The following is a 57,063-nucleotide window of genomic DNA, read 5'->3' as shown; positions in this document are numbered from 1 at the left end:
GTGAGCGGTCCCTACGCGGTGGACGACGAGGGCAGCGGCGATCCCCTGACCAAGCCGTTCCAGCGCATGATCGCCATCGGCCCGCAGCCCGAGTGGGGTCCCGAGGAGACGCTCAGGGGTCTGCAGGCCGCCATGGCCGCCTACGCGGAGGATCCGTCGGTGCTGCAGAAGTACCTGACCCCGCAGGCGCGGCAGAAGTGGAACGCGGCGGGGCCCGTGCCGGTGATCGAGAACGCGTTCGAGGTCGTGCTGCCGCCGCCGCGTGACGGCTCGGAGACCTCGATCAGGGCCACCCTCAAGGGGCGGTGGGTGGCGCGGATCAACGAGGACGACTCCTACCGGCCCACGGCCGGGGGGTGGGACGAGCCGTACGAGCTGGTCAAGAACCCGCACGGGGGTTATCTCGTCAACAGCCTGCCTCCCGGGCTGCTGCTCACCGATGCCGACGTGAAGCGCGCGTACCGGCCGACGAACCTGTACTTCCTCAACCGCAACGCGCAGAACAGGCCGGTGGTCGATCGCGTGTGGCTGCGGCTGAAGACCACGGAGACGTTCGCGCAGACCGTGCTCAAGCGGCTGCTCGAACCGCCCACCGAGGCCCTGCGGGGCGCGGTCGCCTCGGGCTTCCCCGACGACACGAAGATCGAGTCGATCGTCTCGGGCGAGGAGAGCGTGGTGATCAACCTCTCCGGGTCGCTCGACTTCGACGACCTGAGCACCGAGGCCGCGCTCAGGACCCAGATCAGGAACAGCCTCAACAGGAACGAGATCGCCAAGGGCCGCGTCATCGAGATCCATGTGGACGGGGCGAAATACTCCATCGACCGGCCCGCCTCCGATGACAACTGGCTCGACGAGGGCGGCGACACGCCGTACTACATCAGCAAGGGAGCGGTGCACTACCTGGGCAAGGACGGTCCCGGGGGCGCCGTGGCGGGCGCGGCGGGGGAGCCGCGCGACGGGTACTCCGATTTCGCCGTCTCCCCGGGGGCGACCCCGTACATCGCCGCCAAGACCTCGACCGGGATCTCGGTGGTGGGAGTCACACAGGATGCGCGCTGGCAGGAGGTCATCCACGGCGCCGGCCTGACGGCCCCCACCTGGCATCTGGACGGGTCCCTATGGACCTACGACACCAAGAACTCCGTGCTGCTGCGGTACGACCCCGCCGCCAAGAAGAACGCCGAGGTGGTCAAGTCGCCCGAACTGGACGGGCTGGACGTGACCCGGTTGCGGATCGCCAGGGACGGGGTCCGGGTGGCGGTGATCACCGGCACCGGGGAGAACACCGTGCAGATCGGCGCGCTGACCGGTGAGGGCGCCGGCCGGACGCTGGGGAACTTCCAGGCGCTGACCACGACCGAGGTGGGCGACGAGATCATCGACATCGCCTGGCGGGACGACGAGCGGTTGCTCGTGCTCGTGGAGGGCAGGGCCGGGCAGATACTCAACGAGATCAACGTGGGGGACGGGCAGACGACCACGGTGCCGTTGAAGAACCTGCTCAAGTCGGTGGCCGCGCTGGGTGAGCGGGTACTGGCCGAGGCCAAGGTGGACAAGGGCACCAAGATCATGGAACTGAACCAGGACCAGCAGAACTGGACCCCGAAGATCGAATCGGACGCGGGCCCACCAATGTTCCCCCTGGGCTGAACCCGTAAGGGGGAGTGGCCGGTGGGGCGGAACTGTCGGTGGCGTCCGGCAGGCTGGGCCGCATGCTCAGCGCCGTACTGGACCTGGTCCTTCCCCCGTCCTGTGCGGGCTGCGGCGCCAAGGGGGCGTCGTGCTGCCCGCGCTGCTTCGCCGTCCTGACCGCCTCCCCGGCCAGGCGCATCCCCGCACCGGCCCCGCCCGGCCTGCCCGACTGCTGGTCGGCGGCCCCCTACGAGGGTTCGGTGCGCAAGACGATCGTGGCCTACAAGGAGCGGGGCATCGCGGCGTTGGCGGCCGTGCTGGCGGAGGCCGTCACCCGTACGGTGCTGGCGGCCGTCGGAAACGCGGAGGGCTGGGCGAGCGGGAGGTTCGCGGTGGTGCCGGTGCCCAGTGGGCGGCGGAGCCTGCGGGCGCGGGGCCACGATCCGGTCGGCAGGCTGGCGGTGCTGGCGACCGGCCGGCTGCGGGCGCTCGGTTTCGGGGCTGAGGCGTGGGCCGGGCTGCGACAGGTCGGACGGGTGGCGGACCAGGCGGGCCTGAGTTGCTCTGAGAGAGGTTTGAACCTAAAGGGGTCACTCCAGGTCATACCCACCGCGAAAAGCCCTCCAGCGGCCTACGTGCTGCTCGTGGACGACATTGTCACGACCGGCGCCACCCTCGCCGAGGCTGTCAGGGCGCTTAGGTCGGAGGGGCTGGCCGTGCCGCTCGCGGTCACCGTCGGCGCGACACGCCGAAGATCTTGAATTCGTGGCGGTGACGGTGAGTAAAGAAAGATCCAAATCGCATCCCTTACCTTGAGGTCACATGTCACTTCCCCCCGTTTTGTGGTGGTGCTGCTCAGCGGATGGGAGCCCCCGGCTCATAAGGGTTGCCGATCGGTTAAATGGGGCAACGGAAGGCGCTTACCGCGCTTGTGTCGATCACGGACGGTGATCAACGGGCGGATCCTCCGGCTGACATTCCTGCTGGATGCGGATAGCGTTCCTACATGGCACCCGTTCGGGTCCGTGGTTGCGCAGGGTCGGGGTTCCCGGCTCTGCTAGCCGATGCCAGCCGCAGGCAAAACGGTCCACGTAAGGCGACTCTTTGTCGACCGATCACGGTGCGGCTTAGGGGTAAGTCCTGCCTTCCCGGGGGTCCAGATGTCCCCCGTCAGGAGAGAAGGGCAGTAGTGGCAACAGAGCTGCGAAATCCTCAGCAGGCGGATGTGGGGTCGAAGACCAGGTCGGCCGGGCGGGTGCCTTCCGAGTTCCCGGTGACGCCGAGTCGGAAGTGGGTAACCGTGACAGAAAGGCAGCCAGTAGGCCCCGTCCGACGTGCACATTGTCGGGCGCTCGTGCTCAGTCGTTAGACCGAAGGGGGGCTGTTGCATGGACATCATCGTCAAAGGCCGGCACACAGGAGTGAGTGACCGGTTCCGAGACCACGTGACGACCAAGCTGGCCAGGATCGAACGTCTGGACAACAAGCTCATTCGAGTCGATGTGGAGGTGTCGAAGGAACGCAACCCGCGCCTCGCCGATCAGGCGGAGCGCGTCGAGCTCACCATTCACTCGCGAGGACCGGCCATTCGCGCCGAGGCCTCGGCCGACGACCGATTCGCAGCCCTCGACATGGCCCTCGACAAGCTGGAAGGCCGCCTCAGGCGACTGTCCGACCGGCGCAAGGTGCATCACGGCAACCATGCCCCGCCCTCGGTGGCGGAGATCACCGCAACCCTTCCCGACGCGGCCGACCTCGCGCCGCGCACGCAGCCGACCGTCCCCAAACAGGCCGAGGCCGATGAGGACGAACTGCGGGAGAAGCACGACAAGCAGTACGACGACATCGTCCCGATCGAGATGGACGGCGATGGCCCGCTCATCGTCCGGGAGAAGTTCCACCGAGCCGAACCCATGACCATCGACCAGGCCCTGCTCGAAATGGAGCTGGTCGGACACGACTTCTACCTGTTCCGTGACAAGGAGAGCGGCCAGCCGTGCGTCGTTTACAACAGACGAGGCTACAACTACGGCGTGTTGCGGCTCATAGAGCCCTGATCGCGCGCTAAAAGATCTTCTCGACCACCCCGAGAACCGCGGGTACATGCCATCATGGCGGTTCAACGGCTCTGGCCCCCCGACGAGGAGGAGACGTGAGCGAGCTCAGTCAGGCAGAGATGAGCGAGCGAAGCGAGGCGAAGGCAGGTGCGAGACGGAGCGTCGCGAGGCGGATCGAGGAGGCCTGGTGACCGAGTCTGGCGAGGCCCACGTGCAGGCGAGCGAGCCGATCCGCGTCATGATCGTCGACGATCATGAGCTGATCAGGCGGAGCCTGGCGTTGGCGCTGGCTGCCGAGCCCGACATCGAGGTGGTCGGTGAGGCGAGCGACGGGCAGGAGGCGGTCGAACTGGCCGATCGCCTCATGCCTGACGTCGCACTCATGGATGTGCGCATGCCCCGGCAGGACGGGATCGAGGCGACGAAGGGCATCAAGGCCTCCGTCCCGAGCACCCGCATCATCATGCTGACGGTGAGCGACGAGGAAGAAGACCTCTTCGAGGCCATCAAGGCGGGAGCCACCGGCTACCTGCTCAAGGACGTACAGATCAACGATGTGCCCGCCGCGGTGCGCGGTGTGCACGAGGGCCAGTCGTTAATCAACCCGGCAATGGCGGCCAAGCTCATCAGCGAGTTCGCCAACATGAGCCGCAAGGAGGCCGAACGGCCGCCCCAGCTCCCCGTCCCCCGTCTCACCGACCGGGAGATGGAGGTCCTCAGGCTGGTCGCCAAGGGCATGAACAACCGGGAGATCGCCAAGCAGCTGTTCATCTCCGAGAACACCGTGAAGAACCACGTACGCAACATCCTCGACAAGCTGCAACTGCACTCGCGGATGGAAGCGGTGGTCTACGCGGTGCGGGAACGCATGCTGGAGATCACCTGACGAACCGTTCTCTCACGAGCGCACCGCGCAGCGCTCGGTAGGGGGAGCGGCCAGGGGCGAGTGTGTGCACGGCGCCGCCACGAGCCTGGAGCAGCCAGGAGCGAGGTGCGTACAGCGCCGCCACGAACCTGAAGCGGCCAGGGGGCACGTCTGTACGGCGCACGCACGAGCCGCAGCGGCCAGGGGGCCACAAGCTGCTTACGCTGAGGTTGGCCGCGGGGGCGCGCTCAGAAGAGGTTGGCCTTTGGCGCTCAGGAGCGGAGCTGATCCCAGTCGAGACGGACCAGGATCGGTCCTTCGGCTCGCGTCACGGCTCCCGGTTCCAGCAGGCAGACACGCCGATAGCCACCGATTCCGTGGTCCAGCGCGAGGATCTCTATGCTGGAAACGCCCTGATCGTCCAAGCTGACGATCCAGTACCACGGGATCCCGGCTGCGGCGTATTCGGCGCATTTGTCCACGGTGTCCACGCGGAGGTTGCCGGAGAGGACCTCGACGGCGAGCAGAACCAGATGCGCGGGCAGGGGCTTTTCGTCCTCTGGCGCGCATCGGAACAGGGCGGCGTCCGGCCGTCGGATATGCGTGCGTGGCAGCTCCCACAAGACCACGTCGAAGTCCGAGTTGGCCTCAAGAGATTCCTGTGTCCGAGCGGTGTGGCGCCGGGCGGCGCTCTCCAGCATGTTGGTCAGCCGCCGAGCCATTGTCTGGTGCAGCCTGGAGGGTGGCTCGCACCGTACGGCCTGCCCGCCGACCACCTCGACCTGACGACAGAACTCCTCGGGAAGCTGCTTCCAGATGTCCACGGTGATCGGCTCAGGCTGTAGCTCCGCCTTGTGCACCCAGTCGAAAACCTCGGACATGGCACTTTCCAGACTCGAGACGGGTGCTTAAACCCTACTGGCCGCGTTCAGGATCGGGAGGAGTTCCGGGGGGTCGGCGCGTTCGACGCGTATGGTGTCGCAGCCGACCCACTCGGCCGCCGACCACAGGGCGTCGCTTAATGCGCCGGCCCACTTGGCGGGTGAGAGGCCGGGCTCCAGGCTGAGCTGCCTGGCTACCAGGGTGGAGCCTTCGCGGGCCGGGTCGACGCGGCCGATCAGCCGGCCCCCGGCCAGTACCGGCATCGTGAAATAGCCGTGCACGCGCTTGTGCTTGGGGACGTAGAGCTCCAGCGTGTACGTGAAGTCGAACACGCGCTTCGTGCGCTCCCGGTGCCAGATGAGAGAGTCGAACGGCGACACCAATGTCGTACGGTGGCGGCCGCGTGGCTCCGACGCCAGGGCCGCCGGGTCCGCCCAGGCGTTGCCCACGCCCTTCTTGCCCGGCCAGCCCGTCACGGTCACGGGGACCAGGCCGGCCGCGCCGCTGAGCAGGACCTCGTCGAGGATCGCCGCGTAGTGGCCCTTGAGGCGCAGGAAGTCGATGAGGTCGGTGCGGTTGGCCACGCCCAGGGAACGGCCCGCGACGGTCGCGAGCCGGGTGACGCATTCCTCGTCGGACAGGTCGTCGGCCAGGAGGTCGCCGGGGACCACGCGTTCGGCCAGGTCGTAGACGCGGCGCCAGCCGACGCGGCGGCTGCACACCAGCTCCCCGATGTCGAGCAGCCACTCCAGGCCGATCTTGGAATCGGACCAGTCCCACCACGGGCCGCCGTTCTTGGCGCCGCCCACGTCGGAGGTCGTCAGCGGGCCCGACTCACGGACCTGGTCGAGCAGCTTCTCCACGCCGTCGGGGACCTCGTGCCAGCGGTAGCGCCTGTTGCGGAAGGCCCGGCGGCGGAAGGAGTAGAGCGGCCAGTGCTCGATGGGCAGGATGCAGGCGGCGTGGCACCAGTACTCGAAGCTCTGGGCCGGGTCGTGCCAGTAGGCGCGCTCGACCTTGGGGCGGCCCACCGCGCCCAGGCGGGCGTAGGAGACCAGCTCGTGCGAGCGGGCCAGCACCGAGATCGTGTCGAGCTGTACGGCTCCCAGCCTGCGCAGCATGGCGTGAACGCCGCCCTTGCGCGCGTCGGCGCCGATGAAACCCTGCGAGCGCAGGACGATGCGGCGCGCCTCGTCGGCGGTCAGGTCGGTCGCGGCGGTCATGCCCGTGGCTCCGTACGGCGATGCATGCGAGCAATCTAGTGGTGGCCACCGACAGAATCGGACGACTGCCTGGTCACGCCCGAGTCGAAGGGCTCAGAGAGCTCAGAAACAGGGCCTGGCTCAGAAACAGGGGCGGCTCGGCACAGGGCTTGGCTTATGCACAGGGCTTGGCTTATGCACAGGGCGCGGCTTCTGAGGAGGGCGCGGCTCATGTGGAGAGTGCGGCTTTTGAGGAGGGCGCGGCTCAGGAAGAGGCGGCGGGTCAGGAACTGGAAGGGGTCGGGCGTTCGTTGATGGCGGTGTAGAAGCGCGGACCGCGTGCTCAGGTGCTCTTGGGTGGCGGTATGGAGGCACGAACGCCGCCGCTCAGGTGTTCTGGAGGCCGAGCCGGACGGGAAGGTCCAGGAGGTTGGAAGGGGCGAGGTGGGAGCGGTAGGAGCGGGAAGGGGAACGGCGGGCGGCCATGGGTTGGGCGCCCGCCGGTGCGGCCTGCTTCAGCGGTGGTCTTCCGCGCGCATGCCCACGCGCGGCGCGTCGATCACGACGTCGGTGAGGATGTCGAAGACCAGGGCGAGGACACCGCCGACGACGAAGACTCCGGCGCCGATCCAGACGAGCGTCCAGTTGGCGGCCGTCATCCCGAAGCCGGCCACGATGGTGCCCACGATCATCACCGTCACCGCGAGCCACGATGAGGCCCGACCGCCGTGGCTGCCGAGATTCTCCGTATGTTCCGACTTCTTCCCCTCAACCATGGCTCATCCTTCCTATGCCGGTTATCGCGCTAATGGTGCGAGCCGGCTCTACACCGGCATACCCTCTGCCTTGACCCATCCTCCCAGACGGGTTCCGCGCCCTCGTCGCCACGGTGGCTGTGTCTGGTTGCAGAACCGCCTACGATGGCAACGGGGAAGTTTGTCTCGGCCTCTCCTCCTGGCGGCGCCGCCGGGGAAGACCTGCGAGGAGCTTTACATAAAGTGGCAGCCATTCTCGACAAGATCCTACGTGCCGGCGAAGGCAAGATCCTGCGCAAGCTCAAGCGGATCGCAGACCAGGTCAACTCCATCGAGGACGACTTCACGAGCCTGTCCGACGCGGAGTTGCGTGCGCTGACGGACGAATTCAAGCAGCGCCATACGGACGGTGAAACCCTCGACGATCTGCTTCCCGAGGCGTTCGCGACCGTGCGCGAGGCGGCTCGCCGCGTGCTCGGCCAGCGACCCTACGACGTGCAGATCATGGGTGGCGCCAACCTTCACATGGGCAACATCTCCGAGATGAAGACCGGGGAGGGCAAGACGCTGACGTGTACGCTGCCGTCCTACCTCAACGCCATCTCGGGCAAGGGCGTCCACGTCATCACGGTCAACGACTATCTGGCCAAGCGTGACGCCGAGACCATGGGCCGCATCCACCGCTTCCTCGGGCTGGAGGTCGGCTGCATCATCTCCGGCCAGGACCCCGAGGAGCGCCGCAAGCAGTACCAGGCGGACATCACCTACGGCACGAACAACGAGTTCGGCTTCGACTACCTGCGCGACAACATGGCGTGGTCGCTCGAGGAGTGCGTGCAGCGGGACCACAACTTCGCGATCGTCGACGAGGTGGACTCGATCCTCATCGACGAGGCGCGGACGCCGCTGATCATCTCCGGTCCGACCAACCAGAACTCGCAGTGGTTCGGCGCGATGGCCAAGATCGCCATGCGGCTCCGCGGCGTGGAGATCCGGCCGGAGCTGCTCAAGGGCCCCGACGGCGAGAAGTGGGCGGAGGATCAGCGCCTCAAGTTCGACTACGAGTTCGACCCCAAGCGGCGCACCGTCGGCGTGACCGAGCGCGGCGTCCAGCGGGTCGAGGATGAGCTCGGCATCGTCAACCTGTACGACAGCGAGCACACCCACCTGATCGGCTACCTCAACAACGCGCTCAAGGCCAAGGAACACTTCAAGCGCGAGAAGGACTACATCGTCGCCGAGGGCGAGGTCCTGATCGTCGACGAGTTCACCGGTCGCATCCTGCACGGCCGCCGCTACAACGACGGCATGCACCAGGCCATCGAGGCCAAGGAGAGCGTGAAGATCAAGGACGAGAACCAGACTCTCGCCACGGTCACGCTGCAGAACTACTTCCGCCTGTACGGCAAGCTCGCCGGGATGACCGGCACCGCGGCCACGGAGGCGAACGAGTTCCACCAGACGTACAAGCTGGGCGTCGTCCCCATCCCCACCAACCGGCCCATGATCCGCAAGGATCAGGCCGACGTGGTCTACAAGACCGAGGACGCCAAGTTCGACGCGGTGGTCGAGGACATCAAGGAGCGCTCCGAGGCCGGTCAGCCGGTGCTCGTCGGCACCACCTCGGTGGCGAAGTCGGAGCGCCTGTCCAAGGCGCTCAAGCGGCGCGGCGTGCAGCACGAGGTGCTCAACGCCAAGAACCACGCGCGTGAGGCGTCGATCATCGCCGAGGCGGGCCGCAAGGGCGCCGTCACGGTCGCCACCAACATGGCCGGTCGAGGCACCGACATCATGCTCGGCGGCAACTCCGAGTTCCGCGCCGACCTGGAGCTGCGTCAGCGCGGCCTCGACCCGGTCGAGACGCCGGAGGAGTACGAGAAGGCCTACCCCGAGGCGCTGGAGAAGGCCAAGGCGGCGGTCAAGGCCGAGCACGACGAGGTCACCTCGCTCGGCGGCCTCTACGTCCTGGGCACCGAGCGGCACGAGTCGCGCCGCATCGACAACCAGCTCCGCGGTCGCTCCGGCCGTCAGGGCGATCCCGGCGAGTCGCGCTTCTACCTGTCGCTCGGCGACGACCTGATGCGCCTGTTCAACTCCGCCAGGGTCCAGATGATCATGGAGCGGCTGCAGATCCCGGACGACCAGCCGATCGAGTCCGGCATCGTCTCCAAGGCCATCGCCTCCGCCCAGCACCAGGTCGAGCAGCAGAACTTCGAGATCCGTAAGGACGTTCTGAAGTACGACGAGGTGATGGACCGCCAGCGTAAGGTCATCTACGCTGAGCGCCACCGCGTGCTGGAGGGCGCCGACCTGCACGAGCAGGTGCGCGGCTTCGTCGGCGAAGTGATCGACGGCTACGTCCAGGGCGCCACCGCCGAGGGGTTCGCCGAGGAGTGGGACCTCGACAAGTTGTGGAAGGCGTTCGGGGAGCTCTACCCGGTCTCGGTCACGGCTGAGGACGTCGTCGAGGAGGCCGGTGGCCGCGAGGAGCTGAGCGCCGAGCTGATCAGCGAGAAGATCAAGGCCGACGCGCTGGCCGCCTACGACCGGCGCGAGGAGGAGTTCGGCGCGGAGACCATGCGCGACCTGGAGCGCCGCGTGATCCTCTCCGTCCTCGACCGTAAGTGGCGCGAGCACCTCTACGAGATGGACTACCTGCGCGAGGGCATCGGCATGCGGGCCTACGCGCAGAAGGACCCCAAGATCGAGTACGCCCGCGAGGGCTACGAGATGTTCGCCGCGATGCTGGAAGGCATCAAGGAGGACTCCGTCGGGTTCCTGTTCAACCTTGAGGTGGAGGTGCAGGAGAACCCGATCGTCGAGGAAGAGGACGCGGCGATCGCGGAGACCCGTTCGATCATCGCGCGTGGCCTGCGCGGCCCCGAGCGGCCGGCCGAGCTGGAATACTCCGCGCCCGGCGAGCAGGGCGAGGTCGAGCACACGAAGGTCCGTACGACGTCGGCCGAGCGGGCCGCGTACGGCAACGTGGAGCGCAACGCGCCCTGCCCGTGTGGCTCGGGAAAGAAGTACAAGCGCTGCCACGGGGACCCGAAGCACGCGGCCTGACCCTTCGGGCCGCCTCCCCCTTCCGGGGTGAGGCCCGAGGTTTTGAAAGACCCTAGGGGCGCCGTCGGTCAGACGACCGGCGGCGCCCCTTCTTGCGTGTCGCGCCATCTGCGGTCTACATCGCTGACTGGGTGCCGACCGAGCAATCTCCGGCGCTCGCTGACCTGGGACCAGGGCAATGAGATCGGCCGAGGGCAAGCCGCAACTACCCCGGTGATGATCAGCTGGACCTGGCCCCACCCGTGCGGACGCCTGGCGGGATCCTCAGCCAGGCGTCCGCTGTCCTCCGGCACGCCGGTGTGTTCGTTACGCCGTTTCGAAATCGGTGCACACCCATTGGAGTCCCCGCCGTTCCAGTCGTACGGCCAGGACGTGGTTGCGGTCGCCGCAGACCACGAGGGCGCACATTTCGATGGCGCCGTCGCGGGGCTCCTTCCTGTGTACGCTGCGCACGAACGGCGGGCGGCTCGCGTGGATCATCTGGCCCGCTTTCGCCAGCTCCCGATAGGCGCGGTCGCTGAGCCGGTCCGCCACACTCTCCGGCGGGCGGCGGCCGGTGAGCACCTCGGCCAGGGCCTGGGCCAGGTGTCGTAGCGTGCGCTCGTTCGGCAGGGCGCCTGGCGGTCCCCACACCAGGGGGTGTGGGGCGAGTGCCAGGGCGCCGTGGGTCTGCGGGCCGGTGGGCTCCTCGGGGACCGGGACGACATTGAGGCGGGTTACCGGGGCCATCGTGCTCCTTCAAAGGTCTTCGCTGGAAGAAAGATTCGGTATAAGGAGTTTTCGGCTCGGCTCAGGAGTACAGACCGCGCCAACTTCCGTGGCGCGCGGATAGCTATGCCCTTTTTGCAATGAAGATCGTCGTAAGTTGGATTCCCTCTTCGTGGGGGTGCCGGAGCGTTTCGGGCCTGGGCGGCGGGCATGCGGAAGCCCCAAACCATTTCGGTCTTGGCGAAACCCCCCTTTAGGTGGGTACGGATTCGCGGCCCGGGGTGGGGAGGTCGAGCCAGCGGATCAGCAGGGTGAACAAGGCGTAGTAGAGCAGCAGGTACGCCAGGCCGAACAGGATGATCACCCCCAGGCCGTGCGTGTTGGACTTGCCGGCGTTCAGCAGCAGGTCGATGGCGCCGCCCGAGAACGTGAAGCCCAGACGGGCGCCGAGTTCGGCCATGAGGGCCATCGACAGGCCCGTGAGGAGCGCGTGGGCGACGAAGAGGACGGGGGCCACGAAGATGAAGGCGAACTCCAGCGGCTCCGTGATGCCCGTGATGAACGCCGTCAGGCCCGCCGAGAGCAGGATGCCGCCCACCGCGTGGCGGCGCTCGGGCGGGGCGGCCCGCCACATGGCGATCGCGGCGCCCAGCAGGCCGAACATCATGACGGGGAAGAAACCGGTCATGAAGATGCCCGCGCCCTGCTCACCCGCGAAATAGCAGTTCAGGTCGCCCGCCGCGGTGCGGGTCGCGCCGTCCACGCCCGCGTGGCACTCCGGAAGCGTGAACCAGACGATGGTGTTCAGGAAGTGGTGCAGGCCGATGGGGATGAGGAGGCGGTTGACCACGCCGTAGATGCCCGTACCGGCCGTGCCGTGGGCCGAGAGCCAGTCGCCCACCACCGTCAGCCAGTCGCCGATCGGGCGCCAGAGGAGGCCGAAGAGCACGCCCAGCACCAGGGCGGCGACGGCGGTGATGATCGGGACCGAGCGCCGGCCGCCGAAGAAGGCCAGCCAGGACGGCAGTTTGACGCGGTGGAAGCGTTGCCAGAGGAGGGCGGCCGTGATGCCGATGACGATGCCGCCCAGGACGCCCGTGGGGTTCTGGGCACCCAGGTCGAGGGCGGGGACGCCGTTCGGGAGGGTCAGGGTGACCTTGTCGTGTACGGCGCCGTGGCCTGCCTCGAAGAAGAGGGTCCTGGTCACGCGGTCGAAGACCAGGTAGCCGACCAGCGCCGCGAGCGCCGTGGAGCCGTCGGCCTTGCGCGCGAAGCCGATCGCCACGCCCAGCGCGAACAGGAGCGGCAGGTGATCGAAGAGAGCGCCGCCGGCCGCCGCCATCACTCTGGCCACCGGGAGGAGCCAGGGCAGGGTGCCGCCCAGGCCGTCCGCGCCGAGCAGGTCGTCCTGACCGAAGCGGAACAGCAGGCCGGCGGCGGGGAGCACCGCGATGGGCATCATGAGCGAACGGCCGATGCGTTGCAACACGGCGAAGGCCGATGACAGCCGGGACAGCGGCTGGGGCTGGGGCTGGGGCTGGGATGGCACCCGGGAGGGCGGTCCGGACGGGGGTGGTGGCTGGGATGGCGATGGGCTGACCGGTGGTGGGCTGACCGGTGGTGGGCTGGACGGTGGTGGGCTGGACGGTGGTGGGCTGGATGAAGGTGGCTCGGAGGGTGGCGGGTCGGAGGGTGGCGGGTCGGATGGCGGTAGATCGGACGGTGGTGGGTCGGAGGGTGGGGTCGGGGCCATGGGTGTGGTCACTCCCCACGCGTGTGTTCGCGGATCGACGTGGGGGATCGGTGGGTTACTACCCAGGGGTGGATCGCGAGGAACCGACACGACGGCGGGCCGATCACCACCTGTGGTGAACCACAGGTGAAACGGGCGGCGCACCGCATTCTGCCCGCCAGCCCCCCTGCCTAGCGTTGACCCCATGATGCAGACGATGCTGAACGTGCTGGTGGCGATGACGATGGCGGCCGGCGGTCAGGCAACCGCCGGAGTGGGGCCCGAACTGGAGAAGATGGTGGAGAGCAAGGGGGCGACCGCGGCGCTGGCCCGGATCTCGGACGGGAAAGGAACCTGGTCGGGCGCCGCCGGGGTCCGGGACATTAAGCGGGGCGGCGAACCCGCGCCCGGCGGGTACTTCCGGATCGGCAGCGTCACCAAGACGTTCGTCGCGACCGTGGTGCTGCAACTCGTGGACGAGGGCAAGGTGCGGCTCGACGACCCCATCGAACAGCACCTGCCGGGCCTGGTGCCGGACGGGGCCGGCATCACGGTCCGCGAGTTGCTCAACCACACCAGCCATCTGTACGACTACATGAGCGAGCCGGGATACTCCACCAACCGCTGGCGCGGCAAGGACAGATTCCGCTCCTACGAGCCGCGTGAGCTGCTCAAGGTGGCCTTCGCCAAGAAGTTGCCCGACGACGGGAAGTGGCACTACTCCAACACCAACTACGTGGTGCTGGGGCTGCTGGTGGAGAAGCTGACCGGCAGGCCGTACGGCAAGGAGGTCGAACGCCGCATCCTGCGCCCGCTGGGGCTGCGGCACACAGTGGTGCCGGGCGATCGGGCGGGGCTGCCCTCGCCGCACGCCAAGGGGTACGAGGCGATGCCCCACCTGGTGGACGCGACGCGGATGAACCCCTCGCTCGACTGGGCGGCGGGTGAGATGATCTCGACCGCGGCGGATCTGGAGCGGTTCATGGCCGCCCTGCTCGGCGGGAAGCTGACCAGCGCCGCCTCGCTGCGGGCCATGCGCACGACCGTCGAGAAGACCGGAGCGGGGTTCGCCTACGGGCTGGGCCTGCAGGCGTACCCGCTGCCGTGCGGCAGGGTGTGGGGGCACAGCGGCGAGCTGATCGGGTACCAGACGTACGCGTTCCGCTCCGACTCGGGCAGGTCGATGACCCTGTCGATCAACCCGTCGACCCGCAACCCGTCCACCGAGGAGATCATGGGCATGGCCACCAAGGCGTTCTGCGGCTAGGTCTCGCCCGAGTCGACGTCGGGTTCCGGTTCGCGGCCGGGGGTCTGGATGTTGAGCCTGCGGATCAGGAACGTGAACACGACGTAGTAGAGCACGCCGTAGACCACGCCAATGATCAGGATCCCGGGTAAGTTCTCGGTGTTCGACTTGCTGGCGTTCAGCAACATGTCGAGCAGGCCCGCCGAGAAGCCGAAGCCGAGCTGACCGCCGATCAGCGTGGTCAGGGCCACCGCCAGGCCCGTCAGGATCGCGTGGACCACCAGCAGCAGGGGCGCCACGAAGATGAAGGCGAACTCGATCGGCTCCGTGATGCCCGTGACGAACGACGCCAGCCCCGCCGACAACATGATGCCGCCCACCGTGGCCCGCCGGTGCTTGGGGGCGGCGCGCCACATGGCCAGGGCGGCGGCGGGCAGGGCGAACATCATGATGGGGAAGAAGCCGGCCATGAACTGGCCCGCGTGGGGGGCGCCGCCGAAGTAGCAGTTCCAGTCGCCGCCGAGCACCCGGCCGCCCACCTCGCACTGCGGCACCACGTACCAGACCACCGAGTTGACGAAGTGGTGCAGGCCGAGGGGGATGAGCAGGCGGTTGATGAGGCCGTAGATGCCGGTGCCGATCGGGCCGATGGCGGCCAGGGCCTCGCCGGCGTGGCGGATCCACTCGCCGATCACCGGCCAGAGCCAGCCGAAGGCCACGCCCAGCAGCAGCGCGACGATGGAGGTGATGATGGGCACGAAGCGCCGCCCGCCGAAGAAGGCCAGCCAGGACGGCAGTTTGATGCGGTGGAAGCGTTGCCAGAGGAGCGCGGCGACCAGGCCGATGACGATTCCGCCGAGCACCTTGGTGGGGTTCTGCACGCCGTTGTCGACGATCTCCTTGATGCCCTGCGCCTGGACGACCTTGATGGCGATGGTGTCCCTGATGTCGGAGCCGAAGAACATCGCCTTGGTCACCCGGTCGAAGACCAGGTAGCCGACCACGGCGGCGAGCGCGGTGGAGCCGTCGGCCTTGCGGGCGAAGCCGATCGCCACGCCCACGGCGAACAGCAGCGGCAGGTTGTCGAACAGCGCGGCCCCGGCGGCGGCCAGCACGTCGGCCACCTGGGTCATCCAGGACATGCCCGCGACGTCGGCCAGGCCGCCCGGCTCGGCGCCGTTGGCTCCGAGCATGTCGGGCTGGCCGAAGCGCTGCAGCAGGGCGGCGGCGGGCAGGGCGGCGATGGGCAGCATGAGGGAGCGGCCCAACCGCTGGAGCACGGTCATCACGCGAGCGAACGGCGAAGGCCGGGAGGCGGTGGTCTCGTTCACCGGGCGTTCCTCCGAGGCGTGCAAGTGCCAGGAGTCATGGGCGGAGGTCCTCAGGGAGGGAGGGCCGGAGTCATGGGCTGGGGCTCTCAGGGAGGGCCGGGGTTATGGGCTGGGGCTCTCAGGGAGGGCCGGGGTTATGGGCTGGGGCTCTCAGGGAGGGCCGGGGTCATGGGCTGGGGCTCGCAAGGAGCCGGGGTTATGGGAAGCCCCCAGGCGGGCCTCTGGCGAAGGTCTGCGGCGGGGTGGGCCGGGTTCCGTCGCGGGCGCGGTGGTGGGTCAGCCGCGTCTGGTGGGCATTTCGAGGACGGTGCGTAGCTGGTAGCGGTCGGCGCGGTACGTCGAAACGCCCAGCTCCGCGCAGGCCCCGCCCGAGAACGACCGCCGCTGCAACAGCAGCACGGCCCCGCCGCGCGGCAACTTCAGCAGGTCGGCGTCGCTCGGGTCGGCGATGCCGCCGTCGATGGTCAGCTCTCCGGCGTCCATGACCAGCCCGTAGCGCCGCTCCAGCAACTCGTACAGCGACCTGTCGGAAAGGTCCTGGTCGGCCAGGTCGGGGGCGAGCTTTACCGGGATGTGCGCCCTTTCGATGGACAGCGGCTCGCCGTCGGCCGTACGCAGGCGCTCGATGAAGTGCACCTCTTCGCCCGGCACGATGCCCAGCTCCTTGGCCAGGTGGGCGCTGGCGCGCACGATGCGCCGGTCCACGTCGCGCGCGCCGGGGATCATGCCGCGCGCCCTCATGTCGTCGGTGAACGACGTGAGCTGCAGGGCCAGCTCGATCTTCGGCCGGGCGACGAACGTGCCCTTGCCGGGCACGCGGTGCAGGCGGCCCTCGGACACGAGGTGGTCCACGGCCTGCCGTACGGTCATCCTGGACAGGCCGAAGCGCTGGCACAACTCGCGCTCGGACGGGATCGCCGCGCCGATGCTGAGCTCGTCGCTGTCGATGAGGTCCAGCAGGATCTCGCGAAGCTGGAAGTACTTGGGCACCGGGCTGTCCGGATCGATGTGCGCCACGGATCCTCCCCTCGTCTCTACCTGGGCAATGGGTTATGGTTCGTACTGGTCTAGTCCGGACTAGACCACAGGTCGCGAAAGACGGTCAAGTCTGAACCGCAATGAGTTGAGGGATGGGCCCGAGATGACCACCAACATGCACAGCGAGATCGCCGAGCAGCCGACCGCGCTGCGGGCCACTTTGGACGCCCTGCTGCCCAAGATCGACGAGATCAAGGCCATGGGGGAGCAGACCCGCCAGCTGCTGTTCATCGCGCGCGGGACTTCCGACAACGCCGCCGTGTACGGCCGCTACCTGGTCGAATCGCACGCGGGACGCCTGTCCGCGCTGGCCGCGCCGTCGATCGCGACGACGTACAAGCGCAAGCTCGACCTCGACGGCGTGCTGGCGGTGGCCATCTCGCAGTCGGGGCGGACCGAGGAGATCGTCGAGACGCTGGCCTGGGCGAAGGACTGCGGGGCGAAGACCGTCGGCGTCACCAACGGCGGCGCGGACAGCCCGCTGGCCCAGGAGGCCGACGTGGCCCTGTGCACGGTGGCGGGTGAGGAGAAGGCCGTGCCCGCGACGAAGACGTACACGACGCAGCTCGCCGCGCTGGCGGTGCTCGCGATCGGGCTGGGCGCGGACGTGGACGCGGCCGAGCTGCGGCGGGTGCCCGACGCGGTGGAGAAGCTGATCGCCGAGCCCGGCGACCTGGAGGCCGTGGTCGAGGGGCTGCTGGACAAGCCGGGCGTGGTCGTCTCGGGGCGCGGGCTGGCGTTCTCGACGGCGCTGGAGACCGCGCTGAAGCTCAAGGAGGCCTGCTACCTGCACGCCATGGGCCTGTCCTACGCCGACCTGCTGCACGGCCCCATCGCCGTGGTGGACGCCGACACGCCGGCGCTGCTGGTGGCCGCGGAGCACAGCCCGACGCTACAGGGTACGGTCGCCCTGGCCGAACGGGTCGTGGCGGCGGGGGCGGCGGCGTACACGGTCGGGGGCGGCGCCGCGCTCGCACAGGCGGGCACGGCCGCGCTGAACGGCCCCGAGTTGCCCGAATGGCTGGCCCCCATGGGCCTGATCGTGCCGGGCCAGCTGCTGACCGAGGCGCTGGCGCGCCGGCTCGGCATCGACCCCGACGCGCCGCGCGGCTTGAACAAGGTCACTCAGACAGACTGATCTAGCCTGGTCGGAGTGCTAATCCTAGGGAGGACCCGATGGCGGCGGACGTGAACGCGATCATCGCCGCGCTGGGCGGCGCCGGCAACATCATCGAGATTGAGCCCTGCATCACCCGCCTGCGTACGGAGGTGCACGACGCCTCGAAGGTCGATCAGCAGGCGCTCAAGGCGGCCGGCGCGCACGGCGTGATGGCGGCGGGCAACGTGGTGCAGGTCGTCGTCGGGCCGGAGGCGGACACGATAGCCAGCGACATCGAGGACATCATCGGCTAAAGGGCGAGACCATGACGACTGTTCTCGCCCCGGTCGAGGGGGCGGCCGTGGGGTTGGACGCCGTGCCCGATCCGGTGTTCTCCGCAGGCATGGTCGGGCCGGGAACGGCGATCGAGCCGCTGAGGGGGCCGGGCAGGGCCGTGGCCCCGATTGCGGGGAAGATAATGAAACTGCACCCGCACGCGTACGTCATCGTCGGAGACGACGGCAAGGGCGTGCTGGTGCACCTGGGGATCGACACGGTCCAGCTCCAGGGGGAGGGGTTCCGGCTGCTGGCGGCCGAGGGTGACCGGGTCAGCGCAGGTCAGCCGGTGGTGGCCTGGGATCCGGCGGCCATCGAGGCCGGCGGGCGCTCGCCGGTCTGCCCGGTCGTCGCGCTGGACGCGCTGCCCGCGGAGTTGACGGCGGTCGCCGTGGGGGCGGTGCACGTGGGGGATGAGCTTTTCAGATGGGAATAGCGGCCGCCCGCGCCGGTTTGCAGGGATGCCGGTCGGCGCAGCAGAAGATACCGGTCGCCGTGAGTATCGGGCCGGTCTCTTTGGCCCCGTGTTCGCCAGAAATATCGGACGGACCCGTCACAATGAACTGGTCGCCCGAATTGGGGGCGATCGGCGGCGCCGACGGATGGAGAGTCCGGCTGGTCCGGACCGGTTGAGAAGGAGGAGCGGCAACATGGGTGAGCGTAAGGTCACCGTGGCGGCGGAGGTGGGGCTGCACGCCCGTCCCGCGGCGACGTTCGTCCAGCGGGCCAAGCTGGCTGCGATGGACATCACGGTGGAGAAGTCCCACGGCGGTGGCCCGGTCAACGGCAAGAGCATCCTCGCGATCATGGGGCTCGACGTCCGGCAGGGCGAGACCGTGGTGATCTGCGCGGATGGCGACGGCTCAGAAGAGGTGCTGGACGAACTAGCGAAGATCGCCAGTACGCCATGAACCTGCGGGGGGTGGGGGTCAGCCCGGGAATCGGGCACGGCCCCTCTTATGTGCTCACCGTCTCCGTGCCCGAACCCCCCGAGGGCGCCACCTACACCGGTGAGGCGGAGCAGGAGAAAGAGCGCGCGATGGTCGCGCTCACCCAGGTCGCGGGCGAGCTGGAGTCCCGTGGCAACCGGGCGGGCGGCGAGGCCGAGGACATACTCAAGGCGCAGGCGCTGATGGTCGAGGACCCGGGCCTGGTCGTGAAGGTGAGATCGCTGATCGACCGCGGGCTGGCCGCCCCCAGGGCGGTCTTCGAGGCTTTCACGAAATATCGGGACGTGCTCGCCGGGTCCGGTGGATATCTGGGCGAGCGGGCCGCCGACCTGGGTGACCTCAGGGATCGCGTGATCGCCGTGCTCAACGGGCAGGACATTCCGGGGCTGCCGGCGGCGCCGGCGGAGCCGTACGTGCTGGTCGCCAGGGATCTCGCCCCCGCCGACACCGCGCTGCTGTCCAGGGACGACGTGGCCGCCTTCGTCACCGAGGAGGGCGGGCCGACCAGCCACACCGCGATCATGGCCAGGTCCATGGGCGTGCCCGCCGTGGTGGCCTGTCCCGGCGCGACCGGCATCGCGCCGGGCGTGCGGGTGATGGTGGACGGGACCTCCGGCGAGGTACGCGTGGAGCCGGCCGAGTCGGACGTGGCCGACGCGGTCGGCGCCGCCACGGCCAGGCAGGCCGCGCTCGCCTCGTGGACGGGCCCCGGCGTGACCGCGGACGGGCACTCGGTGCCGCTGCTGGCCAACGTGGGCGGCCCGGCCGAACTGGAGGCGGCCGTGGCGGCGGGCGCCGAGGGCATCGGTCTCTACCGGTCCGAGTTCCTCTTCCTCGGCAGGTCCGAGCCGCCGTCGGCGGAGGAGCAGCGGCACGCCTACCGGGCGGCGCAGGCGGCCTTCCCCGGCGGCACGGTGGTGGTGCGGACGCTGGACGGCGGCGCGGACAAGCCGCTGGCCTTCCTGCCCATGCCCGCCGAGGAGAACCCGGCGCTGGGCGAGCGGGGGCTGCGCAGGTTCGCGCGTTTCCCCGAGGTGATGGACGTCCAGCTCGACGCGCTGGCGAGCTGCGAGGGCGTGCGGGTGATGGCGCCGATGGTGGCCACGGCCGAGGAGGCCGCCTGGTTCGCCAGGGAGTGCGCGGAGAAGGGGCTGACGGACGTCGGCGTGATGATCGAGATCCCGTCCGCCGCGCTGCGGGCCGCCGACCTGCTCGACCGGGTCGACTTCGTCTCGATCGGGACCAACGACCTGAGCCAGTACGCCTTCGCCGCCGACCGCGGGCTCGGCGCGATGAGCGCGCTGCAGGACCCCTGGCAGCCGGCCCTGCTCGACCTGGTCGCCACGACCGCGCTGGCCGCGGCGCGGGCGGGCAAGCCGTGCGGGGTTTGCGGCGAGGCGTCCGCCGACCCGGCCCTGGCCTGCGTGCTGACCGGCCTCGGGGTCTCCTCGTTGTCGATGGCGCACTCGGCGCTGGCCGCGGTGCGCGCCGGGCTGGCCGCGCACACGATGGAGCAGTGCGAGGCGGCGGCCGACGCGGCGCGTACCGGATCTTCGGCGGCGGACGCGCGCGCCCGCGCCCGCGTTCACCTGCCAGGACTCGACCGGCTGGGGTTGTAGGCGGAGTAAGGGTTGACCGGGGGGCGTCGCCACCCGGATACCGTTGGGGTCATGCGTGGACGGATCGGTACGGCAGGGCTCCTGGTGATCGCGCTCGCTGCGTGCGGCGGTGGCGACGGTTCGGCCGGCGCGGAGCCGACCGGCGGCAAGGCCGCACCGCCCGCGCGCACGCACGCCTCCGCGCAGCCCTCCGCCTCCGAGCAGAGCCCGGTTCAACGGGTGCTGGCCGGGATGAGCGTGGAGGAGAAGGTCGGCCAGCTCTTCATGCCCGTCCTGTACGGCACCGCCGCCGACACCGTCTCGGGCGAGAACCAGGCGAGGTACGCCGCCCAGACCCCGGCCAAGGTGATCGCCAAATACCATCTGGGCGGCGTGATCCTGTTCCCCCACAACGTCAGGAGCACCGGCCAGGTCGTCGGCCTCACCAACGGCCTGCAGCGGGCCGCCAAGGACGTTCCGCTGCTGATCGGCACCGATCAGGAGAACGGCCTGGTGTCCAGGATGTCCGCCCTCATGACCAAGTTCCCCGGCGCGGGGGAGATCGGGGCGACCGGGGACACCGGCCTGTCGCGGGAGGTGGCCGAGGCGACCGGCGCGGAGTTGCACGCGCTCGGCGTCAACCTCGACTTCGCCCCCGTCGCCGACGTGAACGTCAACCCGCGCAACCCCGTGATCGGCCGCCGGGCCTTCGGTGACGACCCGAAGAAGGTGGCCGGGATGGTCGCCGCGGCGGTCAAGGGTTTCGACGACGCGAAGGTCGCCGCCGCCGCCAAGCACTTCCCCGGGCACGGCGACACGAACGTGGACAGCCACACCGGGCTGCCGGTGATCAAGCACACGAAGTCGCAGTGGGAGCGCATCGACGCGCCGCCGTTCAAGGCCGCGATCGCGGCGGGCGTGGACGTGGTGATGAGCGCCCACCTCGTCTTTCCCAAGCTCGACTCCTCGGGCGACCCGGCGACGTTGTCCAAGCCGATCCTGACCGGGCTGCTGCGCGACAAGCTCGGGTTCAAGGGCGTGGTCTCGACTGACGCGCTCAACATGGACGGGGTGCGCAAGAAGTACAACGACGGGGAGATCTCGGTGCGGGCCGTGCTGGCCGGGGTCGATCTGCTGCTCATGCCGAACGATCTGCCCAGGGCGTACAAGGCGGTGCTGGCGGCGGTGAAGTCGGGGCGGATCTCGCGGCAGCGGCTCGACCAGTCGGTCACCCGGCTGCTGACGCTCAAGCAGAAGCGGGGGCTGCTGACCAAGGCGCCCGTGGCCTCGGCGGAGCGGGCGGCCGAGGTGCTGCGCTCATCCGAGCACCGCAGGCTGGCCGCCCGCGTGGGCGATTAGTGCGAGCCGCGCAGCCCGCTGCCGATGTACATCGCGGCGAGCATGGCGAACAGGAACGCCTGCAGGAACTGGATGAACATCTCGAACCCGGTGATCAGGATCGTCATGGCCACGCCGAGCACGCCCAGGCCCGCGCCGAGCGGTGAGAGCTGCTCGAACAGGAACCAGAAGCCCACGGAGCTGAAGAACGCCACGAGCAGGTGGCCCGCGAACATGTTCGCGAACAACCGGATGAAGTGGGTGAACAGGGAGGTGACGAACACCTCCAGGAGGATCATCGGGGCGTAGGAGCCGTACGCCCAGCCGGGCAGGCCCTCCAGGTACACCACGCCCCGCAGGTAGCCGCGCACGCCGTGGTGGCGCACGCCGAGGTAGATCTTGAGAAGGTACACGGAGATCGCCAGCACGGCCGGGAAGCCGATGTACGCGGCGAGGGGGAACTGGATGAACGGGACGACGCCCATCAGGTTCCAGACGAGCACGGTCAGGAAGATCGTCAGGAGCAGGCCCATCCAGCGGTCGGAGTCCTTGCCGAGGTTGGGCCTGGCGATGTGGTCGCGTACGAAGTCGTAGGCGTACTCGCCGATGCTCTGCCAGCCCCGTGGCACGATCTTCGGTTTGGCGAACGCCGCCCAGCACAGCGCGATCACGATGATCGAGCTGAGCGCGGCGATGAGGGTCGGTTTGGAGAACCATTCCGGCCCGCCCGGAATGAGAGGGGCGAATTCGAAGAGTTCCCGGCCCGGAGCGGTCCACTCTTCAGGGGAGGTGATCAGGATCGTCGTCCTCACGGCGGTCCCTTCTGGGTAGCGACTTTCGCTGGAATGACACCTTAACGGGATATTTCGGGCAACCCTTTTTGGAGGGTTATATCCGCGTATAAGCAGACGGGGTCGCTGTAAAAGGCATTTCCGGGACGCTCTACCCTAGAACGATGGTTATGGGTGTGCTCATCGACTGGGGCGGGGTGCTGACCAGCAGCCTCTCGGACTCCATCGCGCGGTGGATCGCGGCGGACAGGATCGACGCCGGTCGCTACTACACCGTCATGCGCGAGCTGATCGACCACGCCTACCGCGACGGTGACGGCGAAGGGGAGAACGCGGTCCACGCCCTGGAGCGGGGCGAGATCGACGGCGCCACCTTCGAGCGCGACCTGGCCGCCAGGCTGGTGACCGTGGACGGGCTGCCGCCGGTGGCGGACGGGCTGCTGGAGCGCATGTTCGCGGGCTTCGAGCGGGTTGACGCCATGTACGACATGCTGCGTGACGTACGCGGCAACGGCGTGAAGACCTGCCTGCTGTCCAACTCCTGGTCCCACACCTACCCGCGGGACGGCTGGGACGAGATCTTCGACGAGGTCGTGATCTCCGGCGAGGTCGGCATGCGCAAGCCGGAGCCGCGCATCTTCCACCACGCGCTCGACCGGATCGGGCTCGCCGGGCAGGAGTGCGTCTTCATCGACGACATCGAGGCCAACATCGTGGCCGCCCGCGCGCTGGGCATCGCCGGGATCCACCACCGCGACGCGGCGACGACCATCGCCGAGCTTGAGACCCTGCTCCGTCTCACTCTGCGCAAATAGGCCAGTGAATAGGCCATGGCCACGGCTCTGACCAGGCACTATTAGCAGTGCCCTGGCACGTGATCTGAAAGGTTCGTCATGCGCGTCTATCTGCCGTGCACCCTCGCGGCCCTGGCCGCGGCGGTCGAGGCCGGAGAGCTGGGCCCGGCCCCGCTGACCGGCTACGCGGTGACCCCGGCACTCACCGAGTGGTACGCCTCGGGGGACACCGAGGAGCTCGAATACGTCGCGCTCACCGAGGCGGCCCGCGCCTCGCTGCGCCTGCTGGCCGCCGAGCGCGCGAACGGCCAGAGCCCCGCGCCCCGGCGCGTGGTCGTCGCGGCCGAGGTGCCCGACGGCTCCGCCGCGACCGGCGCCGACCTGGAGGAACGCGCACGGGTACGGCTCGCCGCGCCGATCCCCATGGCCAAGGTGGCCGCGGTGCACATCGACGACGGCTACGCGGTCTCCGACATCGAGGCCGCCGTCGCCGCGCTGCCCGCCTCGGAGGACGGCGACGACGACGCCCGCTTCACGGTGGACGGGGCCGAGGCGCACGAGCTCATGTGGTACGCGACCCAGGAGATTCCCGACCTGCTCGGCTCCTAGGGGTACGGCCGCGGCCCCCAGTTCATCGCATTGTCACACCCGCCGATTAGGCTGGGAACAACATGACAAAGCACATTATCTGGGACTGGAACGGCACACTTTTTCACGACCTTGACGCTGTGGTCGGTGCCACGAACGAGATCTTCAAGCCGTACGAGCTGCCCGAGGTGACCCTCGACGGATTCCGCGCCGTCTACACCCGGCCCGTCTGGCTCGCCTACGAGCGCATGCTCGGCCGCCCGCTCAACGACGGCGAGTGGCAACTGCTCGACGACGGCTTCCACGAGCACTACTTCCGGCTGTGCGACGTGTGCGAGCTGGCCACGGGCGCCGAGGTCGTGCTGCGGAGCTGGACGGGCAGCCAGTCGCTCTGCTCGATGGCGCCGCACCACCACCTGGTGCCGAAGGTCGACTCGTTCGGCATCACCCGGCACTTCACCAGGATCGACGGCCTGGTCGGCGCGCTGGGCGGCGAGAAGGCCACGCACATGACCGCGCACATCGAGGCAATCGGCGTTGATCCCGGTGAAATTCTGGTGATCGGCGACAGCGTGGACGACGGGCTGGCGGCCAAGCACGTGGGGGCCAGGGCGGTGCTCTACACCGGCGGGATGACCACCAGGGCCGAGCTGGAGGAGACCGGGCTGCCGGTGGTGGACCGGCTCGTGGACGCACTCGACTACGCCTGAGCATGCGCGAGATGCGCCTGGGCATGCGCGAGATGCGCCTGGGCATGCGCGAGATGCGCCTGGGCATGCGCGAGATGCGCCTGGGCATGCTTAAATCGCTCAGGCGGGAGCCCTGACTGCGGCGACGGCCGTACTCTTACGCGGGGATCTCTCAGGAGGCAGCCATCAACCGCCTTGTGCTCTGGAACGTCGATCTGACCCTGGTCGACGTCGCCATCGTGACCAGAGACGCCTACGCCGAGGCGTTCCGCTTCGTGACCGGGCGTCCCCTGGTCAAGCTCGTGCCCCCGCTGGGCCGTCCTGACTCCGAGATCGTCTTCGAGACGCTCGCCGTCAACGGCGTCGTGGCCGAGAACGACGACCTGCCCAGGTTCCTGGCCGCGCTGGCCACGGCCTTCGCCGACCGGCGCGGGCGGCTGGCCAAGGAGGGCCGGATGATGCAGGGGGCCAAGGACGCGCTGAAGTCCGTGGCCCGGGTGGACGGCGTGGTGCAGACGGTGCTGACCGGGACGATCAAGAGCAACGCCGTGCACAAGCTGAAGGCGTTCGGGCTGGACAAGTATGTCGATTTCGAGCTCGGCGGCTATGGCGAGGAGGTCTACCCCAAGGCGACGTTGCTGCAGGTCGCGCAGTCGCGGGCCAAGCAGCGGCTGGGCACGCCGTTCACCGCGGCCAACACGGTGGTGATCGGGGACTCCACGCGGGACGCGCAGGCCGCGAAGATCGGCGGGGCCGCGATGATCGGGGTCGCCTCGGGGCGGTCGATGGCCTCCGAACTGCGCGAGGCCGGGGCCGACCTGGTGCTGCCGGACCTGTCCGACGCCGCCGAGGTGGTGGCGGCGGTGGTGAAACTGACCACGCCGCTGGATGAGAAGGTCGGCTACTAGGGACGGTGGTGGCGGGGGCCGACGGTCATGGGCGGGTCATGGCGGGGGCCGCGTTGAGGAAGCGGGCCGCGATCGGGGCGGCCACGGCCGAGCCCGCGCCGCCGCCCTCCACGATGACCGAGAACGCCAGGTCCCCCTTGTAGCCGATGAACCAGGAGTGCGCGGGCGGTTCCTTGCCCGAGCCGTACTCCGCCGTGCCGGTCTTGCCCGCCGTGCCGGACGGGAAGTTCACGCCCTGCGCGCTGCCGTCGGTGACGACGGCGGGCATGAGGCTGCGCAGCGCCTTGACCACGCCCTCCTCCAACCGGCGCGGCTCGGCGGGCTGCGCGCCGGGGATGTGCTCGCCGGTGACCAGCCGGGGCGGGAGGTAGAAGCCGGAGGCGATGGCGGCGGCGACCGAGGCCATGTTCAGCGGGCTCGCCAGCACCCTGCCCTGCCCGATCGCGGCGGAGGCCAGGTCGGTGTCGTCCTTGGGGTCGGGGAACTCGGCGCGCACGGCCGGCACCCCGGGCGTGATCGGGCTGCCGAAGCCGAAGCTCCCCGCCACCTCGCCGAGCCGGCCGCCGTTCAGCTCCGCCACGCTCATCTCCCCGAACGTGGTGTTGCACGAATGCGCGAACGCGTTCCTGAACGACAGCGTGCCGTAGTCCTTGAAGCCCGCGTTGTGGAACGGGAAACCGCCGATGTTCTTCTCCGCCGGGCACGAGACCTGCCGGTCCGGCTGCACGCCGTCCGCGACCAGCGCGGAGGCCGTCACGACCTTGAACGTCGAACCCGGCGGGTACTTGCCGAGCAGCGCCCTGTTGAACCCGCCCGGCGCGTTGACCACGGCCAGGACCTCCCCGGTCGAGGCCCGCATCGCCACCAGCGAGACCGGCTTCTCCACACCCTTGAGCGCCTTGGCCCCCGCCGCGTGCACCTCCAGGTCGAGGGTGGTCTGGATGGGCTTCAGCCCTCCGCCCTTCGCGACGGTCTCGACGACCTCGTCGCCCTGGAACAGGTCGATCCTCGACCGCCGCACCTCCTCGAACCGGTCGGGGAGGGACTGCTTCATGCCCTCGATGAGTTGCTGCACCGAACCGGGAGAGCTCGGGGCGTTGAGCTCCGAGCCGTCGGCGGCCAGCACCCCCAGGTGCTCCGCCTGTCCCTGGACCACCCGCAACGACCGGCCCTCCTTGTTCAGGAGAGGGTGCAGCGTGGCGGGCGTCCAGGCCACCTTCCACGCGCCGCCGTGTTCGACGAGCCGGAGCCGTCCGCCGTACTCCAGGTCGCGCGGCCCGCGCAGCTTGGCGCTGAAGCCCAGGTAGCCGTCGTCGTCCGGCCCGGTGTCGGCGAAGACCCCGCTGGCGCGGGGGATGGAGAAGGCGGCCTCCGTGATCTTGAGGTCGGACAGGAAACGGCGGTTGCGGTCGTCGAAGTCGGCCGGCGGGTCGGCGACCAGCGCTCGCATCGCCGCGTAGTCCTGGTCGGACCAGGCGGCGAGGTACTGCTCGGCCGTCTCCTCCGGCGAGCCCGCCGTACGCGTCGCCCAGACGACGCCGCCCGCCGCGACGGCCGGGACCAGCAACGCCGCCACGACCCAGGGCCACCGTCTGCGGCGGCGCCTGCCATAGATTCTCCCCGTTTGTGGTGCCATGGCGCAGATGACAGCAGATGCGAAGTATTGGTGTCCAATACTGATATCAGCTCCGGTTAGATAAGATTTCGGATATATTTCCTGGTCATGGACCTCGTCCGGCATCTGCGCTACTTCGTCGTGGTCGCGGAGGAACTGCACTTCGGCAACGCGGCGATCCGGCTCGGCATGGCCCAGCCGCCGCTCAGCCAGCGCATCAAGCGCCTGGAGGAGGAGCTCGGCGTGCGGCTGTTCGACCGCTCCGCCCGCCAGGTCCGGCTGACCGAGGAGGGGCGGCTGCTGCTGGGCGAAGCCCGCGAGATCGTGGCCAGGGTGGAGCGGTTGCGCGAGCTGGCCAGGCAGGGCCAGGGCACGGTGCTGCGGGTGGGCGTGCCGCCCGACCTGGCCGCCACGGTGCTCGCCGCCCTGGTCGCCGCCTTCCGCGAGAGCAGCCCGGACGTACGGCTCGCGCCCGCCGAGATCTGGACGGCCGACCAGGTGTCGGCCCTGGCCGAGGGAGCCATCGACGTCGGGCTGGTCCGCCATCCGGTCACCGCGCCCGGCCTGCGCTACGGGCAGATGCTGGTGCAGCCGCAGGGCGTGCTGCTGGCCGAGGCGGACCCGCTGACGGACGTGGGCGAGGTGCACCTGGCCGACCTGGCGGGCCGCGAACTGCTGGTGCCGCCCAAAGAGGGTGAGCCGGGTTGGCACGCGGAAGTGCTGGCCGAGTGCCGCAGCCACGGCTTCGTCCCGGCGCAGGTGCACGAGGGCGCCGGGCTCGGACTGGTGCTGGCGGGGGCGGCGGTGGCGTTCGGGCCGAAGGTGGAGCAGCCGGGGCTCGCCTGGCGGCCGCTGCTAGGCTCGCCGATCGCGAGCCGGGTGTCCACGGCCTGGCGCGCGGTGACGGCCGCGGGGACCGAGTACGCGGCCGTGGCCGTGAGCACGTTGAAGGAGAGCGCCGGGATGAGCGACGAGGGCGCGGTGCCCGTGCGGCGGGTCAGCCGCAGGCCGGGGATGCTGGCATGAGCGCACGGGACGGCGGTACGAGCGGTATGAGCGTGCCCGCCTTCGAGAGCCTGTTCTCCGCGGCCGGAGTCACCGGCTGGTTGTACGCGGTCGACGTCGACACCGGCCACGAGGTCGGCCACGGCGCCGACGAGCCGCTGGCCACGGCCTCGATGTACAAGGTGCCGCTGCTGGCGGCGTTCTGCCGGCAGGCCGACGCCGGACTGCTCGACCCCGCGGAGAGGGTCACGGTGACGCGCGCCGACCACTCGACCGGGCCGACGGGGATCTCCGTGATGCTCGACGACGTGACGATCTCGCTGCGCGACCTGGCGTACCTGATGATCGCCGTGAGCGACAACACCTCGGCCGACAAGCTCCTGGCGCGGGTGGGGTTCGACGCGGTCAACGACATGCTCGCGGAGTTCGGCCTCGAACAGACCCGTGTCGTACAGAACTCGGGGGAGATGAACGCCAGTATGGGCCGCGACACCGGGCACGCGTGGCCGTTCGTGGATCCCGACGACATCGCCAGGCTGAGCGCGCTGGACCCCGCGCGGGCCAATCGCAGCACCCCGCGCGAGATGGCGAGGCTGTTCGGGATGATCTGGCGGGACGAGGCGGCCTCCCCGGATTCGTGCGCCTGGATGCGCGGCGTGCTCAACATGCAGGTGTGGCCGCACCGGCTGGCCTCGGGATTCCCGTACGACGACGTGGCCGTCAGCGGCAAGACCGGCACGCTGCCGACCCTGCGCTGCGAGTCGGGCGTGGTCGAGTACCCCGACGGCGGACGCTACGCGGTGTCGGTCTTCAACCGCTCCTTCGGCACCGCGCTCAACCAGCCGCGCGCCGACGCCGTGATCGGCACGGCCGCGCGTATGGCGGTGGACCACCTACGGAGGTAGCAAGTTATGGGGCGGGCCGGGTAGTACAGGCACTCCAACGGGCGACAGGATGGGGCCTATGGTTGCTGAGGGCGAGCTTCTCTGGGAGCCGAGCGAAGAGATCGTCGAGTCCGCCAGGCTGACCCACTACCTGCGGTGGCTGGGCCGCCCGGGTGACTACGAGCAGGCGTGGCGCTGGTCGGTCGATGATCCCGCCGGGTTCTGGTCGTCGATCTGGGACTACTTCGAGGTGATCGGCGACAAGGGCGGCGGGCCCGTGCTCTCGGGGACGATGCCCGAGGTCACCTGGTTCGACGGCGCCTCGATCAACTACGCCGAGAACGCGCTGCGCCGTACGGAGGGCACCGCCGTGGTGTTCGTCTCCGAGGACGGCGGTCGGCAGGAGCTGACCTGGGCCGAGTTGCGCGCGGAGGTGGCCAGGGTGCGGGCCGGGCTGGTCCGGCTCGGCGTGGGGCGCGGCGACCGGGTGGCCGCCTACCTGCCCAACATCCCGCAGGCGCTGATCGCCTGCCTGGCCACCGCCTCGCTGGGGGCCATCTGGTCGGCGGGCTCGCCCGACTTCGGGGTGCCGAGCATCGTCGACCGGTTCAGGCAGATCGAGCCCAAGGTGCTCATCGCGGTGGACGGCTACCTCTACAACGGCAAGAGCTACGACCGTTCCGCCGCGGTCAACGAGATCGCCGCGGCGCTGCCCTCGCTGCGGGCGACCGTGTGGATCCCGTACCTGGCGGCGGCCGAGGAGGGCCGGGCGCCGCAGCAGGCCGAGCCGGCGCCGGGCCACGCCGGGCAGGTGCCGCACGGCGAGGTGATCGGCTGGGAGGGGCTGCGGGCCGAGGAGGGGCCGCTGGAGTTCGAGCGGGTGCCGTTCGACCATCCGCTGTGGATCCTCTACTCCAGCGGCACGACCGGGCTGCCCAAGCCGATCGTGCACGGGCACGGCGGCGTGGTGCTGGAGCATCTCAAGTCGCTCGCCTTCCACCAGGACCTGGGTGAGGGCGAGGTGTTCTTCTGGTACACCACCACGGGCTGGATGATGTGGAACTACCTCATCGGCGCGCTGCTGGTGGGGGCCACGCCCGTGTTGTACGACGGCTCGGCCACCTACCCTTCGCCGGTCGCGCTGTGGCGGATCGCCGACTCGGAGGACGTGACCTACTTCGGGGTCGGGGCGCCGTACATCATGGCCTCGCTGAAGGCCGGGGTCCATCCCGAGGGCCTGGAGCGGCTGCGCGGGGTGGGCTCGACCGGGTCGCCGCTGCCGCCCGAGGGGTTCGCCTGGGTGGCCGCCGAGCTGCCGGGCGTGCCGGTCGGGTCGTTCTCCGGCGGCACCGACGTGTGCACGGGCTTCGTCGGGGCCACCATGTTGCACCCGATCAGGGCGGGCATCATCCCGTGCCGGTCGCTGGGGGCGAAGGTGGAGTCGTACGACCCGCTGGGCAAGCCGGTCATCGGCGAGGTGGGCGAGCTGGTGGTGACCCGGCCGATGCCGTCGATGCCGGTGATGTTCTGGAACGACCCGGCGGGCGAGCGTTACGCGGAGAGCTACTTCGACGTCTACCCGGGCGTGTGGCGGCACGGTGACTGGATCAAGGTCAACGAGGACGGGAGCTGCGTGATCTACGGCCGCTCCGACTCCACGCTCAACCGGGGCGGCGTGCGGATGGGCACCAGCGAGTTCTACCGGGTGGTCGAGCGCTTCGAGGAGATCGCCGACAGCCTGGTGATCGACACCGGGCAACTCGGGCAGGAGGGCCGGCTGCTCCTGTACGTGACGCTCGCCGAGGGCGCCGAGCTGACCGAGCCGCTGGAGCGGGCGCTCGCCGATGCGCTGCGCAGGGAGTTGTCGCCGCGGCACGTGCCGAACGAGATCCGCGTCGTGCCGGGCATTCCGCGTACGTTGTCGGGCAAGAAGCTCGAAGTCCCCGTACGCAAGATCCTGCTCGGCACGCCCGTCGAGCAGGCCGCGAATCCGGACGCCATGGCCAACCCCGAGGTCCTGCGCTACTTCACGGAAGGATCATGATTTTTCCGCGGATGTCGCCGGATTCGGCTCTTCTGTGGATCTGAGCGAGTTCGGACAGCGGGTGTGACTCCGCCACCTCGACCTTCAGCCTGCCCTCGTCGATCAGGGCCGCGAGGTGGGCCAGCTGGCCGGGGTCGTAGCGCATCACGAAGTGGGTGCCGCCCTCGATGGGAGTGGCGATGGAGACCGACGTCCGCGCCGGCTTCGCGGGCCCTTCCCACGGGGCCAGGTTGAGCAGCACGTCGTGGTCGCGGGGCAGCGGGGTCGTGGTGTAGTCGATCACCTCGTCGGCGCCGAGCCGCCGGACCGCGGCGGCGCTGCGCGGGCTCGCGGTGGCGGTCACGTGCGCGCCGGCCAGCTTGGCGAGCTGGACGGCGAACAGACCCACGCCGCCGCCCGCGCCGTTGATCAGCACGCGCTGTCCCGGGGTGACGCGGGCGTGTTCGTGCACGGCCTGCCAGGCGGTGAGCCCGGCCACCGGGACGGCGGCGGCGTCGGCCAGCGGCACGTTCTTGGGTGCTGCGGCCAGGACGCTCGCCGGGGCCGCGACGTACCCGGCCGCCGCGCCGCCCACCAGGCCGAACACCCGGTCGCCAGGGATCAGCCCGGTGACGTCCGCGCCGACCTCGACCACTGTGCCGGAGACGTCCCAGCCGAGGGTGTGTGGCAGCTCCGCCCGGAACACTTCGGGCAGCAGCCCGGAGCGCAGGCCGACCTCCGAGGGGTTGAACGAGGTGGCGGCCACCTCGACGAGCACCTCGCCCGGCCCCGGCCCGGGCGTGGCCACCTCGTCGATTCTGATCACCGACGTGTCCCCGAACTCGTGAATGCGCGCCGCCCGCATCATGGAGGCCGCGCGGGACCCGCCGCCGGGATCGGACGCTCGCCCGACGGCGTGGGGGACGTCGGCGGGCCCGGCCGCTCGCCGGACGGCGCTGAAGGTTTCGGCGTGCTCTTCGGCCCACTCCCGGAACGAGGTCGCCGGTGTCTTCGTGACCTCCTCGACCGTCTTCGTGACCGGCGCGGGCTCCTCCACCAGCGCCGCCTGGGCCCGCAGCACCTCCTCCACCGCGCCCGGCGGCCAGCCCTCTGCCAGCATGGCGGCGCGGGCACGGGCGGGCGAAAGCTCCTCCCAGCGCGCCGGGATCCCGGTGACCTCGGAGATCACGCGTACCTGGTCGGCCTGGGAAAGGGTCTCGGGGCCCGTCAGGGAGTAGGCCGCGCCGTGGTGGCCCGCGTCCAGCAACGCCCGCACCGCCACGGCCGCGACGTCCCGCTCGTGCACCACCGGCATGCCCGCCGCCCCGTACGCCCCGCGTACCACCCCCGCCCTGACCTGCCGCGCCCACCGCGACGCGTTGGCCGCGAAGGCGTGCGGGCGCAGGAACGTCCACTCCCCGGCCGTCTCCTCGATCAGCCGCTCCACCTCGCGCTCGTGCCCGCGCCGCGCGGCGGAGGACAGGTAGACCACCCGCAGCCCGGCCAGGGCCCGCAGCACGTCGGACGCGCCCCGCGAGGTGGCGAACGGCCACACCAGCAACACCGACGTCACCCCGTCCAGCGACGGCAGCGACCCCGGGTCCCGCAGGTCGCCCGTGCCGCTGCTCAGGCCGGTGACCTCGGCCCCCGCCTCCCGCAGCAGCGCCGTCGCGTGCCGTCCCACCGTGCCGGTCGCCCCGCTGACCAGAATCCGTGCCATTCCCGCTCTCCTCTCGTCGGGTGAAACCGTAGGAGGAGCCGGCGAGATGGCCAATGCGGTTCAGTCTCCGATTAATACGTCAACGTCTTCGGGGCTAGAGTTCCGCTGTGGACGTGCTCAGCGATGTGATCGCCATCATGCGGACCGGGGAGCCCCGTTCGGCCCGCGTCGAGTGGCGTGCCCCGTGGGGGCAGCAGTTCCCCTCGGCCCCGGGGTCGGCCGGGTTCCAGGTGATCCTTCAGGGGACGAGTTGGTTGTTGCCTCCGACGGGGCCGCCCGTCCCGCTGTCGGCGGGCGACGTGCTGTTCTTCCCGCACGGGCACGGTTACGCCATGGCCGACAGCCCGTCCACCCCGGTGGCCGAGCCGCAGTGCGACCCCGCCGAGATCGGCGACCTGTTCGTGTCCGACTCGATCGCGGGCACGGGGCCGGCCACGGTGTTGTTGTGCGGCGGATACCGGCTGGATCCGGCCCGCACCCATCCGCTCCTGCGGGACCTGCCCGAGGTGATCCACCTGCCGGCCGGTCCGGGGCTGCCCGCCGAACTGCGGGCCGCGGTGGATCTCCTGGGAGCCGAGGTGCACCGGCCGAAGCTGGGCGCGGGCTCGGTCGTGCTGGCCCTGCTGGACATGTTGTTGCTGTTCATCCTGCGGGCCTGGTTCACGGCCGAGCACGGGCGCTGCGAGGTCACCGGCTGGGCGGCGGCCCTGGCCGATCCGGACGTCAGCGCGGCACTCGACGCCATGCACCGCGACCCGGCCCACCCGTGGAGCGTGGCCGAGCTGGGGGCGCGGGCGGGGTTGTCGCGGGCGGCGTTCGCGCGCCGGTTCGCCGCGCTGGTGGGGCAGCCGCCGCTGGCGTACCTGACCTGGTGGCGGCTCTCGACCGCGGGGCGGTTGTTGCGGGAGACGGACGCGCCGTTGAGCCGGATCGCCGGTCAGGTGGGTTACGGGTCGGAGTACGCCTTCGCCAACGCCTTCAAGCGCGAGTACGGCCTCGCGCCCGGCAAGTACCGCCGCGCCGCCTCCGCACCGCCGCAGGCGTAGATCAGCCCCGCTCGCCGGGCACGACCAGGCCCGACTCGTACGCGGTGACCACGGCCTGGGTCCTGTCGCGCAGGCCGAGCTTGCTCAGCACCCGGCTCACATGCGTCTTGACCGTCTCCTCCGTGACCACCAGGCGGGCGGCGATCTCCAGGTTGGACAGGCCCTCGGCGACCAGCCGCAGCACCTGAGTCTCGCGCGGGGTGAGCCCGGACAGCCCGGCCGGCCTGGGCCTGGGGCTCAGCCGGGAGAACTCGCCGATGAGGCGGCGGGTGACGGCCGGGGCCAGCAGCGCCTCCCCGGCGGCGATCACGCGGACCGCGTCGAAAAGGCGCTCGGCGGTGACGTCCTTGAGCAGGAAGCCGCTGGCACCGGCGCGCAGGGCGTCGTAGACGTACTCGTCGAGGTCGAACGTGGTCAGGATGAGCACCCGCGGCCCCTGCGGGCCCGCCAGCAGCCTGGTGGCCTCGATGCCGCCCATGCCCGGCATGCGTACGTCCATCAGCACGACATCGGGGGACGACTCACGGCAGATCCGGACCGCCTCGGCCCCGTCGGCGGCGGTGCCGGCGACCTCGAAGTCGGGCTGGGTGTCGAGCAGTTCGGCGAACCCGGTGCGCACGACCAGATGGTCGTCGGCGATGACGACGCGGATCATGAGGCGGCTGCGTCCTTCCCCGTGGAGGTGGTGTCCTTGCCGGGCAGCCGGGCCTCGACCAGGAAGCCGCCGCCGGGCGCGGGTCCCGTGCGCAGCTCGCCGCCGACCGCCGCCGCGCGCTCACGCATGCCCGACAGCCCGTGCCCGCCGCCGGCCCCGGCCGGTCCAGGACCGGTGTCGCGGACGCGGAGGAGCAGGTCGTCGCCGGTGTAGTCCAGCTCCACGTCCACCGCCGCCCCCGGCGCGTGCCGCCGCGCGTTGGTGAGCGCCTCCTGCACGATCCGGTACGCCGCCAGCTCCACCCCGGGATCCAGCTCCACCGGCGCGCCCCGCAGGATCAGCCGCGTACCGCTGCCGGACGCCTCCCGTGACTCGTCGAGCAGCTCGTTCAGCTCCTCCAGGCGCAGGCCAGGTTGTGGCCGCCAGGTCGTCTCCGTCTCGGCGTCCTCGCGCAACACGCCGAGCAGCCGCCGCATCTCGGTCAGCGCCGACCTGGCGGTGTCGCCGATCGCCAGCAGCCGCTCCGCCCCCGCCTCCGGCATGCCCGGCACGGCGAGCCTGGCGGTCTCGGCCTGCACGGCGACCATGGAGATGTGGTGAGCCACCACGTCGTGCAGCTCACGGGCGATGCGGGCGCGCTCGCCCCGGGCGGTGTGCTCCAGCAGGCTGTCGGCGATGACCTGCCGGGCGGCGGTGTCGGCCCTGGCCTGCCGGCGGGCGCGGCGGGCGATCCCGGCCAGCGCCGCCGCCGGGGCCAGGCAGGCGAGCAGCAACGTGAGCGCGTACACGGACTGGCCGGGCCCGCTCGCCGGCCGCATCGCCAGCGCGAGCACCGGGAACGGCACGGCGGCGAGCACGGCCCGCCACGGCGGCCCGCCGAACCGGTAGCCCGCGATGAGCTGCGCGAGCAGCCCGGCGACGGTGAAGCTGTGGAAGGCGCCGATCGACAGGAGGCTCGCCCCCGAGATCAGCACCCCGGCCGTGGCCGCCTGCTTCCACAGCAGGGCGAGCGGCAGCGTGGTGGCCAGCGCGAGCAGCGGGAGGACCAGCAGATGCCGGGAGGCCGGCTCGGGAACGCCGGTGTCGATCGGCAGGCCCGGGACCCCTGGGTCCCGGAAGGGTGCCGTCACGGCCTCGGTCTGGGAGAACGTGAAGCCCGGCAGCGGCCCGGCCTGCGCGATCGACTCGATCACGGCGAGCACCGCCAGCAGCAGACCGAACACGAGCGGCGTGTACGGCGCGGAGGCGATCCGCCGCGCTGAGCCGGCCCGGGCCGAGAGCCCGCCGGCGGCCGGTGCCCGGGCGGCACGCGTCTGGTGCCGGTCGTACGCTCGCTCCACGAAACCTCATTGTCTCCCCATGACGCCCGTTTGACGTCACTCTCACGAGGGACGGCCGGTCACGGGCGGGAGCGAGGGCGCAGATCGCTCCCCGGAGTGACGACCGCCCGGGGTGCCGCTGCCTAGTGTGCCTGGTCATGGAAGCAACCATCGAAGTCACCGGGCTGCGCAAGCGGTTCGGCCGGACGACGGCGCTGGACGGCATGACGTTCGGCGTGCTGCCCGGCCAGGTGACCGGGTTCGTCGGGCCCAACGGCGCGGGCAAGTCCACGACGATGCGCGTGGTGCTCGGCCTCGACGCCCCCGACGAGGGCCGCGCGCTGGTGGGCGGGCGGCCGTACCGGAGCCTGCACACGCCGCTGAGCCACGTCGGCGCGCTGCTCGACGCGGGCGCGCTGCAGCCCAGCAGGACCGCACGCAACCACCTGCTGTGGCTGGCCCACTCGCAGGGGCTCGGCGCGCGGCGGGTGGATGAGGTGCTGGCACAGGTCGGGCTGACGGCGCAGGCGGCGCGGCGCAGGGCGGGCGGCTATTCGCTGGGCATGCGGCAGCGCCTCGGGATCGCCGCGGCCCTGCTCGGCGACCCGCCGGTGCTCATGCTGGACGAGCCGTTCAACGGGCTCGACCCCGAGGGGATCGTGTGGATCCGCTCCTTCCTGCGTTCGCTGGCCGCCGAGGGGCGGACCGTGCTGGTCTCCAGCCACCTGATGAGCGAGTTGCAGGACACCGCGGACCATCTCCTGGTGGTGGGACGCGGCCGGGTCGTGGCGGACGTCGGGGTGGCCGAGCTGATCCACGCGGCCTCCCGCGACCGGGTGACGCTGCGCACGTCGGCGCGTACGGCGGCGATGTCGGCGCTGGCCCGGGCGGGAGCCACGGTGGCGGCCGGCGAGCGGGAGGCGATCGTCGTCTCCGGGCTGCCCGCCGAGGCGATCGTGCGGACCCTGGGGGCGCACGGGGTGCCGTTCTCCGAGGTGAGCGCGCACCGGGCGACGCTGGAGGAGGCGTACCTGGAGCTGACCAGGGACGCCGTGGAGTTCCGTGGAGCGGCGCTATGACCGGCTTCGCGCGGTTGTTGCGGGCGGAGTGGACCAAGCTCAGGACGGTACGCGGCTGGGTGGCGGGCCTGACGGCGATCTGCCTGCTCATCGTGGGCCTCGGCCTGCTCTTCGCCGCCGCCAGCCACTCCTCGTGCAGCAACGGCCCGGTCGAGGTGCCCTGCCCGACGCCGCCGCTCGGCCCGGACGGCGTGGCGGTCGAGGACCGCTTCTTCCTGGTCAGCATGCCGCTGGACGGCAACGGCGTCATCACCGCCCGGGTGAACTCCATGAGCGGCCAGATCCGCCTGCCCGACGCCACCCCCGGCGTGCGGAACGTCACCACGGGCGTGGTGCCGTGGGCGAAGGCCGGCCTCATGGTCAAGGAGAGCACCGAGCAGGGGGCCGCGTACGCGGCGGTGATGGTCACCGGCGGGCACGGCGTGCGCATGCAGCACAACTTCACCGAGGACGTGGCGGGCGGCGCGCAGAGCGTGTCGTCCGGGTCGCCGCGCTGGTTGCGCCTGACCCGCGACCAGGACACGATCACCGGCGAGGAGTCGCCCGACGGGAAGACGTGGACCGGGGTCGGCACGGCGCGCCTGGAAGGGCTGCCCGCCAAGGTGCGCATCGGCCTGTTCGCCGCCTCGCCGGGACACCTGACCGTGACGGCCAACTCGCTCGGCGGGTCGGCGTCGGCCTCGCGTTTCACCCAGGTCACCGCGCTCGTGGACGAGGTCAAGGTGGCGGGCACGACGTCCGGCACGTGGGACACGGACGACATCGGCGTCGACCACAACCTCGACGGCACCCCGCACCATCCCGGCGGGCTGGTCAGGAGCGGCGGCACCTTCGCGATCACGGGGGTCGGCGACATCGCCCCCAGCACGAGCGAGTCCACCATTGAACGGTCGTTGTCCGGCCTGCTGATCGCGCTCGTCGTGGTGATCGTGGTGGCGGTGTTGTTCGTCACCGCCGAGTACCGGCGGGGGCTGATCGGCACGACGCTGCTGGCCAGTCCGCGGCGCGGCCGGGCGCTGGCGGCCAAGGCCGTCGTGGTGGGCGCGGCCACATTCGTGTCCGGGCTGGCCGGCGTCGCGGTCACGGTGCCGCTGGCCCGCTCGATCGGGCGCGGCAACGGCGTCTTCACCCTGCCCGTGAGCACGCTCACCGAGGTGCGGGTGATCGTGGGCCTCGCGGGGGTGCTCGCGATGGCCGCCGTGCTCGCCCTGTCGCTCGGGGCGATCTTCCGGCGCAGCGCGATGGCGGTCATCGTCGCGCTGGTCGCGCTCGTGGTCCCGTACGTGCTGGCGACCGCCTCCATCCTGCCCGACGAGGCGTCGCGGTGGTTGTTGCGGGTCACCCCGGCCGCCGGTTTCGCCGTCCAGCAGAGCATTCCGGCCTACGAGCACGTGACCTCCTACGTCGCGCCGGTGACCGGGTACTTCCCGCTGCCGCCGTGGGGCGGGTTCGCGGTGTTGTGCGGGTACGCGGTGCTCGCGCTGGGCCTGGCCGTGCACCGGCTGAACGGGAGGGACGCGTGAGGCGGGAACTGCGCGCGGAGTGGACGAAGCTGCGCACGGTGTCCGGGCCGATCCCGCTGCTGCTCGGGACGGTCGTGGTGACCGTGGCCGTCAGCGCCCTGGCGGCCGGCGCCATGTCGTGCCCGGCCGCCGGGTGTGGTCAGGACGCGGCGCGGATCGGGCTGTTCGGGGTGCAACTCGGGCAGGGGCTGGTCGCGCTGCTGGCCGTGGTGATGGTCTGCGGGGAGTACGGCAGCGGGATGATCCGTACCAGCCTGACCGCGATGCCGCGCAGGATCCGGCTGCTGGCCGTTCGGGCCGCTCTGGTCTCGGGGTTGACGCTGGCCGCGGGGACCGTGGCGGTGCTCGGGTCCGTGCTGGTGGCGGGGCTGCTGCTGCCCGGCAACGGCTTCACGCCCGAGCACGGGTATCCGCCGCTGTCGTTGCTGGACGGGCCCACGCTGCGGGCTTCGGCCGGGTCGGTGCTGTATCTGGTGGTGATCGCGCTGCTGAGCCTGGGGGTGGCGACGGCGATCCGCGACTCGGCGGTGGCCACCGGGGTCGTGCTCGGGCTGGTCTATCTCTTTCCGATGGTCGTGCTCATGGTGCGGAACGAGGACTTGCAGCTCGTGTTGTGGCGGATCTCGCCGATGAACGCGGGGCTGACCGTCCAGGCCACCACGAGCCTGCCCGGCATGCCGATCGGGCCGTGGGCGGGGCTCGGGGTGGCGGCGGCGTGGGCCGTCGCGGCGCTGCTGGTCGGCGGGCTGCTATTACGTAAACGCGACGCCTAAATACGAAATGACCCTTTTTAGCGGGATCCGGTTATTAGCCCGGCCTTTGCTTGACAAACGCCATGAATTCTCTGCCGTCTGGGTAGGCGTTGATTTGTGAGGATAAAGCTGCAGAGAATTGCCACCCTTGGGGTCGCGGTCATGGTCGGTTGCGCGATGCCGGGCACCGCGTCGGCGAACCACGAGAGGGACCGGCAGCGTCCGGGCGACGTGGAGCGGGGCTGGTCGCGTGCGGGCGAAGTGGAGCGGGGTCGGTCGCGTCCGGGGGAGATGGAGCGGGGCCGGTCGCGTCCGGGCGACATGGAGAGAGGCCGGTCGCGTCCGGGCGACATGGAGCGGGGTCGGCCGCGTGCGGGCGAGGTGGAGCGGGGTCGGTCGCGTGCGGGCGAGGTGGAGCGGGGTCGGTCGCGTCCGGGCGATATGGAGCGGGGCCGGTCCCGTCCGGGGATCGCGCCGCCGGGTGCGATGGGGCACATGCCGCGTCCGGGCGCCGGGCCGGCGGCTCCGGCGGATGTGACGGGCTCGGCGGATGCGGTGGACACGGCGGATTCGGCGGACACAGTGGACACGGTCGGGGCCGTGCTGCGGCCGGGTGATCGAGGTGAGGCCGTCAGGCGGTTGCAGCAGCGGTTGCACGCCGGGCGCTACTACTTCGGCAAGATCAACGGCGTCTACGACGAGCAGACCAAGTTCGCGGTGTGGGCGTTGCAGAAGAGCCGGCGGATCATGCCGCAGGGCGAGGTCGGGTCGCGGGTGTGGACGGCGCTGGAGCGGCAGTCGCGCAGGAAGTCGCTGGTGCCCACCGGCGCCGCCGACCGCGTGGAGATCGACCTGCGCAACCAGCTCCTGACCGTCTACCGCAACCGCAGGCCGGCGCTGATCTCGCACATCTCCACCGGCGCCGAGGTGCACTACTGCGAGAACGGGCACTGCGGCAACGCCATCACCCCCGTCGGCGACTTCCGGGTCGCGCGGCGGGCGCCCGGCTGGACCACCGGGCGGCTCGGGACCATGTTCAACTCGTTGTACTTCGTCGGCGGCATCGCCATGCACGGCTCCACGAAGGTGCCGCTGCGCCCGGCCTCCCACGGCTGCGTACGCGTCCCGCTGGAGACCTCCAAGCGCCTGTACGAGATGGTGAAGATCGGCGAGCCCGTCTACGTCAGGGGCAAGATCTTCTGACCTAGACGCCCTGCGGCAGCCGGAACAGCCGCTCCGGGTCGTAGGTGGACTTCACCTCGGCCAGCCGTGTGGCATTCGGCCCGTAATAAGCGCCCCGCCAGTTCTTCAGGTCCGGGTCGATGTAATTCACATAGGCGTGGTCGCCGAAATAGGGGGCCATGCCGCCGTGCAATTCCCGCAACCAGCCACGGTCCATTCCCTCTGCGTAGTACTGCACGCTGAAAAGCGCCGCCCGATGCGGAAAGGCGGTGGCCGAAGAGCCGACCCGGCCGATCGCCCCGCCCATGGCGTCCAGCAGCACCGAGTGCCCGCCGCGCCGCTCGACCCCCTTCACCAGCTTCCGCACGCCGTCCGCCGGCAGCACGCGGTAGGCCAGGTGCGACTTGGCCGCGTACGACGTGCGCGGCGTCCGCCGGCACTCGGCCACCGACCTTCCCCCGCAGCCACCCATGACCTTCATCGCCTCCAGGTGGGAGTGCGTGCGCACCGAGCGGGACGAGGGCCGGCCGACCTCTTTGACGAGCGGCGCCAGCAGCCGGTCCAGCGCCGGCTTCCGCCCGGCGTAGGTGCCGGCGATCTCCACGGACAGCCCGCTCGCCGAGCGCGTCAGGTGCAGCGAGGACCACAACTCGTCCGGCGCGCCCGGCGCCCACGACTGCCAGGCCCGCACCGCCGCCCGCGCCCTGGCCCACGGCCAGCGCAGGAAGAACACCGACAGATCGGTCGCCGGATGGGTCCTGAACGTGAAGGACACCGCCACGCCGAAGTTGCCCCCGCCGCCGCCGCTGCAGGCCCAGTAGAGGCCGGCGTTGTGCTGGGCGTCGCAGGTCAGGGTCCGGCCGTCGGCCGTGACCAGGCGTACGGACTCCAGGGAGTCGCAGGTCAGACCGTACTTCCTGGAGAGCACGCCGATGCCGCCGCCCAGCGCGAGGCCCGCGATGCCGACGGTGGGGCAGGTGCCGGCGGGGATGCTCACGCCGTGGCGGGAGAGGCGGTCGTAGACGTCGATGAGCTTGGCGCCCGCGCCGATCACGGCCCGGCCGCCCGCGTAGGAGACCGAGCTCATCCTGGACACGTCGATCACCAGGCCGGTGCCGGTGGACCAGCCCGCGTAGGAGTGGCCGCCCGAGCGGCTGGTGATCGGCACGCCGTTGCCCCGGGCGAACGTCAGGCAGGCAGAGACGTCCGCCGCGTTCGTACAGTAGGCCACCGCCTGTGGCCTGATCCGGTCGTAGGCGGGGTTGTACAGGCGGCGGGCGGAGGTGTAGCCCGCGTCGCCCGGCAGCACGAGCGTGCCCGCCAGCCGCCGCCGCAACCTCTTCCAGTCGGGCGGCGGCCCGGCTTCCCGCGCCAACGCCGCCGCTCCAGGCGGCGGCCCGGCTTCCCGCGCCGACAGCGCCGACAGTCCCAGCGGCACCAGCGGCACCAGCGGCGTCAGTGCGGCGGCGTGCATAAAGTCCCGGCGGTTCATGGCGTCTCCCCGAAGTCGTTCGTTCGGTGAGACGCGTGAGTGATCCGCCGGGTTCGGCATGTTCTGGCTCCCGATCAGGTTCCTCCGACCCTGGAGACGCGCGCGGCGCCGCCCACGCGGGTGAGCCGCGGCACGCTCTCTCCAGCCTTCTTGAGCATCCCGTCCTTGACCAGCCGCAGCGGCGAGCCGACGGGTTTGGGGCCGTCCCCGGTCGTCTGCGCCAGCCGCAGGGCCAGCGCCGGACACATGTCGACCGCCCGCCGCGCCTCCTTGGCCATGAACCCGGGAATCTTCCTGAACGACGGGAACCCGTAGTCGTCCAGGTCCACGAACTCCGGCAGCAGATGAGCGCAGAGCCCGTGCCCCTGACAGCGGGACCAGTCGACCTCCAGCCGGTACTCGGGCTCGGCCTCGCGCTCGGGCATCGGCAGCACGCCGCGTATGGGCCGGCCGCAGCCGCCGTGCTCCAGGTGCTGGGCGATCTCGACCTCGAACGCGTCCAGGGCCGACAACACGAACTTGGCCGTGCCGTCCGGGTGGAAGCACGCGCCGCGCCGCTCGACGCCGCGCACGCCGCGCCGTACGGCGTCGACCGAGCCGGTGCCCTCGACCAGCGCCCACATGGACCTGGCGATGTCGGGCAGGCCGAGCCGGCACGGGCCGCACTGACCCGCGGACTCGGCCGCGAGGTAGGCGGCCACCCTGGCGGCCTCGCCCAGGGCGCAGGTGGACTCGCCGAGCGGGACGATGATGCCCGCCCCGAGCGTCGCGCCCGCCTGCTTCATGCCCTCGCGCGAGAGCACGGCCGTCTCGATGACGTCCGCCGACAACCACGCGCCGTGGAAACCGCCGATGAGCACGCCGTCGCCGATCTCCGCCTCGCACAGTCCGAGCACGTCCGACAGGTACGTCCCCGTCGGCGCCTCGATGACGGCGCCGTTGGCCGCGCCGCCGCTGACGGTCAGCAGGATCGTGCCCGGCTCCTTGACCGTGCCGACCTCGGCGTACTTGTCCGGCCCGTACTCGGCCAGCAGCGCGAACTGCGCGTAGGTCTCGGTGTTGGACAGCAGGGTCGGCAGCCCGTCCACGCCGCTCGTCGCGGCCCGCCTCTTCCTGCCCGGCGGGATGCCCTCCTCCCCGTTGACCGCGTTCACCAGCGCGCCGCCCTCGCCGGAGATGAACCGCTCCTTGATCCCGACCACCCTGATCGGGACGCGGCTCTCGGCGCCGCCGGCCACGTTGGCCTGGCGGCGCTCGGCCACGGCGGCGGCGACGGACGCCTCGGCGACCTCGCCGCCGGCCGTGGCGACGATCACCTCGCGGGCTCCCAGCGCCTCGGCCGCCAACACCGCGCCGTCCAGCACCAGGTGCGGGTTGCGGGTGAGCAACATGGCGTCCTTGGAGCTGGCCGGCTCGCCCTCGGCGCCGTTGACGAGCACGACGCTCTCCCCGCCGCGGGCCGCGTCGGCCACGGCCCGCAACTTGCGGGCGAACGGGAACGCCGCGCCGCCGCGGCCACGCATGTCCACCTCGTTGGCGTAGGAGATGAGCTCACTCAGCTCCCGCGGCTCAACGACGCCGTGGAGGGTGCGGTGGGCGGGCAGGTCGAGGCGACGGCAATGGTCCAGCCCGGCGGTGAGGCGGGCCGGACCCATGCGTAACACCCGTGGCACTCTGGCCGGAATCACATTCTCTCCTGGGGACGTGCGAGCAGGTCGTTCACGGAACCGGTCATCGGGCTCATCCCGCCCGCCGACCCGGCTCCCGGGCTCTCATGGCCTTCCGGCACGGTCATCGGGCTCATCCCGCCTCCCGATATCTGCGCCGGGCGTCCGCCAGGCTCACTGGTGCGTTGACCGCCGGCGCCGCGCCGGCTCTCGCGGTGGTACGGGCCGAGGCCGCGGCGGCCGGGACATTGGCCTTCTGCGGCCGTTCCGCCGGCACGCCCACGGCGGCCGGGGCGGCGACCGCGGGTCCTTCGACCCTCTCGGCCAGGACGGGCGGCCGGCGCAGCGTGGCCAGCACGCGCACGATCAGCGCGCCGCCGACCGCCGCCATGCAGGCCACGTAGGACCAGGCCACCCAGCCGGCCGGCGGCCGACCGGCCGTCAGCCCGTGCATGATGCCGATGGGCCAGGCCAGGTACGCGGCGGAGTGCAGAATCCGCCACATCCACGGCTTGGTCCGCATGGCGAACCGCCCCCTGAGCATTCCCGTCGCCACGGCCACGACCATCAGGTCGAAGGCCAGGGTGCCGAGCCCCACGTAGATTCCGGCGATCGGCACGACCGCTGCCCCCAGCGGCACGTGCCCGAGGCTGATCATGAGCGAGATGTGCGTGATCAGGTACGCCAGTCCGATGAGCGCGGTGGCCCGGTGCGCGAGCTGGGCCCTGATCCGGTTCGCCGGTGAGAGGAAGACGCGTTCCGTGGTGAGCAGGCCGAGCGCGATGGTCGCGGTCAGCAGCACCAGGGCGAACACGCCCGCGTAGAACTCGAGGAAGCCGACCCCTTGGCCGAGCAGCGCGATCCCGCGTTCCGTCCTGGTCAGCGCGAAGGCCGACAGGACGATGGCCGCGATGGCCGCGCTGGCCCCCAGCCGGACGTTCCTGGTGTCCAGCAGTGTGGGAGCGTGCCTGGGGTGTCGTCTGTGGAGCATTTAAGTTCCCTCCAAGGTCGGGTGAGGGTGCGACTCGGAAGGCCGGCCGCCCGTGAGGGCGGTTCTCAGATCAGCAACGGCGGCCGCGGTTGATGCAGGAGACGACGGTCTGCATCAGCCGGTCGGGCATCACGTTGGCGAAGTCGCCGTGGTCGGTGACCGGGTTGTGCTTCTGTTCCGGGAAGGCGTCCACGGCGTACGTCGGACCCTGCGGCACGTTGTACGCGAGGGTCATGCGCAACTGCGGAATCGCCCTGGTGCCCTGCGGGCAGGCACCGTTCTGGCCGGGGAAGACCACGTGCGTGCGGTGATTGGCGCTGTCGGTGTTCTGACCGTCCCAGCAGCTAGGGAAGTCCAGAATACGAAGGACCTGGCTACCGCGCGGGCAAAGCGTGTATTTGTCGGGACTTATGCGATTTTGGAATCCCGAGCAGCTCCAGCCGGCCTTGGCGTTGGCCGTGCCGTTCGTGGCCGCCTTGGCGTCGCCGGTGATGATCCTGATGAACCTCGGCATCGCGACCACCCTGGAGGTGGCGTTCCCGCGGAACTGGAGCGTCACGGCGCGGGGCCGCAGCACCGTGCCGACGTTGCCGTCCGGGTCATCGACGTTCGCGTCCGAGCTGCGGTCCCTGAGCACCGGCCAGAAGTAGGTCGACTGGTCGTTCAGCCGGCACGTGGTGCCCGCCGCGGCCAGGCTCTCGTCGGTCGAGAACGCGTCCGTCGACAGGTTGCCCACGTAGTCGTGCAGGTGGTGCGCGCCGTTGCTCACGCCGGGAGCGACGATGAAGTTGTCGGGGTTGTTATGGCTGTTGCGGTTCGTGCCGCACTGGGAGACGAACGTGCCGCGCGAGCCGTTCCTGCCGGTACGTCCGTTGTTCTGCACCTGCGCGACGTCGCGGATGTTGACGAAGTCCTCGGGGAACGGGCCCAGGTCGGCGCACTCCTCCTCGGCGCCGCCCGTCGCGGTCGGCGAGGCGGTGGGGGAGGCGGATCCGGTGGGGGAGGCCGAATCGGTGGGCGAGGCGGTGTCGGAGGGCTGTCCGGTGTCGGAGGGCTGTCCGGTCGCCCCGTCGTCGGGGTTCTGCGTCTCGTCGGGGTTCTGCGGCTGCGTCTGGCTGGGGCTCGGGCTGGGGGACCTGGTGGACTGGTTGTTGCCGCCGCGGCGGCGCGACTGGACGGTGGGGGTCTCCTCCGGCTGGACCTCGGGGGCCTGGACCTCGTCCTCCGGCTGCTGCGCCGGGTCCAGCAGCGCGATGCCGCCACCCTGGGGAGCCTGCTGGTCGGCGTCGGAGTCCTGCTGAACGGCGCCTTGCTGATCAGCACCCTGCTGGTCAGTGTTCTGCTGGTCGCCGTTCTGCTGGTTTCCTGTCTGCTGGTCCTGCTGCTGCCCCTGCTGGTCCTGATCCTGACCCTGGTCCTGCTGGCTCTGGTCCTGCTGGCCCTGCTCTTGCTGGTTCTGGTCCTGCGACTGCTGGGGCGCCTGGGTGGCCTCGCCGGGGATGCAGTGGTCCGCCAGCACCGGGCCTACTCCGATCACGGCTGCCGACACCAGGCCGGTCGCTGTCACGGCCAGGGCGGAGACCGCCGCGGCCATGCGTCTGGATCTCATGAGGTGTGTCTCCTCTTTTCAACCGCCATTGCGACGGGTGGAGCGGGTGGGGGCGTCGGGGCCTCGGGCAACTGGTTGTGGTCGACCAGGCCGGTGGACTCCAGATAGCCCATGTGGCGCATCACGTAGTTGATGCCTTCGGCGGCGAACTTCCTGATCTCGGCGTTGCGCGTGCCGGACCGTACGCCCGCCACGACGGTGAAGACCTTGCCGTGCGCGGCCCGCAACAGGTTCGCGAAATCCTTGTCGAACGCGGGACCGTTCTCCGCCGCGAGCTGGGCCATCCAGCGCTGCTGGTCGGGATTGGGCTCGTCGGGCAGCGCCACGCCGAGCTTCTTCGCGACCTGGCGGGTGATCAGGTCGAGGTCCATGTGCTCTTTCATGATCAACTTGCCGACTTCTTTGACGCGCTGGGACTCGGCGCGGGTCTGGGCGTACTCGCCCACGGGCATCTCCCAGAGACCCGCCTGCCGTACCTTGACCAGCAGATCGCGGTCGGCGTCCGTGAGCGGTCCCGACGACGTCTGTGTCCACTGGGCGGCCGCGGGATCGATGGCCGGCGGCATGACCAGCGCGATCGTCGCGGCGGCGGCTACGACGAAGCCGCCGAGCATGAACATCTCGCCGCGCAAAAGCCTGTGCATGGTCGGAGGTACGCGGCCATCTCCGGTGGGGTTCACGTATGGCCGGAGATAGTTAGAAATGACTGGAGTTATCGGAGTGGCTACCGCTTGGATAACGAAGGTGTAAAGATGTGCCCCGTGCTAGGTCACCTCGATGGCAGGTTCGAGAGTGCGGATGCCGAGGCGGAGCACCGCATCGCGGTGCTTTACCAGGAGTTCGGCGGCCCTCTGTTGCGCCACGTACGCAAATCAACAGGTAACGACCTTCAGTGGGCTGAAGACGTTGTCCAGGAGACGCTCGTCCGGGCCTGGAGGAACTCGGCAAGACTGCAATGGGAACCAAGCCTGATTTGGGCGTGGCTACTGACGGTAGCCCGCCGCATTGTCATTGATGGTCGTCGGCGGAAGAGTGTCCGGCCGCAGGAGGTCGAGCCACCGGAAGTCGACATGATGTCGGTGCCTGACGGGTCGGAGCGAGCGTTATCGGCGATGGTCGTCGCGGACGCGCTCCGGTCCCTGTCGCAAGAACACCGCGAAGTCATTGAGCAGACGTACCTCCGAGACCGTACGATAAGTGAAGCGGCGGAGATTCTGGGGATCCCGCCGGGCACGGTGAAGTCCCGGCTCTACTACGGGATTCGGGCTCTCCGCGAACTGCTGCGGGACAAGGGGGTAGCCGGCTGATGCATGACGGGGTGGCCGCCTACGTCCTCGGCGTCCTCGATCAGGAGGAGCACGAGGCCTTCGAACGCCACCTCGATACATGCGAGCAGTGTCAGGCGGAGCTGATTGAGCTTGCCGAGCTGCCGGAGCAGCTCGACGAGCTCAAGAACGACCCCTCCTCCACTTCCGGTGACGATCCCCCTATGTCGATGTCGCGTTGACGTCCATGCCCTTTTCGGGTGGTATCGGTACGGCAACGCGTTGCGCCCGGCGGCCCCAAGCGGCCGGGCGGTCTGGGGGAGGTGTTCGGTGGGCGTCGACGGTGATGCGCCCGGCCCTCCGCGCCGGCAGTTCGGTGAGGAAGGCGGTCTGCTGTCGTACGGCGGCTACCTTCGGCTGCCCGAGCTCCTCGACCAGCAGCGGCCGCAGTCGCAGGCTCCGGACGAGCTGCTCTTCATCACCATCCACCAGGTCTACGAGCTGTGGTTCAAGCTGCTGCTGCATGAGCTGGAGGGTGCCCGCGAGGCCATGTCCGCGGGCGAGCTGTGGCGGGCCAGGCACCTGTTCCGGCGGGTGCACACCGTCGAGCGGGTGCTGATCGAGCAGGTGGAGGTCCTGGAGACGATGACGCCTCAGGACTTCCTGGCCTTCCGCGCCAAGCTGGCGCCCGCCAGCGGGTTCCAGTCCGTGCAGTTCCGTGAGCTGGAGTTCCTGTCGGGGCTGCGGGAGGAGCGTTATCTCGGCAGCTTCAGGGACATCAGCGAGGAGGAGCTGGCCAGGCTACGCCGCAGGCTCGCCGAGCCCACGTTGTGGGATGCTTATCTGATCGCCCTCTCCCAGCGTGGCCTGCCGGTCTCCGACACCGAGATCATGGACTCGCTGCTGGCCGTGGCGAGGAACCGCGGGTCCTATGACGACCTGTGGCAACTGGCCGAAGACCTGCTGACACATGACGAGACCGCCGCGTTGTGGCGGATGCGCCACGTGCAGATGGTCGAGCGCCAGATCGGCACCAAGTCGGGCACCGGTGGCTCGACGGGTGCTCCCTACCTGCGTGGTAGGACCCGCCTGCACTACTTCCCGCTGCTGTGGGAACTAAGGGCCTGGCTATGAACCTGAACAACTATGGCAAACCCTCACAAAGGAGTGAGAGCGAAATGCCGCTCGACGAGGCCAAGGATGAGTTGCTCCAGCGAGCCGCCGAAAGGTGCGCGGCGGGCAGCGAGCATGTGAACGCCGAGGAGGCTCTGGCCTTCCTGCGGTTCTACTACCGGCACGTCGCGCCGGAGGACCTGCTCGACCGCAACCCCGTCGATGTGTACGGCCCCGCGATGTCCCAGCGGCAACTCGCCGAGATACGCCCCCAGGGCAGGGCCGTGGTCAGGGCCTACACCCCGACCCTTGAGGAGAACGGCTGGGATCCCGGCCACTCCGTCGTCGAGGTGGTCACCGACGACATGCCCTTCCTGGTCGACTCCGTCACGATGGAGCTCGACCGGCACGACCTGGGCACCTACCTGGTGGTCCATCCGCAGATGCGGGTGCGCCGCGACATGACGGGCCGGATGCTCGGCCGCGGCCAGGAGGATGTCACCGGCCAGATGCTGGTCGAGTCGTGGATCCACATCGAGATCGACCGCCAGTCCGACCCCGAGGTGCTCTTGGGCGTGGAGACCGACCTGCAGCGGGTGCTCAACGATGTGCGCCACGCGGTCGAGGACTTCAGGAAGATGCGGGCGCTGGCCGTACAGACCGCTGAAGACCTGGGCATGAACCCGCCGCCGCTGGAGCCCGCGGAGGTCGAGGACAGCATCGACCTGCTGCGCTGGCTCGCCGACGGGCACTTCACCTTCCTCGGCTACCGCGAGTACCGCCTGGAGGACACCGACGAGGGCGAGACGCTGCGCGCGCTGCCCGGCGCGGCGCTGGGCATCCTGCGCGACGACAAGGTGGGCTCCGAGAGCTTCGCCGCGCTGCCGCCCGAGGTGCGGGCCAAGGCCCGCGAGAAGCAGCTCATGATCATCACCAAGGCCAACTCCAGGGCCACGGTGCACCGGGCCACGTACCTGGACTACATCGGCGTCAAGCTGTTCTCGCCCGAGGGCGAGGTGGTCGGGGAGCGGCGCTTCCTCGGCCTGCTCACGCACGTGGCCTACAACGAGTCGATCTCCCGCATCCCCGTCCTGCGCCGCAAGCTGGCCGACGTGCTCAACGCGGCCGGGCTGGCCCCCGACAGCCACGACGGCAAGGACCTGATCGAGATCCTGGAGACGTTCCCGCGCGACGAACTGTTCCAGACCTCGATCGACCAGCTCCTGCCGATCGCGCTGGGCGTGTTGCGGCTGCGCGAGCGCAAGCAGGTCAAGCTGTTCCTGCGGCGCGACGACTACGGCCGCTACATCTCCTGCCTGATCTACCTGCCGCGCGACCGCTACACCACCAAGGTGCGGCTGAAGATGCAGGAGGTGCTGCTCAAGGCCCTGGGCGGCAAGTCGCTCGACTACAGTGCGATGATCGGCGAGTCGGTGCTGGCCCGCCTGCACGTGGTGGTGCGGGGCGAGCGGGGCAACCCGCTGCCGCCGCCGAGCGTGGACGTGGAGGAGCTGGAGTCGCGCCTGGCCGGCATCACCCGCTCCTGGGAGGACGACCTGGCCTCCGCCCTCACCGAGATGACCTCCGAGGAGGAGGCTCCGCCGCTCATCAGGCGCTACGCCTCCGCCTTCCCCGAGGGCTACAAGGCCGACTTCCCGCCCAAGGTGGCCGTGGTGGACCTGCGGCGGCTGGAGCAGATCGTCGAGGAGGGCGACGGCGAGAAGGTCGGGATCAACCTGTACGAGCCGTACGACGCCGTGGAGGGGGAGCGGCGGCTGAAGATCTACAAGGTCGGCTCGCCCATCTCGTTGTCCCAGGCGCTGCCGCTGATCCAGCGGCTCGGCGTGGAGGTCGTGGACGAGCGTCCCTACGAGGTGGACAGGGACAACGACCCGCGCACCAAGAACGCCTGGATCTACGACTTCGGGCTGCGGTACGTCCCCTCGGAGGAGGTGGACAGGAACGACTTCAAGCGGCTCTTCCAGGACGGGCTCACCGCGCTGTGGACCGGGCGGGTGCAGGACGACGACTTCAACGCGCTGATCCTGCGGGCCGGGATGACCTGGGAGCAGGTCGAGATCCTGCGGGTCTACGCCAAGTACCTGCGCCAGGCCGGCAGCACGTTCTCGCAGCCGTACATGGAGCGGGTGCTGCGCGACAACGTGCGGGTCTCGCGGCTGCTGGTACGGCTGTTCGAGGCCAAGCTCGATCCGCGGCGGGGCGAGGACGTGCGGGTGGACCTCGTGGAGGCGCTCAACGAGGAGATCCTGCGGTCGCTGGATGAGGTGGCCTCGCTGGATGAGGATCGAATCCTGCGGGCGTATCTGGAGATGATACAAGCGACATTGCGCACCAATTACTTCCAGACGGTGGATGGAGTGCGCAAACCGTACATATCGCTCAAGTTCGACCCTGAGGCCATCAGCGTGCTGCCATTGCCGCGGCCGAAGTTCGAGATATTCGTGTATTCGCCCCGGGTCGAAGGCGTGCATCTGCGCTTCGGGAAAGTGGCGCGGGGCGGGTTGCGGTGGTCGGACCGGATGGAGGATTTCCGTACGGAGATTCTCGGCCTGGTCAAGGCACAGATGGTGAAAAATACCGTTATTGTGCCGACTGGGTCTAAGGGCGGGTTTGTCGTTAAGCGTCCGCCAAAGTCCGGAACCCGGGAGGACCAGCTCGCCGAGGGCGTGGCCTGCTACCGGATGTTCATCTCCGGGCTGCTCGACGTCACCGACAACCTCGTGGACGGCAAGATCGTGCCCCCGCCCGACGTGGTCAGGCACGACGGCGACGACACCTACCTGGTCGTCGCCGCCGACAAGGGCACCGCCACCTTCTCCGACATCGCCAACAGCGTGGCCAAGGAGTACGGCTTCTGGCTGGGCGACGCCTTCGCCTCCGGCGGCTCGATCGGCTACGACCACAAGGCCATGGGCATCACCGCCCGCGGCGCCTGGGAGTCGGTCAGGTACCACTTCCGCACCATGGGCGTTGATGTGCAGACCACCGACTTCACCGTGGCCGGGGTCGGCGACATGTCGGGCGACGTGTTCGGCAACGGCATGTTGTTGTCTGAGCACATCCGGCTGCTGGCCGCCTTCGACCACCGGCACATCTTCGTGGACCCCGCGCCCGACGCCGCCCGCTCCTTCGCCGAGCGGCAGCGCCTGTTCGAGCTGCCGCGCAGCTCCTGGGAGGACTACGACGCCAAGCTGATCTCACCCGGCGGCGGCGTCTTCCCGCGCACGGCCAAGTCCATCCAGATCACGCCCCAGATCCGCGAGGCGCTCGGCATCCCGGCCGGTGTGGCGTCCATGGCGCCGAACGACCTGATCAGCGCCATCCTGCGGGCCCCGGTGGACCTGCTGTGGAACGGCGGCATCGGCACCTACGTCAAGTCCGGCGCCGAGTCCCACGCCGACGTGGGCGACAAGGCCAACGACGCGCTCCGGGTCAACGCCTCCGAGCTGCGCTGCAAGGTCATCGGCGAGGGCGGCAACCTGGGCTTCACCCAGCTCGCCAGGATCGAGTTCGCGCTCAACGGCGGGCTGGTCAACACCGACTTCATCGACAACTCGGCCGGCGTGGACACCTCCGACCACGAGGTGAACATTAAGATCCTGCTCGACCAGGTCGTCCGCGACGGGGAGCTGACCGACAAGCAGCGCAACCAGGTCTTCACCTCGATGACCGACGAGGTGGCCGACCTCGTGCTGCGCGACAACTACGCGCAGAACGTGGTGCTGGCCGCCACCCGCACGCAGGCCGTCGAGATGCTCCACATCCACGCCCGCTACCTGCGCAAGCTGGAGCGGGACGGGCTGGTCAACCGGGAGCTGGAGTTCCTGCCGTCGGACAAGACGCTGGCCGAGCGGCGTCAGGCCAGGCTTGGGCTGACCGCGCCGGAGTTCTCCGTGTTGCTGGCCTACACCAAGCTGGTGGCCGACGCCGAACTGCTGGGCTCCGACCTGCCCGACGACCCGTACCTGGCGTCGTGGCTGGTCTCCTACTTCCCGTCGGCGCTGCGCGAGCGGTTCCGCACGTACATGGACGAGCACCCGCTCAGGCGCGAGATCATCACCACCCGCATCGTGAACGAGCTGGTCAACTCGGCGGGCACCACGTTCATGTACCGCTTCGGGGAGGAGACCGGCGCCTCCACGCCCGACATCGTGCGGGCCTACCTGGTCGCGCGGGAGGTCTTCGACCTGGCCGGCTTCCACCGGGCCGTGGAGGACCTGGACAACAAGATCGACACGGCGACGCAGATCGCCATGTTGCTGGAGGCCCGCAAGCTCGCCGAACGCGGCGCCCGCTGGCTCCTGGTCAACCGCCGGCCGCCGCTGGACCTGGCCGGATCCGTCAACTTCTTCGTCAAGGGGGTCAACGGGCTCGTCGCCCACATCCCGAAACTGCTGACCGGGCCCGACATGAGCGCCTACGAGGACCGCAGGGACTCCTTCGCGGCCCGCGGAGTGCCGATGGAGCTGGCCGAGCGGGTGGCGGCCATGGTGCCGGCGTACTCGACGCTGGACCTGGTGGAGATCGCGTCGGTGGCGCAGCGGCCGGTCAACGAGGTCGCCGAGGTCTACTTCGACCTGGCCGACCGGCTGCAGCTGGCCCGGCTGCGGGAGCGGATCATCGCGCTGCCCCGGGACAACCGGTGGAACTCGATGGCCCGCTCCGCGCTGCGCGACGACCTGTACGCGGCGCACGCCTCGCTGACGCGCGACGTGCTGGCCCACAGCAAGCCGGGACTGCCGCCGGAGGAGCGGCTGGCCCGGTGGTCGGAGGGCAACTCGGCGGCGGTGTCGCGCGCCCGCCAGACGTTGTCGGAGATCTGGGAGAGCGACACCTTCGACATAGCCACGCTCTCCGTCGCCCTCCGCGCCATCCGCACGCTCGTCGCCGCCAGCAACCTCCCCCACACGGAGGCGTGACACACGCGCGGACAGGCCGGGGCGGGTGAGCCCGGAACCGGCGGCGGGGGCCGGCAAGTCCGGTAACCGGCCCCGATTCGCCACGGAACCGGCCGCGGGGGCTGGCGAGCCCGGTAACCGGCCCCCGGTTCGGCACGGAACCGGCCGCGGGGGCCGGCGAGCCCGGTAACCGGCCCCCGGTTCGCCACGGAACCGGTCAGCGGTGCGCTCCGTAACGGTGGCGCGCCACTGACCGGTCAGAGGCCGTTTCCCTGGACAGACGCGAGCCATGGGCGGCGGGTGGCCGGCCACGGCACCGCGTAACAGATGGTTACTGTTTGGTTACTGTCCTGAAGCTCGGGTGAGCGCGCCGTCGTGGGCTATCACCGGGGCGGCGGCCGGCTTCGTGAGCGGAGGGACGACCGTGGCGTACTGGTGGGTCTCCACCAGTCGCAGGGAGCGGCGCAGCACCGGGTCGGTGATCGCCCAGCGGGCCTCGTCCGGGATCGCGATGTAGTCGTCCTCGGCCGTCTGGGTCGTCGTGGTCGTCGTGCGGGACAGTGAGTACAGGATCAGCGCCCCGCCGTCCTCAGTGCGCAGCCCGTACACGGGGAAGTTGTCGGCGCTGAAGATCGAGTCGTAGCTGTAGCCGCTGTTCTTGGCCTTCGCGCGGTTGGCGGCGATCTGCTCGGCCACCTCCGTCGTGTACGGCCCCTCCCCGAGCAGACCCGAGGTGACCCCCGCCGTGCCCGTCTCGGCGACCGTGGCGTGCACGGGGCCCATGAACTGCGGACTGATCGTGACCGTTTTGTCATCGGCCGCGACCACCGAGGCGTACCCGTCGGGGTCGAGCTTGATCTTCGGCACCTCGTGCCCCGGCAGGATCTCGGCCGCGGAGCTGAGCCGCCAGCGGTCGGACTTGGCGAAGGTGAGCAGCGTCGGCCGCCCGTCGCGGGTCGCCAGCGCGCTGAACCAGGGCGAGCGCTCACCCTGCGGCCACCTGGGCACATAGAGCGTCGGCGCGCCCCACTGGCGGCGCGGCGGCGCGTAGTCGGTGGACAGGTACGCGGCCTGGGTGAGCTGCGCCTGCCCGCCCATCGTGAGGTCAAGGGCCATCGCCAGCCGCCCCTGCAGGTCGCTGGGCACCCGCAGCGTGTCGTCGGTCTGAGTGAACTCGGTGAACGCCGTGGCGGCCTCCGAGCGGGTGACGCCCGGCTCGTCGGGGGACGGCGTGGGGCTCGTGGAGACGGCGGCGGCCGACCTGGTGGGAGCTGGTTGGGCATCGCTGGTGCAGGCGGTCACCGCGGCGAGCAGGCCGGCGGCGAGCGCCAGCACATTACGCCGACCGTATGCACGCACCTCGCCATGTTATTCGGGCCCGCGAGGGTCGCGTACCCTTGGGAGACGTGGCAGGCATCGATCCGGCAGAAGAGATCAACGAGCTCGCGGGCACGCTCCGCAGCATCCAGGACGTGCTCGACCTCGACGCGATGCGCAAGCAGATCGAGGAGCTGGAGCAGCAGGTTGCCGCACCGGACCTGTGGGACGACCCTGAGCAGGCTCAGAAGGTCACCAGCAAGCTCTCCCACCTCCAGGGCGAGCTCAACCGCGTGGAGGGCGTCGCGCGTCGTCTCGACGACCTGACGGTCCTCTACGAGCTGGCGGCCGAGGAGGGCGACGACGACACGCGCGCCGAGGCCGACAAGGAGCTCGAAACGCTGAAGTCCGACGTCGGCGCGCTGGAGGTGCGCACGCTGCTGTCGGGCGAGTACGACTCGCGCGAGGCGCTCGTCACGATCAACTCCCAGGCGGGCGGCGTGGACGCGGCCGACTGGGCGGAGATGCTGCTGCGGATGTATCTGCGGTATGCCGAGCGCAAGGGCTACTCCACCGAGGTCTACGACACCTCCTACGCGGAGGAGGCCGGCATCAAGTCGGCCACGTTCACGATCAAGGCGCCCTACGCGTACGGCACGCTGCGCGGCGAGCACGGCACCCACCGGCTGGTCCGCATCAGCCCGTTCGACAACCAGGGGCGGCGGCAGACCTCCTTCGCCGGGGTCGACATCGTGCCGGTCGTCGAGCAGACCGACCACATCGACATCGTGGAAGACGAGATCCGCGTCGACGTCTACCGCTCCAGCGGGCCCGGCGGCCAGGGCGTCAACACCACCGACTCGGCCGTGCGCATCACGCACCTCCCGAGCGGCATCGTGGTCTCCTGCCAGAACGAGCGCTCGCAACTGCAGAACCGCGCCACCGCCATGAACGTGCTGCAGGCCAAGCTCCTGGAGCGCAAGCGGCAGGAGGAGGCGGAGAAGATGTCGGAGCTGCGGGGGGCCACCACCACGTCGTGGGGCACGCAGATCCGCAACTACGTGCTGCACCCGTACCAGATCGTGAAGGACCTGCGCACGGGCACCGAGGCGGGCAACCCGACGGCGGTCCTCGACGGCGACCTCGACGAGTTCATCGAGTCGGAGATCCGCTGGATGCGGCGCCAGGAGAGCGGCGGCGCGGAGGACGCCTAAGGCTTGAAGAGCCCCTGAGCGCTCGTCACAGGCCGCTCAGGTGCTTCAGCGCCAGGCTGGCGAAGAGCAGGACGACGAGCAACAGGGCGATGAGCGCGGGTGACAGCCCGGCGAAGCCGTGGTTGTGCATCCGCTCCCTGTTGGCGCGGCAGAGGGCGCAACGTCCCTCGATCACGGGGTGGGCGCACTGTGCGCATACGAGATGTTCACAACTCATGACAGCCCCAAGTCTAGCCGCACAATCGTTTTGTTTCCGTTATGGACCTTCCATGCCAGTCTTCCCCCTAGACTGTCGTCTGGCCAATCGGAACGTCGATCGTTCGTAAAGAAAGACGCCCCCGATCGGCCGGTGGCGGGAAGTGGGCATGTGCCACCCTCGCTTCCGTCCTGACCCCTAGACTGGCATGCCGTGATGCTCTCGTGATCCATTTCGATAATGTCACCAAGGTCTACGCGAACCAGAACCGGCCCGCTCTCGACCACGTATCCGTTGACGTGGACAAGGGCGAGTTCGTGTTCCTCGTCGGTCCTTCGGGATCAGGCAAGTCCACGTTCCTGCGTCTGATCCTCAAGGAGGAGCGGCCCAACTCCGGTGCGATCCACGTCGCCGGCAAGGATCTGGCCCGCCTCTCCAACTTCAAGGTGCCGCACCTGCGCCGCCGCATCGGCTGCGTCTTCCAGGACTTCAGGTTGCTCCCGAACAAGAACGTCTACGAGAACGTGGCGTTCGCGCTCGAGGTCATCGGCAAGCCCCGGCGGTTCATCCGCAAGGTGGTCCCCGAGGTCGTCGAGCTGGTCGGTCTGGAGGGCAAGGCCCACCGTATGCCCGACGAGCTTTCCGGTGGCGAGCAGCAGCGCGTCGCCATGGCTCGCGCGTTCGTCAACAGGCCGATGATCCTGCTGGCCGACGAGCCCACGGGCAACATCGACCCCGCGACGAGCATCGGCATCATGAAGGTGCTCGACCGCATCAACAGGACTGGCACCACGGTCGTCATGGCCACGCACGACGCGGCCATCGTCGACTCCATGCGTAAGCGTGTCGTGGAGCTGGAGGACGGCAAG

Annotated in this window: 49 protein-coding genes (1 of these 49 only partly in view); 30 read left to right on the top strand and 19 right to left on the bottom strand. The window is 70.0% G+C overall.

Features of this window, described 5'->3' with window-relative positions; all coding sequences use genetic code 11:
- The 4 genes from AB0I81_RS27310 to AB0I81_RS27295 form a co-directional block, all read left to right on the top strand.
- On the top strand, positions 1–1,653 hold the 3' portion of the coding sequence (locus AB0I81_RS27310) for an LpqB family beta-propeller domain-containing protein (RefSeq protein WP_360661941.1). The gene continues 93 nt to the left of window position 1, outside the view; 1,653 of the gene's 1,746 nt are visible here — the last part of the coding sequence; its start codon lies off the left edge, out of view; the stop codon is at positions 1,651–1,653.
- A gap of 14 nt (positions 1,654–1,667) precedes the next feature.
- Complete coding sequence (locus tag AB0I81_RS27305) at positions 1,668–2,396, top strand: phosphoribosyltransferase family protein (protein ID WP_360661938.1); 729 nt, start codon at positions 1,668–1,670, stop codon at positions 2,394–2,396.
- A 627-nt stretch (positions 2,397–3,023) separates the two neighbouring features.
- Positions 3,024–3,692, top strand: coding sequence for a ribosome-associated translation inhibitor RaiA (raiA, locus tag AB0I81_RS27300; protein WP_360661936.1), 669 nt, complete (start codon positions 3,024–3,026; stop codon positions 3,690–3,692).
- 238 nt (positions 3,693–3,930) lie between these two features.
- The gene (locus AB0I81_RS27295; protein WP_206067986.1) at positions 3,931–4,578 is read left to right on the top strand and encodes a response regulator transcription factor; all 648 of its coding nucleotides are present in this window, start codon (positions 3,931–3,933) and stop codon (positions 4,576–4,578) included.
- A gap of 251 nt (positions 4,579–4,829) precedes the next feature.
- Here the strand turns inward: AB0I81_RS27295 and AB0I81_RS27290 are convergent, their stop codons facing one another.
- The 3 genes from AB0I81_RS27290 to AB0I81_RS27280 all read right to left on the bottom strand — a co-directional run bounded on the left by AB0I81_RS27290 (position 4,830) and on the right by AB0I81_RS27280 (position 7,417).
- Positions 4,830–5,438 (bottom strand): Uma2 family endonuclease, encoded by a 609-nt coding sequence (locus AB0I81_RS27290; RefSeq protein ID WP_360661933.1) that lies wholly within the window; start codon positions 5,436–5,438, stop codon positions 4,830–4,832.
- Between the two features lie 27 nt (positions 5,439–5,465).
- Complete coding sequence (locus AB0I81_RS27285) at positions 5,466–6,662, bottom strand: crosslink repair DNA glycosylase YcaQ family protein (RefSeq protein WP_360661930.1); 1,197 nt, start codon at positions 6,660–6,662, stop codon at positions 5,466–5,468.
- Positions 6,663–7,156: 494 nt separating this feature from the next.
- The gene (locus AB0I81_RS27280; protein ID WP_360661927.1) at positions 7,157–7,417 is read right to left on the bottom strand and encodes an HGxxPAAW family protein; all 261 of its coding nucleotides are present in this window, start codon (positions 7,415–7,417) and stop codon (positions 7,157–7,159) included.
- Positions 7,418–7,639: 222 nt separating this feature from the next.
- On the opposite strand from AB0I81_RS27280, the gene secA reads away from it, so the two are divergent.
- Positions 7,640–10,462: a preprotein translocase subunit SecA gene (gene secA / locus AB0I81_RS27275; protein WP_360661925.1), complete on the top strand. Its 2,823-nt coding sequence runs from the start codon at positions 7,640–7,642 to the stop codon at positions 10,460–10,462.
- Between the two features lie 306 nt (positions 10,463–10,768).
- Here secA and AB0I81_RS27270 read toward each other — a convergent pair whose 3' ends face one another.
- The gene (locus tag AB0I81_RS27270; RefSeq protein ID WP_360661921.1) at positions 10,769–11,191 is read right to left on the bottom strand and encodes an Rv3235 family protein; all 423 of its coding nucleotides are present in this window, start codon (positions 11,189–11,191) and stop codon (positions 10,769–10,771) included.
- A gap of 232 nt (positions 11,192–11,423) precedes the next feature.
- Positions 11,424–12,719 (bottom strand): PTS transporter subunit EIIC, encoded by a 1,296-nt coding sequence (locus AB0I81_RS27265; protein ID WP_360661918.1) that lies wholly within the window; start codon positions 12,717–12,719, stop codon positions 11,424–11,426.
- Between the two features lie 388 nt (positions 12,720–13,107).
- Here AB0I81_RS27265 and AB0I81_RS27260 point away from each other — a divergent pair, with 388 nt between their 5' ends.
- A complete protein-coding gene (locus AB0I81_RS27260) occupies positions 13,108–14,169 on the top strand; it encodes a serine hydrolase domain-containing protein (protein WP_360661916.1) in 1,062 nt (353 codons plus the stop codon).
- Here the strand turns inward: AB0I81_RS27260 and AB0I81_RS27255 are convergent.
- The gene (locus AB0I81_RS27255) at positions 14,166–15,479 is read right to left on the bottom strand and encodes a PTS transporter subunit EIIC (protein WP_360661913.1); all 1,314 of its coding nucleotides are present in this window, start codon (positions 15,477–15,479) and stop codon (positions 14,166–14,168) included. The genes AB0I81_RS27260 and AB0I81_RS27255 overlap by 4 nt on opposite strands.
- 276 nt (positions 15,480–15,755) lie before the next feature.
- A complete protein-coding gene (locus AB0I81_RS27250; protein ID WP_360661910.1) occupies positions 15,756–16,496 on the bottom strand; it encodes a GntR family transcriptional regulator in 741 nt (246 codons plus the stop codon).
- A gap of 124 nt (positions 16,497–16,620) precedes the next feature.
- On the opposite strand from AB0I81_RS27250, the gene AB0I81_RS27245 reads away from it, so the two are divergent.
- The 6 genes from AB0I81_RS27245 (at position 16,621) to AB0I81_RS27220 (ending at position 21,859) form a co-directional block, all read left to right on the top strand.
- The gene (locus AB0I81_RS27245) at positions 16,621–17,655 is read left to right on the top strand and encodes an SIS domain-containing protein (RefSeq protein WP_360661907.1); all 1,035 of its coding nucleotides are present in this window, start codon (positions 16,621–16,623) and stop codon (positions 17,653–17,655) included.
- 38 nt (positions 17,656–17,693) lie between these two features.
- Positions 17,694–17,930: a PTS glucose/sucrose transporter subunit IIB gene (locus tag AB0I81_RS27240; RefSeq protein WP_360661904.1), complete on the top strand. Its 237-nt coding sequence runs from the start codon at positions 17,694–17,696 to the stop codon at positions 17,928–17,930.
- An 11-nt stretch (positions 17,931–17,941) separates the two neighbouring features.
- Entirely contained in the window at positions 17,942–18,388 is a 447-nt protein-coding gene (locus AB0I81_RS27235; protein ID WP_360661902.1) for a PTS glucose transporter subunit IIA, read from the top strand.
- A gap of 214 nt (positions 18,389–18,602) precedes the next feature.
- Positions 18,603–18,863, top strand: coding sequence for an HPr family phosphocarrier protein (locus tag AB0I81_RS27230; RefSeq protein ID WP_360661899.1), 261 nt, complete (start codon positions 18,603–18,605; stop codon positions 18,861–18,863).
- Positions 18,860–20,521 carry a phosphoenolpyruvate--protein phosphotransferase gene (gene ptsP / locus AB0I81_RS27225; RefSeq protein WP_360661895.1) on the top strand — a complete coding sequence of 554 codons (1,662 nt, stop codon included), beginning with the start codon at positions 18,860–18,862 and terminating at the stop codon, positions 20,519–20,521. The genes AB0I81_RS27230 and ptsP overlap by 4 nt, the downstream gene beginning before the upstream one ends.
- A gap of 51 nt (positions 20,522–20,572) precedes the next feature.
- Positions 20,573–21,859 carry a glycoside hydrolase family 3 protein gene (locus AB0I81_RS27220; RefSeq protein WP_360661892.1) on the top strand — a complete coding sequence of 429 codons (1,287 nt, stop codon included), beginning with the start codon at positions 20,573–20,575 and terminating at the stop codon, positions 21,857–21,859.
- Here AB0I81_RS27220 and AB0I81_RS27215 read toward each other — a convergent pair.
- Entirely contained in the window at positions 21,856–22,650 is a 795-nt protein-coding gene (locus AB0I81_RS27215) for a F0F1 ATP synthase subunit A (protein WP_360661889.1), read from the bottom strand. The genes AB0I81_RS27220 and AB0I81_RS27215 overlap by 4 nt on opposite strands.
- A 143-nt stretch (positions 22,651–22,793) precedes the next feature.
- Here AB0I81_RS27215 and AB0I81_RS27210 point away from each other — a divergent pair, with 143 nt between their 5' ends.
- The 4 genes from AB0I81_RS27210 to AB0I81_RS27195 all read left to right on the top strand — a co-directional run bounded on the left by AB0I81_RS27210 (position 22,794) and on the right by AB0I81_RS27195 (position 25,608).
- Positions 22,794–23,444: an HAD family phosphatase gene (locus AB0I81_RS27210; protein WP_360661886.1), complete on the top strand. Its 651-nt coding sequence runs from the start codon at positions 22,794–22,796 to the stop codon at positions 23,442–23,444.
- A 78-nt stretch (positions 23,445–23,522) separates the two neighbouring features.
- A complete protein-coding gene (locus tag AB0I81_RS27205; RefSeq protein WP_360661884.1) occupies positions 23,523–24,032 on the top strand; it encodes a hypothetical protein in 510 nt (169 codons plus the stop codon).
- A gap of 62 nt (positions 24,033–24,094) precedes the next feature.
- Complete coding sequence (locus AB0I81_RS27200; protein WP_360661881.1) at positions 24,095–24,721, top strand: HAD hydrolase-like protein; 627 nt, start codon at positions 24,095–24,097, stop codon at positions 24,719–24,721.
- Between the two features lie 176 nt (positions 24,722–24,897).
- Complete coding sequence (locus AB0I81_RS27195) at positions 24,898–25,608, top strand: haloacid dehalogenase-like hydrolase (RefSeq protein ID WP_360661878.1); 711 nt, start codon at positions 24,898–24,900, stop codon at positions 25,606–25,608.
- 25 nt (positions 25,609–25,633) lie between these two features.
- On the opposite strand, the gene AB0I81_RS27190 is transcribed toward AB0I81_RS27195, so the two are convergent.
- The gene (locus AB0I81_RS27190) at positions 25,634–27,184 is read right to left on the bottom strand and encodes a penicillin-binding transpeptidase domain-containing protein (protein ID WP_360661875.1); all 1,551 of its coding nucleotides are present in this window, start codon (positions 27,182–27,184) and stop codon (positions 25,634–25,636) included.
- Between the two features lie 147 nt (positions 27,185–27,331).
- On the opposite strand from AB0I81_RS27190, the gene AB0I81_RS27185 reads away from it, so the two are divergent.
- Genes AB0I81_RS27185 through AB0I81_RS27175 form a run of 3 tightly spaced genes read left to right on the top strand, consistent with a single transcriptional unit; the run spans position 27,332 to position 31,156 of the window.
- A complete protein-coding gene (locus AB0I81_RS27185; protein ID WP_360661872.1) occupies positions 27,332–28,249 on the top strand; it encodes a LysR substrate-binding domain-containing protein in 918 nt (305 codons plus the stop codon).
- Positions 28,246–29,133, top strand: a complete 888-nt coding sequence (locus AB0I81_RS27180; RefSeq protein WP_360661869.1) for a serine hydrolase — start codon at positions 28,246–28,248, stop codon at positions 29,131–29,133. Before AB0I81_RS27185 ends, AB0I81_RS27180 begins: the two co-directional genes overlap by 4 nt.
- A gap of 58 nt (positions 29,134–29,191) precedes the next feature.
- The gene (locus tag AB0I81_RS27175; protein ID WP_360661866.1) at positions 29,192–31,156 is read left to right on the top strand and encodes an acetoacetate--CoA ligase; all 1,965 of its coding nucleotides are present in this window, start codon (positions 29,192–29,194) and stop codon (positions 31,154–31,156) included.
- Here AB0I81_RS27175 and AB0I81_RS27170 read toward each other — a convergent pair.
- The gene (locus tag AB0I81_RS27170; RefSeq protein WP_360661864.1) at positions 31,140–32,855 is read right to left on the bottom strand and encodes a zinc-binding dehydrogenase; all 1,716 of its coding nucleotides are present in this window, start codon (positions 32,853–32,855) and stop codon (positions 31,140–31,142) included. The two genes, AB0I81_RS27175 and AB0I81_RS27170, sit on opposite strands and share 17 nt — an antisense overlap.
- 107 nt (positions 32,856–32,962) lie before the next feature.
- On the opposite strand from AB0I81_RS27170, the gene AB0I81_RS27165 reads away from it, so the two are divergent.
- Complete coding sequence (locus AB0I81_RS27165) at positions 32,963–33,901, top strand: AraC family transcriptional regulator (protein WP_360661861.1); 939 nt, start codon at positions 32,963–32,965, stop codon at positions 33,899–33,901.
- A 1-nt stretch (position 33,902) separates the two neighbouring features.
- Here the strand turns inward: AB0I81_RS27165 and AB0I81_RS27160 are convergent, their stop codons facing one another.
- The gene (locus AB0I81_RS27160; protein WP_360661858.1) at positions 33,903–34,556 is read right to left on the bottom strand and encodes a response regulator transcription factor; all 654 of its coding nucleotides are present in this window, start codon (positions 34,554–34,556) and stop codon (positions 33,903–33,905) included.
- Complete coding sequence (locus AB0I81_RS27155) at positions 34,553–35,896, bottom strand: sensor histidine kinase (protein ID WP_360661855.1); 1,344 nt, start codon at positions 35,894–35,896, stop codon at positions 34,553–34,555. Before AB0I81_RS27155 ends, AB0I81_RS27160 begins: the two co-directional genes overlap by 4 nt.
- 137 nt (positions 35,897–36,033) lie before the next feature.
- Between AB0I81_RS27155 and AB0I81_RS27150 the strand changes: the two genes are divergently transcribed.
- From AB0I81_RS27150 to AB0I81_RS27135, 4 genes are all read left to right on the top strand, one after another.
- Positions 36,034–36,954, top strand: a complete 921-nt coding sequence (locus AB0I81_RS27150) for an ATP-binding cassette domain-containing protein (protein WP_360661852.1) — start codon at positions 36,034–36,036, stop codon at positions 36,952–36,954.
- Positions 36,951–38,477 (top strand): hypothetical protein, encoded by a 1,527-nt coding sequence (locus AB0I81_RS27145; RefSeq protein ID WP_360661849.1) that lies wholly within the window; start codon positions 36,951–36,953, stop codon positions 38,475–38,477. The genes AB0I81_RS27150 and AB0I81_RS27145 overlap by 4 nt, the downstream gene beginning before the upstream one ends.
- Positions 38,474–39,250: an ABC transporter permease gene (locus tag AB0I81_RS27140; RefSeq protein ID WP_360661846.1), complete on the top strand. Its 777-nt coding sequence runs from the start codon at positions 38,474–38,476 to the stop codon at positions 39,248–39,250. Before AB0I81_RS27145 ends, AB0I81_RS27140 begins: the two co-directional genes overlap by 4 nt.
- A gap of 474 nt (positions 39,251–39,724) precedes the next feature.
- On the top strand, positions 39,725–40,432 hold the full coding sequence (locus tag AB0I81_RS27135; protein ID WP_360661843.1) for a L,D-transpeptidase family protein: 708 nt from the start codon (positions 39,725–39,727) through the stop codon (positions 40,430–40,432).
- 1 nt (position 40,433) lies between these two features.
- On the opposite strand, the gene AB0I81_RS27130 is transcribed toward AB0I81_RS27135, so the two are convergent.
- The 5 genes from AB0I81_RS27130 to AB0I81_RS27110 form a co-directional block, all read right to left on the bottom strand.
- Positions 40,434–41,903, bottom strand: a complete 1,470-nt coding sequence (locus AB0I81_RS27130; RefSeq protein WP_360661840.1) for an FAD-binding oxidoreductase — start codon at positions 41,901–41,903, stop codon at positions 40,434–40,436.
- Positions 41,904–41,977: 74 nt separating this feature from the next.
- Positions 41,978–43,558 carry an NADH-ubiquinone oxidoreductase-F iron-sulfur binding region domain-containing protein gene (locus AB0I81_RS27125; RefSeq protein WP_360661837.1) on the bottom strand — a complete coding sequence of 527 codons (1,581 nt, stop codon included), beginning with the start codon at positions 43,556–43,558 and terminating at the stop codon, positions 41,978–41,980.
- A gap of 145 nt (positions 43,559–43,703) precedes the next feature.
- A complete protein-coding gene (locus tag AB0I81_RS27120) occupies positions 43,704–44,561 on the bottom strand; it encodes a hypothetical protein (RefSeq protein ID WP_360661834.1) in 858 nt (285 codons plus the stop codon).
- Between the two features lie 70 nt (positions 44,562–44,631).
- Positions 44,632–46,170, bottom strand: a complete 1,539-nt coding sequence (locus tag AB0I81_RS27115) for a DUF1996 domain-containing protein (protein WP_360661831.1) — start codon at positions 46,168–46,170, stop codon at positions 44,632–44,634.
- Positions 46,167–46,814: a DUF4142 domain-containing protein gene (locus AB0I81_RS27110; protein ID WP_360661828.1), complete on the bottom strand. Its 648-nt coding sequence runs from the start codon at positions 46,812–46,814 to the stop codon at positions 46,167–46,169. Before AB0I81_RS27110 ends, AB0I81_RS27115 begins: the two co-directional genes overlap by 4 nt.
- 117 nt (positions 46,815–46,931) lie before the next feature.
- On the opposite strand from AB0I81_RS27110, the gene AB0I81_RS27105 reads away from it, so the two are divergent.
- The 4 genes from AB0I81_RS27105 to AB0I81_RS27090 all read left to right on the top strand — a co-directional run bounded on the left by AB0I81_RS27105 (position 46,932) and on the right by AB0I81_RS27090 (position 53,488).
- Complete coding sequence (locus tag AB0I81_RS27105) at positions 46,932–47,477, top strand: sigma-70 family RNA polymerase sigma factor (RefSeq protein WP_360661825.1); 546 nt, start codon at positions 46,932–46,934, stop codon at positions 47,475–47,477.
- Positions 47,477–47,677: a zf-HC2 domain-containing protein gene (locus AB0I81_RS27100; protein WP_360661824.1), complete on the top strand. Its 201-nt coding sequence runs from the start codon at positions 47,477–47,479 to the stop codon at positions 47,675–47,677. The genes AB0I81_RS27105 and AB0I81_RS27100 overlap by 1 nt, the downstream gene beginning before the upstream one ends.
- An 88-nt stretch (positions 47,678–47,765) precedes the next feature.
- Positions 47,766–48,569 carry a tryptophan 2,3-dioxygenase family protein gene (locus AB0I81_RS27095; RefSeq protein WP_360661821.1) on the top strand — a complete coding sequence of 268 codons (804 nt, stop codon included), beginning with the start codon at positions 47,766–47,768 and terminating at the stop codon, positions 48,567–48,569.
- A 44-nt stretch (positions 48,570–48,613) separates the two neighbouring features.
- Positions 48,614–53,488, top strand: a complete 4,875-nt coding sequence (locus AB0I81_RS27090; RefSeq protein WP_360661818.1) for an NAD-glutamate dehydrogenase — start codon at positions 48,614–48,616, stop codon at positions 53,486–53,488.
- 321 nt (positions 53,489–53,809) lie between these two features.
- Here AB0I81_RS27090 and AB0I81_RS27085 read toward each other — a convergent pair whose 3' ends face one another.
- Positions 53,810–54,826, bottom strand: a complete 1,017-nt coding sequence (locus tag AB0I81_RS27085; protein WP_360661815.1) for a hypothetical protein — start codon at positions 54,824–54,826, stop codon at positions 53,810–53,812.
- 47 nt (positions 54,827–54,873) lie between these two features.
- On the opposite strand from AB0I81_RS27085, the gene prfB reads away from it, so the two are divergent.
- The gene (gene prfB / locus AB0I81_RS27080; RefSeq protein ID WP_360661812.1) at positions 54,874–55,998 is read left to right on the top strand and encodes a peptide chain release factor 2; all 1,125 of its coding nucleotides are present in this window, start codon (positions 54,874–54,876) and stop codon (positions 55,996–55,998) included.
- Between the two features lie 25 nt (positions 55,999–56,023).
- Here the strand turns inward: prfB and AB0I81_RS27075 are convergent, their stop codons facing one another.
- Complete coding sequence (locus AB0I81_RS27075; protein ID WP_360661809.1) at positions 56,024–56,173, bottom strand: hypothetical protein; 150 nt, start codon at positions 56,171–56,173, stop codon at positions 56,024–56,026.
- A 245-nt stretch (positions 56,174–56,418) separates the two neighbouring features.
- Here AB0I81_RS27075 and ftsE point away from each other — a divergent pair.
- Positions 56,419–57,063: cell division ATP-binding protein FtsE (gene ftsE, locus AB0I81_RS27070; RefSeq protein ID WP_360661807.1), on the top strand; the 645-nt coding region annotated here is incomplete at its 3' end.

Source organism: Nonomuraea sp. NPDC050404 (assembly GCF_040655495.1).
Taxonomy (GTDB): domain Bacteria; phylum Actinomycetota; class Actinomycetes; order Streptosporangiales; family Streptosporangiaceae; genus Nonomuraea.
This window is presented reverse-complemented; position numbering and strand designations above follow the sequence as displayed.

What these genes read in the sequence shown, in the direction of transcription:
- AB0I81_RS27205 (WP_360661884.1), top strand. Translation starts at nt 23,523, where the DNA reads ATGCGCGTCTATCTGCCGTGCACCCTCGCGGCCCTGGCCGCGGCGGTC.
- AB0I81_RS27100 (WP_360661824.1), top strand. Translation starts at nt 47,477, where the DNA reads ATGCATGACGGGGTGGCCGCCTACGTCCTCGGCGTCCTCGATCAGGAG.
- AB0I81_RS27150 (WP_360661852.1), top strand. Translation starts at nt 36,034, where the DNA reads ATGGAAGCAACCATCGAAGTCACCGGGCTGCGCAAGCGGTTCGGCCGG.
- AB0I81_RS27090 (WP_360661818.1), top strand. Translation starts at nt 48,614, where the DNA reads ATGCCGCTCGACGAGGCCAAGGATGAGTTGCTCCAGCGAGCCGCCGAA.
- AB0I81_RS27175 (WP_360661866.1), top strand. Translation starts at nt 29,192, where the DNA reads ATGGTTGCTGAGGGCGAGCTTCTCTGGGAGCCGAGCGAAGAGATCGTC.
- AB0I81_RS27145 (WP_360661849.1), top strand. Translation starts at nt 36,951, where the DNA reads ATGACCGGCTTCGCGCGGTTGTTGCGGGCGGAGTGGACCAAGCTCAGG.
- ptsP (WP_360661895.1), top strand. Translation starts at nt 18,860, where the DNA reads ATGAACCTGCGGGGGGTGGGGGTCAGCCCGGGAATCGGGCACGGCCCC.
- AB0I81_RS27130 (WP_360661840.1), bottom strand. Translation starts at nt 41,903, where the DNA reads ATGAACCGCCGGGACTTTATGCACGCCGCCGCACTGACGCCGCTGGTG.
- AB0I81_RS27210 (WP_360661886.1), top strand. Translation starts at nt 22,794, where the DNA reads ATGGTTATGGGTGTGCTCATCGACTGGGGCGGGGTGCTGACCAGCAGC.
- AB0I81_RS27120 (WP_360661834.1), bottom strand. Translation starts at nt 44,561, where the DNA reads ATGCTCCACAGACGACACCCCAGGCACGCTCCCACACTGCTGGACACC.
- AB0I81_RS27280 (WP_360661927.1), bottom strand. Translation starts at nt 7,417, where the DNA reads ATGGTTGAGGGGAAGAAGTCGGAACATACGGAGAATCTCGGCAGCCAC.
- AB0I81_RS27245 (WP_360661907.1), top strand. Translation starts at nt 16,621, where the DNA reads ATGACCACCAACATGCACAGCGAGATCGCCGAGCAGCCGACCGCGCTG.
- AB0I81_RS27110 (WP_360661828.1), bottom strand. Translation starts at nt 46,814, where the DNA reads ATGCACAGGCTTTTGCGCGGCGAGATGTTCATGCTCGGCGGCTTCGTC.
- AB0I81_RS27235 (WP_360661902.1), top strand. Translation starts at nt 17,942, where the DNA reads ATGACGACTGTTCTCGCCCCGGTCGAGGGGGCGGCCGTGGGGTTGGAC.
- AB0I81_RS27270 (WP_360661921.1), bottom strand. Translation starts at nt 11,191, where the DNA reads ATGGCCCCGGTAACCCGCCTCAATGTCGTCCCGGTCCCCGAGGAGCCC.
- AB0I81_RS27160 (WP_360661858.1), bottom strand. Translation starts at nt 34,556, where the DNA reads ATGATCCGCGTCGTCATCGCCGACGACCATCTGGTCGTGCGCACCGGG.
- AB0I81_RS27230 (WP_360661899.1), top strand. Translation starts at nt 18,603, where the DNA reads ATGGGTGAGCGTAAGGTCACCGTGGCGGCGGAGGTGGGGCTGCACGCC.
- AB0I81_RS27260 (WP_360661916.1), top strand. Translation starts at nt 13,108, where the DNA reads ATGATGCAGACGATGCTGAACGTGCTGGTGGCGATGACGATGGCGGCC.
- AB0I81_RS27290 (WP_360661933.1), bottom strand. Translation starts at nt 5,438, where the DNA reads ATGTCCGAGGTTTTCGACTGGGTGCACAAGGCGGAGCTACAGCCTGAG.
- AB0I81_RS27200 (WP_360661881.1), top strand. Translation starts at nt 24,095, where the DNA reads ATGACAAAGCACATTATCTGGGACTGGAACGGCACACTTTTTCACGAC.
- AB0I81_RS27240 (WP_360661904.1), top strand. Translation starts at nt 17,694, where the DNA reads ATGGCGGCGGACGTGAACGCGATCATCGCCGCGCTGGGCGGCGCCGGC.
- AB0I81_RS27125 (WP_360661837.1), bottom strand. Translation starts at nt 43,558, where the DNA reads ATGGGTCCGGCCCGCCTCACCGCCGGGCTGGACCATTGCCGTCGCCTC.
- AB0I81_RS27295 (WP_206067986.1), top strand. Translation starts at nt 3,931, where the DNA reads ATGATCGTCGACGATCATGAGCTGATCAGGCGGAGCCTGGCGTTGGCG.
- AB0I81_RS27285 (WP_360661930.1), bottom strand. Translation starts at nt 6,662, where the DNA reads ATGACCGCCGCGACCGACCTGACCGCCGACGAGGCGCGCCGCATCGTC.
- AB0I81_RS27185 (WP_360661872.1), top strand. Translation starts at nt 27,332, where the DNA reads ATGGACCTCGTCCGGCATCTGCGCTACTTCGTCGTGGTCGCGGAGGAA.
- AB0I81_RS27220 (WP_360661892.1), top strand. Translation starts at nt 20,573, where the DNA reads ATGCGTGGACGGATCGGTACGGCAGGGCTCCTGGTGATCGCGCTCGCT.
- AB0I81_RS27180 (WP_360661869.1), top strand. Translation starts at nt 28,246, where the DNA reads ATGAGCGCACGGGACGGCGGTACGAGCGGTATGAGCGTGCCCGCCTTC.
- AB0I81_RS27170 (WP_360661864.1), bottom strand. Translation starts at nt 32,855, where the DNA reads ATGGCACGGATTCTGGTCAGCGGGGCGACCGGCACGGTGGGACGGCAC.
- AB0I81_RS27135 (WP_360661843.1), top strand. Translation starts at nt 39,725, where the DNA reads ATGCCGCGTCCGGGCGCCGGGCCGGCGGCTCCGGCGGATGTGACGGGC.
- raiA (WP_360661936.1), top strand. Translation starts at nt 3,024, where the DNA reads ATGGACATCATCGTCAAAGGCCGGCACACAGGAGTGAGTGACCGGTTC.
- AB0I81_RS27115 (WP_360661831.1), bottom strand. Translation starts at nt 46,170, where the DNA reads ATGAGATCCAGACGCATGGCCGCGGCGGTCTCCGCCCTGGCCGTGACA.